Below are 57,185 nucleotides of genomic sequence, written 5' to 3' on the forward strand. Positions count from 1 at the left end.
CGTTCAATTACAATCATGTCTGCTTCGAGAACGGCTCCACGGACACCGCTACTAAGGATCCTGAGAATCCGGCAACGGCGGGGAATGGATTCTACTATCTTGTGGACGGTGAGAACTGCTTCGGTGAGGGGACATTAGGATACAGAACGGGAGGAACAGAGCGCCCAAATAGCAATCCATGCCCGTAATGCCGGCATCTGAAAGAAGCATTGGTTTTCCAAAAGCCTTTCTTCCGCTTCTTTTGCTGTCGATGGAACAGCAATAAAAATTTTATCACCTTTAACTTGTGATAAAATATGAAAGACTTTTGGCAGGTGCACTTGCTTTCTTTTTCCTGGGAACTAAAAACGTGGCACGATTCTTAAAGATTTTAGTTGTCGTCTCTATTGTTTTCCTTCTTTTAGCCTGTGAGACGGAAGAAAAGAAGGATCTTAAAGAATCCATGAAAGAAGCGGGCAGGGATATCAAGAGAACATTTTCTCAGGCAAAGGAAGAGTTCAAGAAGGCTACTGCGAAAGCTTCAGATGAATTTCAGCAGCTAAAATACGAGTTGAGAAAGGCAAAAGAAGGGGCTCGCAGAGCCGCGCAACGAGCAGGGCAGGAAAGCATGGAAATGCTGAAAAAGACCAGAGAAGAGGCGCAGAGAGCCCTCCGTAAAGCAAGAAAAGAGCTCCAGGAGTTATTCATAGATCAGGATATGAACAGAGAAGAGGTCACCGATCTGAAGAAGGAAATAAAGGAACTCGAAGAGAGCGTAAAGGATCTGGATGAGGAGATCGAGCAGAAGAAATGAAAAATCTCGTTTTCGTTGCTGATGCCCACATCAATGAGAATCCCAAAGAGGTTTCCATTTTCCGGAATTTCCTCCAGAAGACCTATCCTACCACCGGGACGCTCTGCATCCTTGGCGACCTGTTTGACCTATGGGTCGCCAAGAAGAGGCTGGAACAGGATTATCACAGCAATATCATCGATCAATTGCGGGCGCTGAAGATGGCAGGCGTCCGGCTGCTATATATTGAAGGTAACAGGGATTTCCACATCAGGCACTGCTATCTCGGCGACCCGTTCGATGCGGTTTCGAATGGCGAACTTGCGGAAGAATTCGATGGAAGAAGATTCTACCTTTCACATGGCGACATGGTCAATACGGACGATAAGGCTTATCTCTTCTGGAGAAGAATCTCCAAAAGCCGTTTTGTCTGGAGGAGCTTTAATGTACTCCCTCTGAGTGCCGAAGCCGTAATGGCGAAAAAAATAAAGAGGATGCTCAAGGAAACGAATATTAAATACAGATCGTATTTCCCCTATGATAAATGCCGCGCTTTTGGAGAACGCATGCTGAACAAAAGCTTTGACATCGTCGTCATAGGTCATCTCCATAAGCAGGAGATCTTCGAATTCAACATCAACGGCAGCAGGAGACTCCTCTATTCGATGCCCGCCTGGAAAGACGAGAAGAGATACCTCCTCTTTGAGCCCGGAAAAGAGGGGCGCTTCGTCGACTTTCAAAATGATACCGGCTCATTATTCCAATAATCTTTAGCCAGGTAAACCTTCAACCCTGAAAGATAAAAACGACGGCGAACGCAAGCCAATTTGATGGAAAGGGAAGGGGAAAATTGGTATTATGTGGCGTTGAGATGGGTTGAGCACATGCAAGGACGACTGTACAGAAGCTTTGGAGACGATCTTAAAGAGCGGTTTGGATGCCGCGTCTGGAAGGTCACCGTTGCCGCAGGCTTCACATGCCCGAACAGGGATGGAGGCAGGGGACGGGGGGGATGCATCTATTGCAACAATGAAGGATTCAATCCGAACCTTAGACAGCGCCTAGAAAGCATCCATGAACAGGTCGAAAAGGGGATGGATCTCCTCTCAAAAAAGAAAAGGGCCAGCAAGTTCATCATCTACTTCCAGCCTTACACGAATACATACGCCTCAGTCGAGGATCTGAAGAATATCTACGATAGCTCCCTGATATCCGATGATATCGTAGGCATCTCCATCGGAACGCGACCTGATTGCGTTCCGGAAGAGGTGCTCGATCTACTGGAAAGCTACACAGGGAAGTACATGATCTGGCTCGAGATCGGGCTTCAGTCCATGCATGATAGAACTCTCAATCTCATTAACAGGGGGCACGACCTCGCGACTTTTATCGATGCCATTATCAGGGCAAAAAGGAGGAGAACAATCCTGCTGGCAACGCACATCATCCATGGTCTTCCCGGGGAAAACCATGAAGAAATGATGGATACCGTCAGGCTGGTCTCCGCTCTCGGATTCGATGGCATCAAATTTCACAATCTCCACGTCATGAGGAATACCGTGCTGGAGAGGATGTATCGAGAAGGAAAGGTATCCCTGCTGACGATGGAGGAGTACGTTTCTCTTGTGGCAGATTCCCTGGAGATCCTTCCGCCCCAAACGGCCATCCTCAGACTTTCAGGAGATGCGCCTGACGACATTCTTGTTGCTCCATCCTGGTGCCGCAGGAAACTCGAGATTCGGGAAATGATAAATGCCGAATTGAAGAAAAGAAGAACATCCCAGGGAGCCAGATACGATGAAAAGGCTCTCTCCATGTTTCTCGAGAAAGCGATGGGTGCGCTCAGAAGCCGACCGCGGGAATCCCGAACCTGCATTGCAAAAGCGGCTCTTCCTTTATAATAACCCACGCGAGAAGATCCATGATACTGGGAACAGGAATAGACATCGTTCAGGTCGCAAGGATCGAGGAGGCGATCAGAAACCAGGGAGAGAGCTTCTTGAAGCGAGTCTTTACCGAGGAAGAGATGAGATACTGTAATTCTCTGTGCGACCATCTCCCATCCATTGCGGCAAGATTTGCGGCGAAGGAGGCTGCCATGAAGGCGCTTGCTACAGGCTGGAGTGGGGGAGTAAGCTGGAAGGATATCGGGGTCGTATCAGTGCCACCGGCAGCGCCGTATATCGTCCTCACTGGCGAAGCCGAGAAGATATTTCAGAAGTTGGGGGGAAGGAAGGTTCACTGTTCCCTTTCCCACCATAAAGATTATGCCGCGGCTATCGTCATCATCGAAGGATAGGTAGAATCAGGATCCACCTGGTGAACAGAAAAACGGAAAATCATCATGAAATAGGCCTTTCTAGAGGTGCCGAGAGGACGTCGCTTCTAACTGCTCTGATAATGACAACAGTCATCATGGTTCTGGAGTTCGTCGGCGGCTGGCTGTCCAACAGCATCGCCCTGATGTCCGATGCGGGACACATGCTGACAGATGCTCTGGCTCTTGCCCTGAGCTTCTTTGCCATCCTCTTTGCATCAAGGCCGGCGACGGCAAGGAAGACTTATGGCTACTACCGGCTTGAGATCCTCGCGGCACTTCTGAACGGAGTCCTGCTGACCATCATTGCCATGGGGATATTCTATGAATCATACGAACGCATGGTCTCTCCCAGATTGATAAATGTTCCGCTCCTGGTCGCAATAGCATCGATCGGGTTCGTTGCAAACGCCATAGCCCTGGCAATCCTCTCGAAAAGGAGAGAAAATCTGAACATTAGAGGAGCCTTTTTCCACGTCCTCGGAGACACTCTATCTTCCATCGGGGTCATAATCGGAGGAGGCATCATCGCTCTAACAGGGTGGCAGAAGATTGATCCGATCATCGGGATGATAATAGGGACGGTCATCGTATACGGTTCAATCAGGCTCATCAAGGAATCCGTGGACATCCTTCTGGAGGCGATTCCATCAGGGATCGAGCTCATGGATGTCAGCGACGCAATCGAGTCGATCGAAGGGATCAAAGAGGTACATGACCTTCATGTATGGTGCATCACGACCGGGATGGTTGCGCTGAGCGGGCACATCGTCGTCAGGAAAGAATCCTTCAACCGATGCGATCAGATCCTGAACACAGCCAGGAGAACCCTCAGGGATAAGTTCCAGATCGAGCATGTCACCATACAGATAGAATCGGAAGACTACGGACGATGCGAGGGAATCTGTTGATGAACTCACATAAGAGGGGAGTACTCCAGAGACTCCTCGTTGGAATCGGAAGGGTCTCCGTAAAACATCCGCGGACAGTTCTTCTCGCCGTGATTCTCGTCACAATCGTCGCCGGCTATTTTGCCACGCGACTGCAGTTCCAGAGCCGAATCGAGGATTTCCTGCCACAGGATTCACCTGTCGTGAGAGCCTTCCAGAAGGCTATGGACAGGTATGGAACCACCGATTATCTCATCATCGCCATCGAGGGGATGGGAGAAGAGGACGCTGACATCAGGGAGAATCTGGCGGATGCCATCTACCAGAAGCTTCAGGGTGAGGAAGAGATCAAGTTCATCGATTACAGGATCAGGGAGGAGCTTCAGGATTTCATCCAGAAGAATTTCTTCAAATATGCCCTCCTCTACCTTGATAGGGAAGGTCTGGAGAGACTCAAAGAGAAACTTAGCGATGAGGAGATTCAGAGACAGGTCGAGGAGAATCGCAGGATTCTTCTGTCTCCTGCCTCCATCATAGTGAAGGAAGCCATCAACTACGATTTCCTCAATCTGCGTTCGCTATATTTCGGCAAGATAGACCTCGGCAGGGGAAAGCTGAAAATCTCCTTCCACGATGGATACTATTTCTCCAGCGACATGACCATGCTCCTCATGCTAGTTAAGCCGGTCAAGCCGCCTCAGGATATTGCCTTCTGCCGCGTCATCGTCAATAAAGTGAAAAAGGCGATATCGGAGGCAGGCATTGAGCTCAAGGAAGAAGAGGAAGAGGATATCCCGGGAATTTCCGTGGGGCTGACGGGCGGGTATCTCATCTCGCTGGCCTACGACGGGCTCCTCAAAAAAGACATGATACTGACCATCCTGACGTCTTTCCTGGGCGTCATGGCGCTCTTCCTTTTCACTTTCCGGCGGATCCTTTCGCCCATCTACGCCGGTATCCCGCTCATCGTGGGACTCATCTGGACGATGGGCTTCACCTACTTCACGATTGGAAGCATCAATTTCTTCACCGGAGCCAGTGCCGCCGTCCTCATGGGACTCGGAATCGACTTCTGCATTCACCTGTACAACAGATACCTGGAAGAGATGCATCTCAAGAGGTCGCTCATCCCCGCGTTCGATAACACGATGTCCGAGACCGGCGTCGGAATCTTTTCGGCGATGATGACGACGGCCGTTGCATTCTACGCCGCCCTCTTTTCTGATTTCAAGGGACTCTTTCAGCTCGGGCTTATCTGCGGGAGCGGAATGATCATATGTTTCCTGGCTACGTTCCTCATTCTTCCCGCTCTGATATCCATCGGGATCCGGGTCAAATGGGTTAGAGACAGAAGGAGAGGGATGACAACGTTCGGTCTTGAACGAATCTCGAAGCGGATCATAAAGCATTACAGGGCGATCATCATTGCGTGCATCGGGATAACCATCATCTGTCTGGTCATGATGTTCAAATTGAGGATCGAAGAGGATTTCATGAGTCTTCGACCGAAAGGGATTGCTGCCATAGAGCTCCAGGAGAGGATCGTTGAGAAGATAGGTTCTGCGATGGTCTCGACCATGATCGTTGCCGAATCGGATTCCGAGGAGGGGATTTTGCAACTCAGCGCCAGGATAGCATCGCGTCTTGAGAAGCTTGTCAGGAACGGCGAGGTCATTTCCTTCCGGTCGATCAGCATGATCCTCCCCCCCATAGATGAGCAGAAGAGGAACATAAGCTGGCTGAAAGAGGAAAAAAAGAAAGACCCTGCCGCCTTCGACATATCCCGCATCAGAGAGACTCTCATCGACAGCATGATCAAGCAAGGATTCCGCGTCGACGAAGGGTATGGAAAAATCGTTGATAATATCCGGAGCGCCCTCAACATCGACAAGCCGATCACGCTTTCCGAACTTCGGGATTCTTCCTTGAGGAGCATAGTGGAGATTTTTGTGAGTTCCAATGGAAGTGGCTATAGCCAGGTGACCTACGTCTATCCTGAAATGGACCATCCAGGGGGGGATGTACTCACGAGCATCATGAAGGAGATGAAAGAGATCGACGATTCGGTCCAGGTCGTTGGCATGAAAGTCCTCGGAATGGAGTTGAGGAAGCTCATCAGAAAAAGCGTATTCGTCTCTTCCATCATCGCGTTTCTTGCCATTGTCTTAATCTTATTTCTACACTTTAAAAAACCCTACTACGTCCTGCTTAGTGTCACTCCTCTCATAGCAGGAGTGATCTGGGGAATCGGTGGAATGGCTCTCTTCGGACTAGAGTTCAACATTATCAGTATCTCCATCGTTCCGGTCATCCTCGGGATAGGGATAGACAACGGCATCCATATAGTCAACAGGTTCGTCTTAGAGAAGGAGAATCTTCGCCATATCTTCCACCACACCGGGCGAGCCCTGATCATGACTTCACTGACGACAATCGCTGGGTTTGGTTCTTTAGTCTTTGCGGATTATCCTGGACTGGTGGGGCTCGGGATCGTCGCAATCTTCGGGATTGGCGCGACACTCCTGAGCGCTATCATCTTCCTTCCCGCCCTGCTTACCGCCTTCTACCATCGGGAGAATATATAGATTTGGTGACTTTAGAGCAATAGTCTTTATCTTTCAGGGTTGAAGGTTTACCCATATACGCTTATGGGACGATGATAGCGCGGAGTCCTTCTCCTCTGCGCAGCGTATCGAACGCCTCATTAATTGCATCGAGTGAGAACCGTGCCGTCACGAGCGGTTCGACCTTGATTTTACCCATCCTCGCCATTTCGATGATCTTCGGATAGTCAACTGGGCGGCATCCGAGGGAGCCGGTTACCTCCATCTCGAAGAACATGATCTTCGATGCGGGGAGGGTAATGCTCTCCGCCGAATAGCCTATTACACAGAGCCTTCCTCCCTTTCGGAGAGAGGAGAAGGCGGCTTCGATGGTCCTGGGATTTCCGATCGCCTCCATAGCGATGTCGGCACCGCCGCCAGTCAGCTTCCTGATCTCCTTGGCGGCATCCACCTGTTTGGCATTTATGACGATGCTTGCGCCCAGGGTCTTAGCGAGTTCGAGCTTGGAATCTACGACATCGACTGCGATGACAGTTGCTCCAGTCGAGGCTGCCATCTGAACGGCGTTCATCCCGATCCCTCCGCATCCGAAGATGGCAACTGTATCGCCAGGTCTCACTTCGGCCCTGTTCTTAACGGCATGATAGGGAGTTGAGATAGCGTCGGCGATGATGCACGACTCATGGAGTGGCAGTTCGTCGGGGAGATGGAAGATATCTTTAGCGGGAGCGGCGACATATTCGGCATAGGCTCCATCGATATGGTTTCCGAACATGATCATCGACTGGCAGATATTCTCGCGGCCGGTCCGGCAGAAGTAGCAGGTTCCACAGGTCAGGACCGCTGGCAGCAGGACTCTGTCTCCCTTCTTGAACTCTTTGACTTCACTTCCCACCTCTTCGATAATTCCTGAAGGTTCGTGACCCAGTATCATGGGCGGCTGTTTGAATGTCTTTACGCCGTGATCGATGTAATGCAGGTCCGTGTGGCAGGCACCGCATGCGGCCACCCTCACGAGGACCTCTCCCGGCTTGATCTTCGGGTCTGGAACTTGTTCGATCTTAAGCTTCTGGTCTGGTCCATAGAATAATGCTGCTTTCATAATTCCTCCTCATCATCTGTTCTTCCATCGGGGGTCGCGTTTCTCGAGAAATGCCCTTAGTCCCTCCTCGGCATCTTCTGTTTTCATCAACTCCTGAAGATAGATCATTTCCACCTCGGAGAGAGCATCGCTGAATGATCTTCTCTGAGAGGCTTTGATGCTCTTCTTGGTCAGTCTCAGCACGGGAAGGCTTAGAGAAGAGAATCTTTTGACGAAATTCTGAAGCTCCTCCTCGAAAAGGTCGGCTTTCACAACTTTATTGATGAATCCTGCATGCCATGCTTCCTCGGCACTGAGCGGGTCACCGGAGAGGAGGAACTCATAGCCTCTTTTCAGGGAAATGATCCCGTGAATCATGATGGCGGCAATCGGCGGTAAGACGCCGACCTTGATTTCCGGCTGTCCGAACTTCGCTCTCTCGGAGGCGACTATCATATCGCAGGCGATGGCCAGCTCGCAGCCTCCTCCCAGGGCGATCCCGTTGACGGCAGCCAGGATGGGTGATCGGATCTCTTCCATCACGCGGAAGATCCTGTGAAAGGAGGCGATCATCTTCTTGGCGAGGTCTCCTCTATGCTCGGAGACATCCACACCAGCGCAGAAAGCTTTACCTGTCGCTGTCAGGACGATGAGTTTCGTTTCCTCAGAATCCGCCTGAAAAAGAACGCCGCTCAGTTCATCCATCATCTCAACGTTGAGGATGTTCAAAGGAGGTCTGTTGAGGGTGATGGTGAAGACGTGGTCTTTAAAGAGCGTTTCAATATGCTTTCCCATTCGATCCCTCTTTCACTGTATTTAATTTACAACAAGACATTTGAAAAGCTTTGCTCCACCCATTCTCCGAATGTTTACCTCTCTAAATATATTGGCCTCCGTCCACTTTGATGACTTCGCCGGTGATGTGGCGTGCCCTCTCCGAGCAAAGGAAGACGATGACCGAAGCAACCTCCTCTGGCTTACCGATCCTTCCCAGGACTATCTCGGAAAGAGCGGCATCACGCACGCTCTGCGGTGCGTTCTTGATCATGTCAGTTTCGATGAGTCCGGGAGCGACTGCATTGACGTTGACGTTAAATTTCCCGAGTTCCTTGGCCAGAGCTTTCGTGAAGCCGATTATCCCAGCTTTCGCTGCGGAGTAATTCGTCTGCCCGAACTTTCCCCTCAACCCATTGATGGAAGTAACGTTCACTATCTTGCCGAAATTGTGCTCTTTGAAGATGGGGGCGACGGCCCGCGCGTAGTTGAAGTACCCCTTGAGGTCTATATTTATGACTTCATCCCACTGCTCTTCGGTCATCTTCCAGATTACTGCATCCCTGTTTATTCCCGCGTTGTTGATCAGGATGTGGAGGCCGCCGAAACTCTTGATGACTTCTTCCACCATGTTCACGGCATCCTTGAAGTAAGCTACATCAGCCTTGATGGGGAGCCCCTTTCGTCCGAGCTTTTCAATCTCTGCGACGATCTTTCTGGCTTCCTCATCATGCTTCCTGTAATTGATGGCAACGTCGCAGCCCTCTCTAGCCAGCTCCAGGGCGATGGATGCCCCTATACCAAGGCTGCCTCCTGTGACGATTGCTTTTTTTCCTTCGAGTTGCATGTTTGTTCTCCTGAATGCTCACCCTTCCCTTTATCCAGTCCCGGGAGGGAGGGGATCAATTACCTTTCATTCGATTTCGATCAAAGTTTAGCACCACAGTTGCCGCAGAATTTGAACTCGGAAGGGATTCCCCCGGCTCCACAATTCTTGCATCTCTGCGTGTAGGGCCCCCACATGAACTCGCTCGATTTCCCATCGGCAGCAAGCTGTCTCAATCTCAGATAATTAGCGGGACGTTTCTCCACGAATGCGTTCATTCCTTCCATCGGCTCCCAGGAAGTGTAATGAAGGGAAAGCCAGTCCCTCGCATGGCCAATCGTCATGTGCCAGGAGAGGTCCTTCCAGAAGTTCGTCTGTTGCTTCGTGTATCTCTGGCATTCCGGGAACTTCTGGACGAGTTTCTTACACATCGTATCGACGGCTTCGTCAAGTGCGCTAAGGTCTATCCTGTTTTCTTTGTTCTTGAGTGCCGCCTTGGCCTCCCCAAAAGTCTTCAGGGAAAGCCATTTATCATCGGGACCCTTCACGGAAGGTACGACCTGGTTGACGAGTCCCCAATCTAAAGCCTTCCAGGAATGTATCTCCTCGTTGAGCCACAGGATCTCTCTTGCCCTTCTGTCTCCGACCATGATGGGTAGCCACTGCGTGGCACCACCGCAGGCTACACTTCCAACGCTTGTCCCGACCTGCCGGATGTAGGCATGCTCGGCGGCAATGGCAAGGTCACAGGCCATGTTGAACTCATTGCCCCCGCCAACGACCATCCCGTTTATCCTGGCGATGGTCGGCTTCCCGATGTTGCGGAAAGCATCGTGCACCGTGTTGAAGACGCCCATCCACTTCCAGTAGTCTCGAGGCTTCTTCGTGTATTCTTCCGCATACTCCTTGACATCTCCACCCGTGCAGAATGCTCTGTCTCCAGCTCCTGTGAGAACGACGACGGCAACGGAATCGTCCCAGGAGGCATCCGTGAAGGCCTGAATCATCTCCTGGAGCGCAAGGGTAGAGTAAGCGTTAAAAAAGCCCGGTCGATTGATGGTGACCTTCGCCACCCAGTCTTTCTTCTCATAGATGATGTCCTGGAACTTGAACTCTTCGGCAGGTTTTGATCTGAAGTATCCCATAGTTTCACCTCATCTTTAGATTTTGAGAATTGTCCGCTATAATTTTATCACGTCATACAGATTCGAGGAGCATGGCCATTCCCATTCCACCGCTGATGCAGAGCGTCGCAAGCCCGTATCTGGATTTCCTTCTCTTCATCTCGTGGAGAAGGGTGACGACGATCCTGGCTCCAGTGCAGCCAATAGGATGCCCGAGGGCAATGGCTCCTCCGTTTACGTTAGTTTTTTCCATGTCGAAGTGCAGCTCCCGGTCACAGGCAAGGACCTGAGCGGCAAAGGCTTCGTTTACCTCGATGAGATCGATATCCTTGAGCGTGAGCTTTGTGTTTGCGAGGAGTTTCTTTACCACGGGAACCGGGCCGATCCCCATGATGGTCGGATCGACGCCGGCGGTTGTATAGGCGACGATCCTGGCCATGGGGTTGACGCCTAGTTTCTTTGCTTTCTCTTCAGAGACGACGACGATGGCGGCGGCACCATCAGTGATCCCTGAAGAGTTGCCGGCATGGATGGTCCCTCCCTTCTTGAAGACAGGAGGAAGCTTTGCCATTGATTCCACCGTAACCCCATCTCTTGGATGCTCGTCGTTTTCGACGAACGTCGTCTCTCCTTTCTTGCCGGCTATGGGAACCGGGACGATCTCCTCCTTCCAGAGCCCCTTCTTTTTGGCGGCCTCGCATCTGTTCTGGGACTGTGTGGCGTATCGGTCCTGTTCTTCTCTAGAGATGCCGTAGATCTCTGCGAGCTTCTCTGCCGTCTCACCCATAACCATGTTACTCAGTGGACATAAAAAACCATCGCGATACATCCCGTCGAGGAGCGTCTGGTGCCCCATGCGAAATCCCCATCTCATGTCTTCGATCATGAAAGGGACCCTGCTCATGTTCTCTGTACCGCCAGCCAGGACAACATCGTCATCGCCGAAGACGATGGCCTGATAGGCATGGATTATAGATTTGAGCGCCGATCCACAGGCCTTGTTGACCGTGAAAGCAGGCGCGGTGAAGGGAATCCCGGCTTTGTGAGCAATCTGTCTTGCCGGGTTCGGCCCGCTGCCTGCCTGCCTCGCATTTCCGAAGATAAGCTCATCCACGACGTCGGCTTTTATCCCGGCGCAGATCATCGCCTCTTTAGCTGCAATCGTTCCCAGCTCGACGGCAGTTACTTTATCAAAAGCTCCGCCAAACTTCCCGATTGGCGTCCTTACCGCTCCTGCCAGAAAAACACTTTTCATCGCGTCTCCTTTTCTGTTTTCAAATTAAGAAAATTAACGGGGCAAGCCCTTTTATATAACACACAAAGACATACTCATACAAGAGATTTTTTGGCTTTGTGGGGGATTATTCGATTTCGATCTGGACTTCAGAGCCCCTCCTGAGGGTGAGAATCGAGGCGGCTGGGCTCTTGTTCATGGCGATTTCCAGAAAGTTGGAGCTGTTAAGAAGGAAGAACGGCTTTCCAGGCTCCCCTTCAGCATAAGTTTTCTTCAGTTCGGTGATGATCGTGTTTCCGGATTTTATCCTGATTGGCCTGTTGAGAATGTCCATGTCGATCTGGTGGAGAAAGTCAAGATTAACATTGAGGATGGCATTCCCGAAGCGGTCGATATGGATGACCTGACCGAGGATCCTTCCATCATTAAGGATCCGCGGGACTGGAAGCTCGATCTTTTTCAGATCCTGAATTTCATCGCCAAAGTTAGAGAGGTTCATGCCGCGACTGAGCCAGGCTGCCGCCGGGGCGAAGACGTCTCTGCCATGAAATGTTGGGCTGATGCTCGCTCTCCGGTAATGCCCGGCTGTGATCTCATGTGCCAGTATTACCGATTCCCCCGCGAGAACAAAGGTGAGAATTCCGTTGTCCGGGCAGACGAAGTAATGGTGTTCGGTTCTAACGACGATAGGCCGTCTGGCGGTCCCCACTTCAGGATCGATCACGACGAGGTGCACGGTCGATGGAGGAAAATAGCTGTATGTGTTCTTAAGGATGAATGCACCTTCCATGATGTCGTGCGGGCGCACGTTGTGTGTGATGTCGACTATATTGACGGAGGGATTGATCCAGAGGATGACTCCTTTCATGCTGCCGACGTAATGATCATCGGAGCCAAAGTCTGTGATCATAGTGATGATGGGCGGCCTTTCTTCCATGGTGCGTGTAAATATATTTCATAATTCATTTTAAAGTCAAGCTCAATAAATGCAAAATCCTCATCCATTTTGACAGGGAATGCTTTTGCTGTTAGTCTTTTTAGACCGAAGATTGAGGGATGTTGTGAGAGCTTTGGGCATGCTGGCAATCAGAAAAACTTTTAAGGATTACAAGATGGCACTTGAGACAAGAAAGATGAAACGCGCGGAAGGCAGGTTTATCTGTTCTTTTGTCCTCATGCATTCTTTTGCCCTGCTCGTGCTGCCTGCCTTCAGCGGTGAAGCCTCTGTGTATCCTGCAATGGGTGTCGGCTTTTATTTCCATTCGCTGGATGCGGCGATACTTACACCGCCGATTGTCGATGAATCGATCAGCAAGCAGAATCCGCTCTACCAGCGAGTCATTGCCGACATGACAAGAACAGAAAAGGGCGAAGGTCTATTCGCGTGGAGCGATCTGGATTCTACAATAGGTTCACTAACAGGATCAGGCTACTGTGTTATCCTTACGTTCGTCGATTCCTCTTTTCAGATGACCATCGCGGAAAGCGAGAGAGAGAAAGCATTAGAAACATATTTAGATCGGTGGCTTCCGTTCCTGCGGGAAGCGGTATTCAGGTTTAAGGATAAGGTCCGATATTTTGAGGTCTGGGATTCTCCGGATGGGGCTTTCGGGAAAGGCGCTTTGCTTGATTCGAAAGAGTATGCCTTCCTCCTTAAGAACAGCGCCATAAAGATCAGGTCGGAATTCTCCGGTGCGGTTGTCCTGGCTGGGGCGTTCAGCATAAAGAGCGGAACATGGCTGGAATCGATCTACCAGAATGAAGCGGCTACCTACATCGATGCCATCCTCTTGAAATATCCGAAAGGAGAGCTCCGCGATGAGGATTACAGGTCCATCCAGAATATGGTTCTCGAGTACGACCCATCTTCAGAGATATGGCTCATGGAAGAGTGGGACGATTCCGTCCCCGACCCTTCTACCGCCATACGATCCATCGTCGCAGCAAGGGAGAAGGAATCAGAGCTGCTCCTGTTTTCTCTGTCCGGCGAGAGCTTTCCTGGCGTAGATCTCAAGAAAACTCTTCTGAGACTACACCAGCTCTTCACTCCGTCCTATTCAAAAAGCTATGAAGAGGTCAAAAGCATCGAATTCATATCGCCGGAAGGGGAAGAGGTTGGTGTTCGATATACAAAATATTTCAGTCCTGAAGATTTCAAAATTATCATCGCCTATCATCCGGATGGAACGATGACAAGCTTCCCGGAAAAGGTTAAGGTAAGGATCGCCGAGAACGACCTGAAAGGTGCATATCTCTATGACCTCACCGAGGATCTCTGGATGAGTGTCTATAAATTCGATAAGGTGGCGCAGCCTGAGAAAGAGGAGGAGGTGCCGAACAGAAAGTATGAAGCGACTCTTCCTCTCAAGGGTTATCCACTATTCATCCAGTTCAAAAAGGGGATGGCAACCCCCGGCTTTGATGAAAAGAAAGAGATGATCGACGTTTCCGAAAGAAAGGTCATCACTGCCGAGGAGATTATCACAAGGCACCAGGAGTTCCGGTCGGCGCAGGACGAGAGGCTTGCAAACTACATGGCAAGCGGAAGAGTGGATTTTCATTTCAAAATGGGAGGCTCCAGCGGGACAGTGGATGTCTCCATGAAAAACAACTTCTACTGGAAGAGAAATGAAGGAACCGAATGGGAGCAGACGGAGTATTTCATCAACGGAAACAGACTCAGATGGAAGGAGATTCCCGAGCTTCCACTTGTTCAGCCGGAGAAAGTCGTCGTCCTTCCCCTCGATATCCATCTCGACAGGAGCTACAGCTATAAATATACTGGCGATGGCCGCATGAAGGAGTTCAACTGCTACGTTCTCGAATTTGCTCCCGTTCAGGATGGATCGAGCAGGTACAGGGGGAAAGCCTGGATCGATAAGAAGAGCTATGCCATCGTAAGACTATACACCGTTCAGACCGGACTCGATGCTCCAGTTATCTCCAGCGAAGAAAGCAGCTTCTACGAACCAATTAAGGGCAGCAGCGGCTTCGAGTACTGGCTGCTGAAGCGGCTCGAAGGGCAGCAGATCTTCTCTGCAGGCGGAAGGAATTTCGTCGTCCTGAGAGAGGTCGACTTTACAGATTTCAGGATCAATTCAGATGCGTTCCAGGAGAAGCAGATGGAGGCTCACCGCTCCGATCATCAGATCCTCAAGGATACGGAGAAGGGGTATCGATACTTCTCGAAGAATGATAGAGGAGAGAGGGTCATCAAGGAGGAGGTTGATACGAGCCAGGTCTTTGCCATCGGAGGATTGTACAAGGACAACTCATTTGAGAATCCCATTCCGCTTGCAGGTGTCAACTTCTTCGATTACAACTTCAGAAAGAGGAAGATTCAGACGGACCTCTTCTTCGGAGGGATCCTGGCGACGCTGAACGTGACAGACGCCGATTTCCTCAAGAGCAGGTTCGATTTTGGGCTTGATTTCGTCGGCGTAGGCATCAAACGCGAGGACCGCCTCTTCGAGATGGGGGTGGAGATCAAGGACCAGAACGTCAAGTACCTCAGTGAGTATCTCGGCATCAACCTTGGTTATCCGATCGCCAACTTCTTCAAAGTCCGGGGAACTTTAAGTCTGGATTATATGTCGTTCAGCCGCTCAGATGAGACACACGTTGACCTTGTCATTCCCTCAAAGACAATGGTCTACGGGTTTGGCATGATAGGAGAGTTAAACAAGTCGGGTTATGGCATCCAGGCGGGAGCGAGCTTCCACCATAGGAGTAAATGGGAAGCATGGGGTATCCCGGGGCCCTCTGGAGAGTTTCCCGATTACGACCCCGAACATAAGGATTTCTTCCGATATTTCGCCTCTGCCTCCAAGGAATTCTATCTCCCCAGATTTCAGAAGATGAGGTTTGAAGGAGAGTGGATGTCAGGAAGTGACCTTGACCGGTTCAGCAAGTACAACATAGGCTATTTCGTGACACGGGTTAGGGGCTTCGGCGGTTCAGGAATCAGGTTCGAGCGGGGGATGATCACCAGAGGCCAGTATAGCTTTAACTTCTTCAAGATCATCCGGTTCGATGCTCAGATAGATCATGCCAGGATCAAGGATAGGAAGATCTCGGACGGCTACAATGCCTTTACAGGGGCTGGGCTCACGACAAATTTCGTGGGTCCCTGGAAGACGATCATCGCCTTTGATTACGGCTATGCCTTACGTTCTGACATTGAAGAGCTGGATGGCTCTCACGAATTCCTCATTATCCTCTTCAAACTCTTCTGAATGTCTCCCCTACAATAATTGAGAACTGAAAATTGAGGAAACTCCTCTTCTCTAACTATTGTGATTATTGTCGCTATTTGTTGAGGGCGAGTGTGGAGAGGTAATGGAGAGCTTCGGTGCGGCTGTTGAGCTCGCCGGAGATGCGGAGCTCTTCGATCTTCTTCAATATATTCCCGATCCGGGGACCCTGGGATAATCCCAGGATCTTCATCACATCCTCTCCTGAGACGAGCTTCGAAGATATGTCCGGCTTTTGCGCCCGTCCTCGGTGCATCTCCAGAAGCCTTGCTAAAAGCTTTCTCAGTTCAGTTATCCTGGGGGAATCATCGGATTCGGCGGTGGCCATTCCATCGGCAAGGGCGACGATGGCGAGAAGCTCGGTCAGCTCTTTCGATTCGACGATGAGCCTCGCAAGCGCCTTGTCGGAGGGGGAGGTCTCCGCGAGAAGATGCGGGCGCAGATGAAGCTCAATAAGTTTCCTCACATCGTCGGCCAATTTACCGGGGAATCTTAAGCGTTTCATGATCCTTGATGCAACGGTAGAGGAGACCTGCTCGTGGTGGAAGAAGTGAATATCTCCTTTCTCGTCTTCTGAGAATGTCTGCGGCTTGGCAATATCGTGGAAAAGAAGGGCATACTTGAAGAGGAGTAGATCTTCCCGGAGCAGCGGATATATTATCCCGAGATCGGCGCAGAGTCTCTCGTGATGGTCGGCAAAATATAGAGCCCGCACCGTGTGGTGCCAGGGGTCTAGGGAGTGCCTTTTTCCCTTCGGGCACTTTTCGAGGGGAGCCAGCTCCGGGATGATGTTCTTGAGGAGCCCCGTTTCGTAAAGAAGGGCGATTCCTTTAGAGGAAAAGGAGGTTGCCATGATCCTGTCCAGTTCTTCTTTGATTCTCTCGCCTGATACTCTTCTGATGGCTTCAGGGCTGCTCTTGATCTGATGGAACGTGTTCCCTTCGATTGTGAATGCTTCTTTCTCGCATGTGAGCCTGATGGCTCTAATCATCCTCAACGGGTCATTCCGGAAAACGCTCCTGCTGTTTCTCTTTATGACTTTCTCCCTCAGGTCGGGGATCCCATTTTGAGGATCGACGATCTTTTTTCCTCTCAAGGAGTAGGCGATGCTGTTGATTGTGAAATCGCGCCGTGAGAGCTCCCTCTCGATCCCCTTCTTCGATGCATCCACGAAATCGAAGACCCTTCCATCCACGGTGACCCTCCTGTTGACGACCCCTTTCTTCCTGAATGTGATCACCCTATGCCCGAGTCTCTCTTCGATCTTCTTGTAAAAGGAGAGGTTTCCTCTGGTGATGACGAAGTCGATGTCCCTGTTGTCTGACTTTAGAAGTGCATCCCTGACGAAGCCGCCGACAATGTAAAGATAGATACCGTGCTGCTGGGCTGTCTGGGATATGAGCAAGAGGACCCTATCGCCTTCTATCTTCTTCTGGATTTTTCTCTCGATCGCTTTCATAGGGCATATCGCTGCAATTCACTATCTTATATTTTAACTCATTCGCAGAGTAGAGTTCATCAGGATTTCAGATTCTGGGCTATGGAGGAGCGAGCATCTTCCATCAGGATATTGATTGAACTGACGGTGTAACGCTCCGTAAAGATGGGCTTGCCGATGACGATGGATACGTCTCCAGGACAGATCCTGAAAGATTTCAGAGGCATTACCCGATGGCTTCCTGATATCGATATGGGGATGATCGGAACGCCAGCCTTCAGGGCAATGAGGAAAGCTCCCTTCTTGAACGGGTGGAGTTTTCCGTCCGGGCTCCTTGCTCCCTCCGCGAAGAAGAGGATCGGCCGTCCCTTCCTGATCTTTTCCGCAGCCTGTTCGAAAGACTTCATGGCTCCTTCCCGATCATCCCTTTTTACCGAGATATACCCTGCCAGGTAGATGGACCAGCCAAAGATGGGAACGAAGAAGAGAGACCTCTTTGCAATGATCCTCGTTCTTGCCGGAAGGATGTTGATGAGCGCGAAGACATCAAAGTTGCTCAGGTGGTTGGATATGTATACGCAGGGTATCTCACGGTCAATGTTCTCCATGCCGGAGATGAAGAGCCTTGCTCCTGCCGTCTTGATTATGAGATAGCTCCAGAGTTTCCCTGACAGCGGAACTATATCGCTGCCCGGAAGGAGGAAAGAAAGAAGGATTGCAGAAAGGCCGAGAACGATAGTATAGAAGGCTATGGCAACCCATTTGATCATGGATAGTATCATGACCGCATGATTCTATCGTAAATCATGAATTATTGTTAGCGAGAAACATCTCTTGAACATTTTCGTTGATTTGTCGCAACCTATTATATAAAATCAAATTCGATCGCAATGATCAAGATTCTTGTTGAGGTAAGGGCAGGCACGAAGCATTTAAATACTGGAGGATGAACACGATCCTTGATTACATCAGGAATTTCCTCAAAATCATCGGGGGACTCTTCCTTTTGCTGAAGGATACAATCAGCATAGGGATCAAGCCCCCTTACGAGTTCAAACTCATCCTGAACCAGCTTTACGAGACCGGCGTAAAGTCGATGTCCATCACCAACCTGACCATGCTTTTCACCGGGATGGTCCTGTCGCTCCAGACATCCTATTCGCTGAGACCGTACGGTGCCAGGATATATATAGGGGATCTGGTCGCCCTCTCAATAGTCCGCGAGCTCGGTCCTGTTCTCACGGCGCTTATGATAGGGGGCCGTGTAGGAGCCGGGATCACGGCAGAGCTCGGCTCGATGAACGTGACGGAACAGATCGATGCCCTTAGAGCCCTTGCTGCAAGTCCTATCAAGAAGCTCGTCGTCCCGAGAGTCCTGGCGCTTTTGATAATCATTCCGACGCTCACCATTCTGGGAGACTTCATCGGGATAATGGGCGGCTGCTTCATCGCCATATACGAGATTGGACAGACCGGTCAGTACTTCATGCAGCATGTCATAAAGGCGATGACCATCGCTGACATCCTGAACGGGATCGGGAAGACCTTCTTCTTTTCCATCATCATCTCTACTATCGCCTGTTACAACGGGCTGACGGCCTCGGGAGGAGCTGACGGAGTGGGGAAGGCGACGACCAATACCGTGGTCATGGCATCCATATCGATCTTCATCGCCGACTTCTTCCTGACCAAACTCTTCATCCTGTTTGAGTGAAGGAAGGACAGAGGTGGTTCTCATGGCTCATCTGGCCTGGTACAATCATACTTTGATGCAAAGTTCCCTGGACAGGATGGAGTTAATGAAATGAATGACGATTGCTTTATCAAATATGTAAATCTTCATAAGGCTTTCGGGAAGAATCATGTCCTGAAATCTCTCAATCTAGAAATCTTCAAGGGAGAGACCATCGTCATTCTTGGGGGAAGCGGTACCGGAAAGTCCGTCCTTCTGAAACATACCGTCGGGCTGTTGAAGCCCGATGAGGGGGATGTATACGTGGAAGGGGAAAGAATCACCGATTACGACGAAGTGCAGTTGATTCCGGTTCGCAGGAAGATTGGCGTCCTCTTTCAGGGGGGAGCTCTCTTCGATTCGATGAATGTTTTCGATAACGTTGCCTTCGCTCTGAGGGAACACACGAACATGAGCGAAGAGGAGATCGTGGCCAGAGTCAGAGAGAAACTGGATCTCGTCGAGCTCGAAAACGTGGAGCACCTCATGCCCTCGGACTTGAGCGGCGGGATGAAGAAAAGAGTGTCCCTCGCGCGTGCGATTGTCCTTGAACCGCAATGCATCCTCTACGATGAACCTACGACGGGGCTCGACCCCATCATCGCAGGAAACATTAACCGGCTGATTAAGAACCTCCAGCAGAGGCTAAGGGTTACCTCAATCGTCGTCACGCATGACATTACCTCGGCATTCACGGTTGCGGACCGCGTAGCTTTTCTATACGATGGAAGCATCAGGTTCCTGGGAACCGTGAACGGCGCTAAAGAGAGCAACGATCCTCTTTTAAGCAGTTTCATCAGAGGGGAGGAGAGATAAAATGACAAAAAGGTTGACCAAGGAATTGAGTGTAGGGATCATCATCACGCTGGCATTGCTCATCTTCGCCATCGGGATCATGGCCGTCGGAGAAGAATCGAAATTCTTCGCCAGAAAGGTCTATTACCTGGTTAACTTTCCTAATACAAACGGATTGAGCAAGGGGTCTCCCGTCAGCCTCTCCGGCGTTCAGGTCGGGACCGTGGACGAGATCAACCTTCCCATCGATCCGCAATTCAAGGGGATTGACATCAAGATAGCCGTGGACAAGGTTTACGAGAGCAGAATCAGAGAAGAGACGAGAGCCTCTCTGAAGTTCCTCCAGATTCTCTCCGGAGAGAAATACATCGAACTGACTCCCGGTGATCCAGTGAAACCGGCGCTTCCCCCTGGTTCCAAGATCCCGGTAGAAGAAGAGATGAGGTTCATCGAGACCGGTGAAAACATCGCAGAGAACCTGAATGAGATCACGAACACCCTGAGGAAGATGCTGGAACCGATTGATCGAGGCGAGGGGATCTTGGGAGAGGTCTTCACGAATCCCGAATTTGGCAAGGAGGGGCTTGCAAACTTGAAAAGCGCAATCGATTCGACGAATGCGATACTTGCAAAGGTGAAGAGCGGGGAAGGGCTGATCGGGAAGCTCATCTACGATGAGGAGACGGCGAAAGACATCGTTGAGATAAAAAATGCCATAAACAAAGTCAACTCTCTGCTCGAGAAGGTGGACAGAAGAGAGGGAGCCATCGGGGACCTCCTGACGGAAGGAGGGAAAGGGGAACAGACCCTTGAGGAATTGAAAGAGGCGGCGGCAAAGATCAACAGGATCGCCGAGAGACTGGACAGCAAGACCGGGCTTATCGGGAAGTTGCTCAACGATGAGGAGTATTCGGAAAACGTGGCGGCTGATTTCAGGAAGCTTGTGGCTCATCTGGCGTCCATCACGGAAAAGATCGACAAGGGGGAGGGGACAGTTGGCGCTCTCATCAATGACCCTACAGTTTATGAGGACCTGAGAAACGTCGTCCAGGGAGTCAAGTCGAGCAAGATTGCAGGCGGTCTCATCCGCCATTATAAGAAGAAGGGTGAAAAACAGATTTCCAGGAGCGAATGACTGTAAGAACGGGGGAAGAAGCATTCATGGAAAATATTCTAATCACGGGGGGAGCGGGATTCATTGGCTCCCATCTGGCGGAACGGTCCCTTGAAAAAGGATACGAAGTTACCGTTATTGATAACTTCGATCCCTTCTACGACCCGAATGTCAAGAGGCAGAACATCAGCAAAGCGTCCATGGATCCTCGTTACCAGCTTCTGGAAGGAGACATCCGGGATGAGGAGTTCATCCATTTCGTGTTCGGCCGGCATACGCCTGATATTGTAGTTCATCTTGCCGCAAGAGCAGGAGTCCGCCCTTCCATCGATCATCCAGTCATCTATAACGATGTCAACGTGAGGGGGACGGCGATAATTCTAGAAGCCTGCCATAAGCACGGCGTGAAAAGGTTCATCTTCGGGTCATCCTCCTCCGTCTATGGGAATGCAGAGAAAGTTCCCTTCTCCGAGGATGATAATGTAGATTATCCCGTCTCACCCTATGCGGCCACAAAAAAGGCGGGGGAACTACTCTGCTACACCTATCATCATCTCTACGGGATGGCAATCCATTGCCTGAGGTTCTTCACTGTTTTCGGCCCGAGACAGAGGCCGGAGATGGCCATCCATAAGTTTACGAGGATGATTGACCGGGACGAAGAACTAACACAGTACGGGAATGGGAAGAGCAGCAGAGACTACACTTACATCGAAGATATCATCGATGGGGTAATGGCCTCCATAGAGAATGTCTCCGGGTATGAGATCATCAATCTCGGTGAATCAAAGACAACTTCAATTACTGAATTGATCAAAAAACTGGAAGCCCTGCTCGGAAAAAAGGCCAGAGTGAGGGTCCTTCCTCATCAGCCAGGAGATGTACATACAACATGTGCGGATATTAGAAAAGCGGCCAGAATCCTGGGATACGCTCCCAAATTCCCCGTTGATGCCGGCTTGAAAGTGTTTGTCGAATGGTATAAGGATACTGGTCAGAGAACATTTCGTTGAGAGGTGACGAATGAATATCACAGTCGTGGGAACGGGATATGTGGGGTTGGTCACCGGAGCTTGCTTTTCGGAGTTCGGAGTCAATGTCACCTGTGTGGATAAAGTGGTGGAGAAGATCAGAGCGCTTGAGAACGGTGAGATCCCGATCTATGAACCAGGACTCGAGGAGTTAGTCAATAAGAATCGCAGGACAGGAAGACTGACCTTTACGACCGATCTAAGCAAGGCAATTCAGGATTCGCTGGTTATCTTCATTGCCGTAGGAACACCGCCGACGGAGGATGGGAGCGCAGATCTCACTTTTGTGGAGGAAGTTGCCGATGCAGTCGCGGAGAACCTTAACGGCTACAAAGTCGTCGTCACGAAGAGCACGGTTCCCATGGGAACGGGCGAGAGGATCAAACGGCTCATCAATGAGAACCGGAAAGGGCGTTTCTCTTTCAGCGTGGCGTCGAATCCGGAGTTTCTCAGGGAGGGTTCAGCGATAGAAGACTTCATGCACCCGAATAGAGTGGTCATAGGCGCGGAAGACGATCAGGCTATCGCAATCCTCAAAGACCTCTATCGCCCCCTCTACCTCATCGAGACTCCTTTCGTGATCACAAACGTAGTGACGGCAGAGATGATCAAGTATGCCTCGAATGCCTTTCTCGCTACAAAGATCTCATTCATCAATGAGATCGCTGACCTGTGTGAAAGAGTGGGAGCCGACGTCCATGACGTGGCGAGAGGGATGGGTCTTGATAACAGGATAGGAAGGAAATTCCTTCATCCTGGTCCCGGTTACGGGGGATCCTGCTTCCCCAAAGATACGAATGCGATTGCTAAGATCGCAAGAGAGCACGGCTGTGAGTTGAGAATCGTCAACACGGTGATTGAGGTCAATGAGAGAAGGCCTCGCATCATGGTCGAAAAGATCAAACAGGCCTGCGGAAATCTCGATGGGAAGACCATCGCTTTCCTTGGGCTGTCCTTTAAGCCGAATACGGACGATATCAGGGAATCGCCGGCCCTCAAGATCATTGAGGCACTTCAGACGCTGGGAGTGAAGATTAAAGTCTTCGACCCGGCGGCCATGCCGGTGGCCAGGGACGAATACAGGTATCTGATCTATTCTGCCGATGAGTATCAAGCCATTGCCGAGAGCGATGCCCTGGTGCTGGCGACCGAGTGGAATCAGTTCCGTCAACTTAACCTCGACCTGGTCAAGTCTCTCCTGAAAGAGCCCATCATCGTCGATCTCAGGAATATCTATGATCCGGAAGAGATGCGAAAGCGTGGCTTTAGATATTTCTGCGTCGGCCGCTAGAAGTAAAACATCGGAATAGGGGCAGGTATCCTGCCTGACGGTGATAAATAATGAATAGGTCAGGCATCTTGCCTGACAAAGGAGATAGGGTTTTATGGCGGATTATCTGGTCACCGGGGGGGCGGGCTTTATCGGGTCGAATATCGTGGAGCAGCTTCTCAAAGAGGGGAACTCCGTCCGCGTCATCGATAACTTCTCCACTGGCAGAAGGGAGAATCTCCAAGAAGCTGAGAAATGGGCTGCCGAGGGAAAAGGAAAGTCAGAACGGGTAGGAGGGAAGGGAAATTTTGAGCTGATCGAAGGGGATATCAGGAGCCTGGAGACAGCCAGAAGAGCGGTGAAGGACTGTCGGTTCGTTCTGCATCAAGCCGCTATCCCGTCCGTCGTCCGTTCCGTGAGAGACCCGGTCACGACGAGCGAGGTCAACATCCAGGGGACGCTCAACCTTCTTGTGGCGGCCAGGGATGAAAAGATCGAAAGGTTCGTCTATGCCTCCTCATCCTCCGTGTATGGTGAGAGCGAGGTTCTGCCAAAGGTCGAGACGATGCCGCCGTCCCCGCTCTCGCCCTATGCCACGCAGAAACTGACAGGAGAGTACTATTGCAGGATCTTCCATTCCCTCTTCGGTCTTCCCACTGTTTCGCTCCGATACTTCAACGTCTTCGGACCCAGGCAGGATCCGACCTCCGAATATGCGGCCGTCATCCCGAAGTTCATCACAGCTGCGCTCAGCGGAAAACGTCCCGTCATCTACGGCGACGGCAAGCAGACGCGGGACTTCTCCTTTATTCGGAATGTCGTGGAGGCTAATATCAAAGCCGCGAAAGCCCCTAAGGGATCGTTCGGAAAGGTCTTCAACATCGCCGGTGGAAGCAGGATCGACCTGCTCGAGCTCCTGGCCATCATCTCCGATCTTGCGGGGAAGAGGGTGGACCCGGAATTTGCGCCGCCCAGGCCCGGCGACATCCGGGACTCGCTGGCCGATATCTCCAGGGCAAGGACTGTCCTGGGGTACGAGGGGAAAGTTTCTGTCAGAGAGGGCCTCGAAAAAGCCCTTCACTGGTATAAAGAGAGATTCTGACTCATGAAGAAATACCGTTCTATTGCAGCAACATCAAAAGGGAAGATCATCAGCCTCATCCTGGCCGGTGGAAAAGGGGTCCGGTTGTGGCCGCTCAGCACTCCTGAGAACCCCAAGCCTTTCCTGAGATTGATCGGCGGGAGATCCTTTCTCAGGCTGGCCTACGAGAGAGCTCTCAAGATCTCGCTGAAAGAAAAGATCTTTATCTCAACGCTCCAGCATCTCGGAAAAAAGGTCTTGGAAGAGCTTCCAGAATTTCCGGCGAAGAACCTGATCCTCGAGCCCGAGGCCAGGAACACAGCTCCTGCCATCGCCCTTGGCGCAATGACCTTGCAACGATTCGGCAAAGAGGCGGTCATGGCGGTCTTTCCTGCGGATCATTATATTGAAGATTCCAACAAATTCAGGAAAGCCGTTTTGCGGGCCGCCGCCCACGCCAGGGAAGGGGATTTCCTGGTGACCTTCGGCGTCAAGCCTGAATCTCCATCAACCGAATACGGCTACATTGAAGTAGAAACCCAGCGCAACGGGAAAACAGCGAAGGCGTCAAGAGCATCTAAGGCCTTCAAAATCCCGGAAGTCTCCAAAGGGATTTTCAAAGTCAGGCGGTTCACAGAAAAACCGGGCTTGCGAAAAGCAAAATCCTTTTTAAGGAGAGGAAACTACTACTGGAATTCCGGGATGTTTGTCTGGAGATCAGACACCATTCTCAAGGCCCTTCAGAAGCATGCCCCCGATATCCTGGAATGCCTGTCCCCTGCAGGAGAAACTTCCCCGGCAAGAAGATCTTCAGCATCGCCGCATTCAAGAGTGGGGAATAAATCTCTTGATACAAGGACTAAACAAGTTCAGGCAGCCATAGAAAGGGCTTTCTCCAAAGTGCGCTCCGTCTCCATCGACTATGCCATCATGGAAAAAGCCGACAACTGCTACATGGTTCCGCTGGAAACGACCTGGAAGGATTTCGGCTCCTGGCTCTCCGTGTATGAATATCTCAAGAAGGATGGCCAGTAACAGTTCTCATCGCCATTTCAATTTAAAGCCGACATATTTAGTTGAAATATGTAAGTTATTTCTTGACAAAAATAGCAAAAGCCTTATAATTTCGTCGTAGCGAAGTTGATTTTGCAACGTTTTTGAGATCTATCGAATGATCTATCCAAGGAAGCTGTTTACAACATTTATTCGGGAGATTCAATCCCGCAGAATTACTGTCTTGACCGGAATGAGGCAGACCGGAAAAACAACGCTGATGCGTTATGTCTTCGACCGTATCGGCGAGAAGAATAAGATCTTTCTAGATCTGGAAAATCCCCTAAACCAAAAAGCTTTTGAAGAAAAGAATTTCGACAATATTCTGCACAATCTCAGGGCATTCGGATTTGATCCGAAAAGAAAAGGATTTGTTTTTCTGGATGAAATTCAAGCAATGCCTGTCATTTCGAGGGCGATCAAATATCTGCATGATCATTATCAGATCAAATTCTTTTTAACGGGGTCGAGCAGTTTTTATTTGAAAAATATTTTTCCGGAATCAATGGCGGGAAGAAAGATCATCTATGAGCTATTCCCCTTGGATTTTCAGGAATTCCTGGCATTCAAAGGGAATGAGAAGAAGTTTCTGGAAGATTTTTCCGGAAAGTCCAGGAATAAGAATCTGGTCTCCTGGGAGCTTCATAAAAAGCTTTATGATGAGTACCTGGAGTATGGAGGATTTCCGGGAGTCGTCATCGAAGAACAGAAGAAGAAAGAAGTCCTGGAGGATATCTTTAAATCTTTTTTTGAAAAGGATGTGAAAGCTCTTGCTGATTTTAAAGATATAAGCCGGCTGAGAGACCTCATCATTCTTTTGGCTAACAGAGCAGGTTCCAAGCTGGAAGTCAGCAAAGTAGCGAGTGAGATAGGAGTGTCCAGGGAAACCATCTATTCCTACCTGAGCTTTTTAGAAAAAACCTATTTCATTTTCTTAGTCGCCCCATTTTCAAGAAGCCTGAATGGAGAAGTGCGGGGCGCTAAAAAGGTCTATCTTTCCGATGTCGGGCTTCTGAACTATTTAGGGAAAATCTCAGAGGGAATGCTTCTTGAGAACGCCATCTTTCAAAATTTAAGAATCTATGGAAAAGTTAATTACTATGAAAAATATAGGGGGCCTGAAATTGATTTTATCCTGGACGGCCGAGTTGCTTTTGAAGTGAAACTGCATGGAGATACAAGAGATATTAAAAGGCTTCAAAAAACAGCAGAAAGCTTGAAGATAAAGGAATCTTATCTGATTACAAAAAGCTATCTGGAGCATCCGAAGGTGATATTGGCTTTAGATGTGTAATGGAAAAAGCTATATAATTTTCTACTTTTGGGATGATGCAGAATAGAAGGTCATGAGAAAAGGCGAGCGGATATTCAACAGAATAATAGAGTACGGAATCATTTTCCTCATCATCTTCACGCCCCTGGCTTTCGGGAGCGTCGAGGTCTGGGCGACCGAAGTGATGAAGATGACCATTTTCCTCATTGCCGCCGCCTGGCTTCTCAAGAAGATCTGGTTTGCTGAGAAAAAGGGATCACCACAGATGGCCGGGGAGGCTGGAACAAAGCAGTCCGATCAGGGAGAAGATTCGCAACGTCAAGAAGGAAGAGCAGTCTTATCGCAGGACAAAGGGGGAAATAGCTTCCATATGGGGAGAAGAAAGTGGACGCGGACAGGGCTGGAGATTCCCGCTTTAATATTCGTGGTTTTCATCCTGCTTCAACTCATCCCCTTGCCCCCCTCCTTGCTGAAAGTCGTCTCGCCCCACTCCTATCAACTCAACAAGATGACCCTCCCGGGATATGACACGCCGGAAGGAGTGGACTATAACAAGATGGATGAGTGGCTCCTCAAACAGGAGAAAGACCTGCCGGAGGAGTTGCGGGAGATCATTCTCAAGGAGGGCGCCGAGAGAAGGCATCCTGCCTTTAATATCAAAGGCTCGAACTTCAGGACTCTTTCGGTTTATTCCTATCTCACGAGAGAGCACTTGATCCTTCTGCTGGCTTATCTATCCATTTTCTTCATTATCATCGATCATTATAGAACCAGGGAGAAAGTCTATCGCCTTCTTCTCATCATCATCGTGTCAGGACTTCTCATTGCCTCTTTCGGGATTATCCAGAAGCTTACCTGGAATGGGAAGATCTACTGGCTCAGGAGCGCCGGAGAAGGAGTTTCGCCTTTCGGTCCTTTTGTAAACCGCGATCATTTTGCTGGATACATGGAGCTCATCGTTCCCTTGGCCTTCGGCCTCTTCTTTACCCTCATCTCAAGGAAGATCGAAACGGAAGAGGGAAAAGTGAAGTGGAAGATCGACATGGGGAGGGATGGCTGGAACATCACTGAAGTCGAAGAGTTTTCCATTCAAAAAGCTTTCACGCTGGGGTTTCTTCTTGCTATCACCATCGCTTCCATCTTCATGTCCCTGTCGCGGGGAGGTCTCGTTGCAACAAGCATCACTTTCATCCTGTTTGCTGCGCTCCTTTTCATCGGAAAGAGAAAGAGCATGATGGAGATAATTACAATGGCATCCGTGCTTGGGGTCTCCTTCATTGTACTCATCACGATCGGTCTGACTCCTGTGAAGGAGAGAATAGAAACTCTCACCGGTTTCTCCATCGAGTCGGCTTTCTTCAAAGGCAGGATGGCTGTATGGAAGCATACACTTGAGCTTATCAGAGATTTTCCCCTTTTTGGCAGCGGGCTGGGAACATTCCGTCAGGCCTTCCTGAGTTACTATCCAAGTGGCTCCGCCAGCGTCTGGAATCAGACTCATAATGATTACCTTCAACTTCTGTCCGAGGTGGGAATTGTTGGATTTTTGATTTTCCTTGTCGGACTGTTCCTCTTTTTCATAAAGTATTATCGGAAAGCCGTCTTTGAACGGAGCAATGCTGACCGGTACATCAACCTTGGCCTTGCCATGGCTATCTTCTCTATGGGTCTCCATTCCTTTGTGGACTTCAATCTTCAAATTCCCTCCAATGGATTTCTCTTCGTTGTCCTGATGGCGTTGCTTATTGCCAGCAAGCTCTGGACTCAAGAAAGAGCGGCGGATTCTATCATCACGAGCACTCTATGAAGCGAAGATTCATTGCAAGCATCATTGTCATAGCTATCTTAATGGTTTTTATCTATCACGGCGGAAGAAAGATTGCCTATGACCTGTTTCTGAACATCGGCATTAAACTTGAAGAGAAGGGAGAAATTTCAGGAGCAATCAACGCACTCGAACGAGCGGCGGCCTTCCTCCGTTCCCAGTCATCTATTTATGCAAGGATAGGAGATGTTGGCATCAGAGAGTACGATGCCATTTTGGTAAAGGGGAAAGATAGCCAACTCGGAAAGGAAGGTTCTCTGGATATCTCCGTCCGGAATTTCATGAAATCCTTGAGATATAATCCACAGAATCCCTGGGCCTGGTCGGGCCTCTCAGAATATTTTGAGAGGAAATCTTACCTGGTAGCTAAACCGGACGTCATCAATATAAGCAAGCTCCAATATGGTGATTTTGGAAAGCTCGATTATGAAGACTGGATGGCTATTTTCTCCGCAAAGAAGGCGTTGCAGTTGGAGCCAAACAATTACTTCTACCATGATCTGATCGGCTTTATTTACCAGGAGAACGAGTTAAGAGAAAGAGCAATGGGCGAGTATGAGAAATCTCTGGAGCTTCTGCCTGAAATTAGCAAGCACTTCTTTACTCCGGTAGGACTGATGCCAGACGATATGAGGGACGCCATCATCAGAGGCATGCGCAAAGCGTTAGAGACCAATGAAGCTATACCCTTGCAGATGATGCACGAGCACCTGGCTTATTTTTTGAAAAAGCATAAAAATTATGAAGAGGCGCGCCATCATTTTGAAAAAGCGCTTGAACTCTCGGATACAGAGATGCTCAGAGGGAATGACATGTTGGAGATTGGAACGATCGACTATTTTCTGAAGGATTATGACAAGGCTCTGGATGCCCTTCAGAAATCCGTTTTCTTCACCCCGCGGGAAGCACGTGCTTTCTTCTTCATGGGACAGATCCATAAAGAGAAGGGGAACGGAGAGAAAGCATTAGAAAACTTTAGAAAAGCGGTTCTCTTCAATCCCAAAGAGTATCAATTCGCTATCGTCTATGCAGAAGAATGTTTCCGGGCGGGCAATCCCGTTGAAGCAGAGCGCTATTTTCAGAAAGCCCTGAAACTGAATCCTGAGCGCTCGGAAGCCCACCTTGGCCTCATTGAGCTTTACAGAACATATGGATATCCTGAAAAAGCAGCTAAAGTTGCTGAAAAGCTTCAGGCCCTGGAAAAGGCTCATGAGTAATAATGTCTATTCGCGATGAGTGTGCTGCCAACAGAAAATCCCCTGACATTCTAAGAGATCACCAGTGATAGAAACAGGCCTTCAAAAACGACGCCTCATCATAAATGCCATTATGCAGATGACCCAGGTTATTGTTAATGGTTGCGTTCTTTTCATCCTCTATCGTTTTCTCATCCATGCGTTAGGTTTTGAGCAGCTAGGAATCTGGTCCATCGTTACCGCAACGACCTCCATCGCAAACGTTGCCAATCTGGGGCTCTTTGCAAGCAACGTCAAGTTTGTCGCAAAATATTTTGCGCGTGGAGAGGAGAAAATCATCCATCAAGTCATCCAGACATCCACAGTTTCCATCGGCGTATTCATCGGCCTCATTTTATTGATAGCATTTCCACTTGCCTATTGGCTCCTGGGCTTATTGGTTCCGACGGCGAACCTGGGGGATGCGCTTGCTATCCTTCCCTACACATTGCTCTCTCTCTGGATCGTTGCAGTTTCAAGTACATTTCAGGCTAGCCTCGATGGCTTTCAACGTTACGATCTGCGGAATGCCATCCTCATCATAAGCTCTCTCATCTATCTCTTCCTCTCGTTCATCATGGTTCCTATATACGGTCTGATGGGATTAGCTTATTCCCAGGTCATTCAGGCGTTCATTCTCATGGCCGGGAGCTGGTATTTGCTCAAAAGGAGACTTCCCCATCTTCCGATTATCTCTTACCACTGGGATCAGGGTATGTTCAAGGAGATGGTCGGGTACGGTATCAAGTTCCAGGCCTATCCCATCGGACACATGGTCTTCGAATTTACATCCAAAGCTCTGGTTACTAAGTTTGGCGGCCTCACCATGGTGGCTCTCTATGAAATGGCAGCCCGGATGCTCTGGCAACTCAGGACGCTTCTCGTTTCTGCCAATCAGGTCATCGTGCCATCCATCGCCAATTTGCAAGAGAAGAATCCGAACCTCATCCAGAAAGTTTATCGAGATACCTATCAGCTGATGCTTTTCATTGCGCTTCCGTTCTATTCCATGATCATGGCTCTTACACCACTGATCTCTTTGATATGGATCGGCCATTACGAAACTCTCTTCGTCCTATTCTCTCTCCTTCTGGCAATAGGCCTGTTCATCAACACCTTGAGTGTTCCAGCATACTTTTCTTATCTGGGCATCGGTGATCTCAAGTGGAATGTGCTGGGACATATTGCCATGGTGCTTCTGAACGCTATTCTGGGGATGAGCATCGGATACCTTTTTGGAGGAGCATGGGTGGTTGGTATGAGCGTTGTGGCTACAGTCGCGGGGAGTCTGATGATTGCCGTTTCATTCTTCTATCGGTATAAGCTCCCGTTTTCCGAGATCTTTCCCAGGGAGAATATCGGTCTGGCTGCAGCTTGTCTTCTCGCAATAGTCTCGTCTCTCTATATCCATCATCAATTTTATCCGCGCGTTGGGGCTATCGTCTTGCCGAGTATTGCTATTCTGGTATTTGCCGCGATCATCATCGTGCCTCTCTGGGGTCATCCGATGCGGAAGCGGATCATTGGGTGGATAAGCGGCGAACTCTGGAATAAAAAGGTTATCATCTCTGAGGAATAGAGAATATTCTCATGTTATTTCTGGACAGGGGAATCTTCTGCCAGTCCTCGCACTGGAAAAGGCGCTCCCTCACGCAGAGATTTTTCCACGGCAAAAGTTGTAAGGGTAGTTGAGATATACTCTTCCAGTGGGATGGGTTGAGTTTTTTTCTCTTTGATGGCTTCGATCAATACTTGGATTTCCTTGCGATGTCCCCGATCAACACTCAGCAAGTTCTTGAGGATTTTCTTTCTGCCGCCGGACATGTGTAAAGCCTTCTTGAAATTTTCGATAACACCAACGGAACCGCCACCAAAGATCTCGACTCTCTCTCTGGGGTATCTCTTGTCTCCGGATGCAACATAGAGAATAGAGGCTATAGAGCCATTGGCCATTTTTATAGAGATGGAGACGTTATCGCTTTCTTTATAACCCTGGCAGCGTAAGGTTTCAGCATATACAGTCGAAGCAACGGAATCAGTGAAATATTGAATGAGATCGATGAAATGGCAGACTTCACCTATGATCCTCCCCGCGCCATCCTCCGGATCATGGACCCAGTGATTGGCTGCGGCAAAACCGGCATTCACCGTGCAGTGAATGGACAGTGGTTCGTTTAGGTTCCGGAACTTCTCCTTGAGCCAGATGGAGAAGGGGGAGAATCTGCGATTGAAACCGACCATGACGATAGGCGCAGGCCCTCCGGAACTAATGGCGCGGTAAGCCGTGATGATTCCCTGGAGCTGTTCTTCATTGATGCAAAGCGGTTTTTCCGTAAAAACATTTTTACCCGCTTTCAGGGCTTCGGAAACGAAGTGGGCATGAGCACCATGTCGTGTCAGGACAAATATCAGATGGACCTCTTCATCCTTTAGAAGATCCTTGTAATCCGTTGTGAAATAGTCAAAATGGAATTTTTTAGCAGTGTGTTGCCCTTTGATGCCAGTAGCCTCAGCGATTCCTCTGAGATGAACATCTTTGAGAGATTTGAGATTCGGAAGGACCGTGCCTGTTGCAAAGAGACCGGCTCCTATCAATCCAACGTTGACAGAGGGTTTATATGGAGAAGAAGACGAAGCGATCTCTTTCCCGGCAGTTTTCTGAATAAAGGTGACCTTGAATCTATCCGGTAGAATTTCTTTTTGAGGATATTCAAGAACGACACCCATGAAAGGTTCTTTGCCTTTCAGAATAAGGTCGTAAGCCTCAAGAGCCCTGTCAATGGAAAAGCGATGGCTGAGGAGGGATCTAACAGAGACACCACCGCTGGCGATCTGGGCGATGAACTCCTCCATGTTCCGCTTTGCGGTCCAGCGGACATAAGAATAGGGATAATCCCTGTTCTTGTCGATGTATAAGGGATCGAAGACACCAGGCCCCCACGCCCGGGACACGACCAGCTCAAGCTCCTTTTCAAAAAAAACTTTCCTTGGAATGTCGAGCCCAACGAGCCCCGCTGCAATGATCCTGGCCCTCTCCCTGGCGATTTCGGAGGCAAGCTCCAGAGGTTCATTGCTTTCTGTGGCTGCCATGATGATGATGGAATCGAAACCCTGAGGAGCAAAATCCCGCGCAGCGCTGAAAATGTCTCCCTTGCCGGATACGAACCCTTTTTCAGCGCCGCTGGCGATGGATCTTTTCACTTTTTCTTCCGAAATGTCGATCGCGAAGACATGGCAGCCAGCCGATCGCAAGATCTGTACGGTGATCTGGCCGAGAAGACCAAGGCCTATGACGGCGACCCTATCTCCCAGAGAAGAATTGGCAAGGCGAACGGCCTGAAGCGCTATCCCGCCCAGGGCCACAAAGGATCCGCTTTCGAAATCGACATCATCCGGAAGCTTCACACAGAGGTTTTCGGGGATACAGACAATTTCCGCGTGAGAGGCGAATTCACTTCCGGCACAGGCTACCCGATCCCCCTTCGAAAAACCTTCCACCTCTGCTCCTGCTTCCAGAACAACTCCAGCGCTCGAGTAGCCTAGTGGAACCGGATTATCAAGCCTGGCCATCGCTGCCTTGTAAGTCTCCAGGATGCCTTCAATCTGAGCCATGGCGATCACCTTCTTGACGAGATCGGGTCTTGCCATCGCTTTCCCCAAGAGACTCTTCTTGGCCATTTCGAGAATGTTTTTCTCAGTTCCCACAGAGACTAGGGAAAAGAGATTCTGGATTAGCAAACATCCCTTCTTTAAAGCCGGTGGGGGAACATCCACCAGCTGGAGCTCTCCTGTTTTATAATTCTGGATAACCTGTTTCATTCGTTTTTCCAACCTCTTGCTTATTTCATAGCAGTTTGCACGGCACGGATGAAGGACTGCGCCCATTTTTCCGGTGTATGGTTTTCTATCATTAGCAAAGATTCACTTCCCATCCGTTCTCTTAATTTGGCATCTTCAGTCAGTTTTTTCAACGCATCGTATAACGCTTCTGAATTTCCTGCTGGAATGACGAAACCATTGACGCCATCCTGGACCAGGTCATAAGTGACACCAGCAGCATCCGTTGAGATGATGGGGATTCCAAAGGCCATCGCTTCATTGACGACCAATCCCCATGGTTCTGAAAGAGAAGGCAAAACGAATATATCCGCAGCAGTGTAATATTCAGGTAATTGTTCTTTCTGCACAAATCCTTCAAAGAAAACATTGTCTATCTTCTTGGCCTTGCAGTAAGCTTCGTATTTGTTTTTTTCGGGACCATCACCCAGCAGGACCAGTCCAATCTCTTTGTTTTGCTCCTGTAATCTTTTAAAAGCTTCCAGAAGAAAATCAATACCTTTCACAGGAACAAAACGGCCCGAGAAAAGAATCGTTATCTGGGGATATCCTTTATGCCTTTTGATTTCTTTCTTGCTTCCTCTTAGTCTGAGATATTGCTCATGAAAGTAATCATGCTCAGCAGGAAAAGGAGATATTACAATCTTATCTTGAGGAGCGCCCAGGTGCTGGAAATAGTTAGCGGCTGCACTCCCGGCCGGGGCAAAGGCATGGCAGTTTCTGAAAAAATATCTCTTCATTTTCTCCAAGAGAGGATTGTTGGTCCTTGCATCTCTTAGAGTGCTTTCTCCAAACAGTAGGATTTTGGATCTCCATAGATTTGCAAAGAATAGAGCGATCCAGTTAGCAGGTTGGTCCCATCCTCCAATAGCCAGCAAATCATATCTTTTTTTCAGCAGGTGGAACGGCAAGCCGGGGTTGATATGAATGGTTCTTTCATTTTTAAAATTGAAATGCAGTCCCTTTAAGATTTTATAGTTAAAAGCAATCTCTTCCCTGTACACAGTCCATTTTCTGTTCTTTTCTTTTTCTGCGAAGAAGAAGACGTCAAGCTCGATCAGATCGGATGCAGCAACGCTGTTAAAACAGGGGATCCTGTATGGAGAGATAATATTGGTCAGCAAGGCTACTTTCAGTTTCCTGCTAAGATCGCGGTTCTTTTCTCGATTGTTCATTCTCTTTCGCTCAACGCCCATTTATTAATCATCTCGATCAGTTTTTTCCGTGCCTTCCTTTCTTTCAGATTATCGATAATGATTTTTTGAATCTTTTCTTCCACTCCTTCGGGTGAAAGAGAAGTGTCAATAATAAAAGTATTGGGAAGGCGTCTGACGATTTCTTCGCAAATCTCCGATTGTCTTCTGATTTCTTCGATCGATTTCTCCTGCTTGCGGGAATGGATGACTTCCGGAGTATTTTTTAGATAGATGATAGCATCGGGTCTTGGAATTACTTTTGCTATAAAGAATAAAACCCATCGTGGACATTTGACGAAATCCTCGAATAACAGGTAATCATAGTAATACCGGTCGAAAATAACTATAGCAGCATTCGCTTTTTCTTTCCTTATCGTGTAATGCCCAAGGAAAAATTCCAACCCCAGATAAAGGACATAGATAGTGGCTTTCAATGCATTAAGGGGGATGATCTTTTCGTCTTTATCGATCCTGGCATCCAGTTGTATGAGATTCTCTCGTTTGATAAGGTAAGCCATTCTTTTTAGCCAGGAAACATAAAATCTCCTGTAAAAATATTCCTTTCTACGGAATAGCTTGTTGATAAAATCAGATTCAAGAAGAGCCTTTGCCGTTGTGGTTTTTCCAGAACCATCGGGACCGATAAAAACAGCAAACAATCCATGGCTTGGAAAGAGATAGGTTTTCAACCTTCCCGAATAATAGATGATCCATTGTTTCAGCTGGAAGAAGGGCCTATGCGTTATCGCTCTCCTGAAGAGCGCACGGTGGAGAATGTGAATATCTTTTTGGTATTCCTCCCATTTTTCTGCTTTCACCATGTCAAGGATCGTGTGAGCGGTTTTATTCCCAAAAGGCCTTTCCAGAGCTTTCAGGAATGTTTCTTGATCATTTTTCAGATGTGCGATGATATCAGGCTTCTGTTCTTCTTTAATCTTGCCCATCAAGGCCCCTCTGAATATCAGAGTAGCTGCGACTATGCCTGAAGGGGGGACATAAAATCCTTTTTCATGCCTGAAGAGCTTCTGTGAAAGATACTTTTCATCCAGATAGCTGATACCTCTCCTGTGAAGGAATGATGAAACATCAATGACACAAAGGCTTTTGCTTTGATCCCTTTGGATGAAATAATATTCTCCCATTTTATAATGCTTCATTCGCAACGCGCATGTCAGTAGTTCCCATCCCTGAAGTTCTGCAACCTGCAAGAGAATCCTGAAAAATCTTTTTATCTCATACTTCTCAATCCACAAATCCACATCACGAGGTAACTCCTCAGGCAGCTTTTCGAAATTCTTAAGAACGCAGTATGTGATTTTTTCATTCTCAAGATTCTGGAACAGTGAAGATAGAAAGGGGCAATGATCGTTCATGAATTACCGTAATAACTCGTCAAGAGCCGGTCCCATAGAAGAAAGAGCAAAATTCAGCTCTCCGTTCCTCTTAAATATTCGTTCTCTTTCCTTTAAGATTCTCTGGTACGTTATGTTTTTCAAGAGAATCCTCGCTTCTTCAAGAAAATGATCCCGGGAGATGATGAAGGGGCTTTTCCCGTAAATTCCCGGAACGCTCCCGGTAGGGGTTGTTACAACCGCGCACAAGGAGGCCATTGCTTCCAAAAGAAGCAAAGGGGTATCCAGTGTATTTACCAATCTTCGAAAGGGTTGAATGAAAATATCAGTTTCTCTGAGGAGGCTTATGACCTTCTTCTCTCCTTCAGGAGAGTATTTTTGAATATCTTCCTGTATATATTTCACTTCTTTCTGTCTCGAGAGCCACTGATGGATTTCAAAAGATCTTTTGTTCCTCGAATCATGGATGGCATGGATGATACAATCAAATCGTGGATCCCTTCGAAGATCTTTAAAAAGTTCGATGATCTCTTCAATATATTTATCAGGAGTGATCATCCCTAAAAAAGCCACTTTAATCTTTTCATTCTTTGACTTCTCCTCGGGTTTCAAGAAGTATTCATCAGGCACTGGTGGATAAAGGAAATAGGCTCTCTTTGACCATGTTTTTATCTTGCGATATTGTCTGGGTGATACACAGATGATCCGGCCATCATGAGATGACATCATGGCTTCCAATAGGATCAACTTCTGCTTGAAGATGGAATCCGACCAGTTCAGGATTATGGAGTGACATCTGGCTTTTGTGAGATAATGGATCCTCTTAGAAAAAAGGATATATCGAATGCGCTCCCGGCGATTCAGCCATATCTTGAAGATGTGATCGTATGATTGGAAGAGAGCGTCTGAACAATCTTCGAAGCTTTGAAAATATTTCAGCTTTAGATTTGGAAAGACCTCCATTTCCTTTGCTGATTCAGCGTTATAAATAAAATAATCAACGAAATGACCTCTGCTGGAAAGATAGAAGGCCAGTCTTCTCGTTAAAGATTCGAATCCACCTATCTTGAAGTAATCAGAAAAATTATTATGTCCCAGAAAAGCTATTTTCATTCTCTTTTAATATATCAAAGCCGAGCGTCTGTTTTTCAGTCAGCTTCTATAGAAACTCTCTTATTATAATATATGGCTCATCGGATATTTTAGGGCAGATAAAAATGCTCATTCAGAATCAGTTTACCACTTAACGAGCGGGGGCCTTATAAGTGTTAGGCAACTTATTTATGCACCTGCGCGAACGCAAAGATTGCTGGACGCATAAAGCCGGGAGCAAATCTCTGATGTATAGTGCCAAGCCAATAGGCCACTCTTGCAAACGAGAGATAAGACGGTTCTGCCTCGTAGCCGTACACTACATGCTCAAAACCGCACTTGCTTAGCATTGCCCTAATCTTTGGTATTGTGTTACATCTATAGAGCGTTGGAAACACATCAACTTCTTTTCGTTTATCTTGGACTTTCGACAAGACCAAGTCATGGTACTTATTCGGAATAAGCTTTCCAAGAAGCGAAATATAACTCCACGAGTTTGCAGTTCTAATGCATAAGTAGCCTTCATCTCTAAGTACTCTTCGGCATTGTGAGAAGAAGGAGTCTGGCCTCTCCAGGTGCTCCAACACACTGTCAGAAATGCACAAATCAGCGGAGTTATCCTCCAACGGCCATTCGCCACTCTGTAGAAGGTGAAATTCGTCAATCAAAGGGTTCTGTTCTGCAACAGGGTCAACATCAAGGCCGATGACTTTATGAACTTTGCCTTTGAGTATTGCAAGTTCCCGCCTTATAAGTATAGGGTCATCCCTACAAGCACCTCTACCGCACCCAAAATCAACCACTACAAACGAGGGTTTAAGCAAAGAATTTACTCGGATGTAAAAGGCTATCGTTCCGTCAATATCCGTAAAACCACCAAACCTGCTTTCTGGGTAATGGATATGCTTGAACATCATAGTATCTCCGTGTATATCAACTCGGTTGCTGCCTAACCTATCGCTAAGCTACAGGTAAGGCGGCGCTGCTATTGCCCTGCAAGAGTCGTGACGCCACGGCTGGCCGCTTTAGCGAATAGTTATCCAGCGCCTCTTTAGTATATAAATCATTAAACCTGATGTCTAAATCAACGCCGTGATCGGCAATAGGGGAAAAGAATCCAAAAGATAACAACCTTAAAATGTTATGACCATGTGGGCAATTTGCATTGATGGAAACATAAGGATGAGTTTCATATTCTAATCTTACTTCTTTCAAAGTGGATAAATTTTTCTCACTTAGGTATTGCGGAACCAATTCTTCTAACGAAGAAGGCCACTGTCCCTGAGAAAATTTATATTTGCATATTTTATTAGCTGTTTCTGAAATCTTATCAGAGCATTTATAGTATCCGATTTTGGATTGTAAGCATAACAATGAAATAACAAGCACATAAAAAGCAACAAGCAATATCAAGAATATTGATATTCTCTTAAGCATGAGAACACCCCTTTTGTTTATGTCTGGCTAACGGTGTGCTTCAGCCACGTTGCGGAGCGCAGCGGAGCTACGTCAGCTGCAACCCGTTGATACTTATTAAAGCCCCCTCCTCATAATATTTGAGGGATGATGAGTTTGTTGATGCAACCATAACCCTTAATTAAAAGGAGAAAGCCAAATGGAATTTTACACCGAACATCATCAATATTACTGCGGTATCGATCTCCATGCAAGAACTATGATGTGAAGTTTATAGACATTGGTGGAGACTGTGGACCGAAAAGGCTTGTCAAGTACTCAGCTTAGAACAATGCTACCCGGACAATCCTTATGTTGACACCTGTTTCTAATTGATATATTTTTACGCGTTAATGGGAAGTAGCGGAAAAGATTCCCCAGCACTGCGCGTTTGTGTTTTAGCCCGTTCAGGTCGCGCAGGCGGAGGGTTGACGATCGGTCACAATTTAACGGCTGCGCTTGCGCGTATAGCCCCTCAGCATAACTACCTGATGATCATTCCTTCAGGATACGGTTATGAAGAAATCTGTTCCATATTCCAGCATTATCAGATATTTTTTTGTCCTCAGAAAGGAAGTCTCCTGAAGCAATGGCTTTTTGAAACGTTTGAATTGAGCAGGGCTGTTCGAGAATTCCAGCCGGATGTCATCCTCTCTCTCAGCAGTAGGGGGCTCCTGCACCCTCCCTGTGCGCAGGCCATACATTGTGATGACACTCACCTTTTTTACCCTTCAAAGCATTTTGGAAGGCAAACTTTTAAAAATAGGATCAACAAACTTTATCAAAAATGGCATATGCGCTTTCAATTGAAGAAAACACAGCTTGTCCTCTGTCAAACACCTGTTGTTGAACAGCGTATCCGGCAGACCTTTCGTTACCGGGGAAGAACCTGTATTTCTGGTAGCACCTTTTCAGACTTTCTCAGAGAAGAGCGCCAACAGGATATGCCGGAGAATCTCATACCCTATAAAGACAAGTGGAAGATGTTTTGCCTTTCAAAATACTATGCGCATAAGAATCTGGAGATTCTTGTTGAGCTCTTTTCAAGATTTCGTGAAGAGCTCGAAGAGGTCGTGGCTATCATCACCATCGATTCCAATGACCATCCCAACGCGTCCCGATTGTTGCGATCCATTGAGAAACACCGTCTCTCAAAGAAGATCATTAATGTGGGATCAATACCCCATCATAATGTCGGAAGTTATTATCGTCATTGTCAGGCTTTCTTAATGCCTACCTTGATGGAGACATTCGGGATCCCTTACTTGGAGGCGATGAGTTTTAATCTTCCCGTCCTCACCAGCGATCTCGATTTCGCCCATAGTGTGTGTGGTGATGCCGCTCTTTACTTCGACCCCTGGAATAGCAAATCCATCCGTGATGCCATCCTGCTGCTAAAGAATAATCCTCTCCTCTCTAACGTACTCGTTAGGAAAGGGCAATCACGGCTGAAGATGTTCAAGTCGTGGGATCAAATCGCTGGAGAGATCTCGGAACTACTGTCTGAGATCGCTGTAAAAAGAGCTTGAGTCTTTAAGCAGGTCTCCTGATCGGCGCAGGTTTGAGAAAGCAGGCATGAGTCCGAGCATCAAGCCAACTACTAAGGTAAATCCGTGGTCTGAGAAGGCTTCCGCAGTTGGAAGAAGGCTGATGCAAATCCATATGAGAACACCTAATGAAATCGCCTTGACGTATAGATTATCTACGCTTACGCTTGTTTTGAAGGAAAATCTCAGAATGGAATAGAAGAACCATAAGAAGACAAGAGCTCCTACAAGGCCAAATTTCATTAGCATTTCTGTAATCCATATATGTTGTGAAAAGGATTCCTCAAACCATCTCTTTCCCCTCAGCTGAAGTTTTACATGGTGACCTAGCCCCAACCCGAATACCGGATACTTCTGAAACATCTTCAGCGCATACTGGGATTCCAGCAAACGCCCCTCGACGGAAGGGTCTCTCAACAGATTTTCAGGAACGATGAGCGAGGAATACAGTTTCCGGGTTGCGTCCCCTCCAGGCATGGGAAGATAGCCCAGGATTCCGGCGAAGGTCCAGAAAAAGAAAGTGATCCCGATAATCAGAGGTGCGATAACTTTTAATCTCTTAATCCCTGATTGAACGCCCCATGTACTCCATGCTGCTACAGCGGTCATGAACAAGAAGCTGGTAAGCTGATGCCGGTAACCTGAGCCCAGCGCATAAAGGGCCAAAAGGAAAAGGCTGATGAGTACTATAAATCGTATCCACCGTTTTGTCTTTAAAAGGAATAGGGGCCATAGAGCCCCGATCAAAGGTCCTAGATACTGGCTGCCGTGTTTGGCAGCATTCATCATCCCATACTGCAAGAAGAATTTGCGTGCCCACCAGACAAAAGCGCTCCAGATGAAACACGGAAGTCCTGTAAGGAAAAGGATTAATAGTATGCCCAGAGCTGCTTTTCGAGAACGGATCAGCCCAACAGCGGGGAAGAACACGATATATCCAGCATACTGGCTGAAATCGCGAAAGATATCCTTAAACCCGGCGCCATTAAGAAAACCGACAGTAGCGCTTGTCACGAGAATACCCATGAGAGCCAGGAATATCTTTGTCAAGGGATGCCAATCAAAATTCAAATCGCCGCTGCGGTCCAAAATAAATCGAGCTATCCATCCAGCAAACCAGGAACTGAACAGGAGAGCAAAAGCAACTTCCAGAATATCGATGCCACTACTGAACCCGACCATGAATGGGAATGTTATTACGATAGCAAACAATCCCAGCAAAGGATTTAGAAATGCCAGAGCAGACAGGATCAGCCATACGAGGGCATAAATGATATCAAAACCGACTCGGTTGATCATTATGGCGCCGATGATGCTGATGATGAGAGCAAAGAAGAGGACAATGGCTCTATAATCTAAGTTGAAGCTGCCACTCTCCAGTCTCATTTGTCTTTCATCCTAAATTGATTTCCATTTTAGCACAGCGATACGTATTCGGAAAAGAAGCGCCGGCTGGCATTTTGAGTTCTACTTCGATTTCTCAATGCAGTGATGCTATAATTTTGCCAATTTTTAAGACCGAGCATTTGAAAAGAGCTTTGAATGAAAAGATTTTTATCATATTTTTCCGTTGGGATTAAAGGCAAGCTTTAAGCAAAGTTTGAGATGAAGATCTTGATTCTTTCGCAATATTACCCTCCCGAACCCGGTTCTTCCGCCATGAGAATGTCAGAAATGGCGGAGACCCTGGCTTCAAGAAAACATAAAGTGACCGTTATCACGGGATTTCCTAACTATCCTGAGGGAAAGATCTACAAAGGATACCGGGGAAAGCTTTTCTCAAAGGAAGAGATTCAAGGAGTTACGATTTATCGGACCTTTGTTCTGACCCTCTTCAGAAATAAGAAGTTCGTCTCGCGGCTGGGGAATTATCTTTCCTTCATGATCACCTCCATCTTCGGCGGTCTAGCTGCGGGAAAACATGATCTAATCTACTTCTATTCTCCGCCGATCTTCTTGGGAGTTTCCGCGTTCCTTTTAAGCCGCCTCTATGGTATCCCCTATGTCTTTGAACTGAACGATCTCTGGCCTCGTGCGCCAATAGCGCTAGGCGTTCTAAGAAATAAGATTCTCATCAGGGTCTCTGAATCGCTGGAAGGATTTGTCTATAGAAAAGCCTCAAAAATATTTTTCTATTCCAACAAGATGCGGCAAGCTATTCTGGATATGGGAATTCCCCCTGCAAACACTGAGATCCATTATCTCTGGGTGGACACGCATTTCTTCAGCCCTCTGAAGGATTCTCAGATTCTGTTGCTGAGGGAACAATATGGATTAAAGGATAAATTTGTTATCCTGTATGCAGGCAATATTGGGATTGCCCAGGGGATCGGAACGGTTATAGAAAGTGCCCGTCTGTTGAAAGATCAGAAGGAGATTGTCTTCATGCTGGTTGGCGGAGGTTCTGAACGGGATGCACTGATGGAGCGAGCACGCAACTATCAGCTTGAAAATGTTCTCTTTGTTCCACAACAACCTGTGAGTGAGATGCCTGGCATGATGTCCGCCAGCGATGCTCTTATAGTCCATCTGGATCGGGCGCCGCATCGCCTGGGAACTATCCCGGCTAAAACGCTGGCGTACATGAGTTGCGGAAGACCTGTATTGATGGCTGCTGAAGGGGAATCTGCAGATCTCATTATTAAGAGCCGGAGCGGCATCATTGTCCCTCCCCAAAATCCGGAAAAGATGGCGGAGGCTGTCCGGCAGCTCTATGAGAACCGAGAAACAAGCAGACAGATGGGAAAAGCAGGTCGCGATTACGCCATTGACCATTTCCATCAGGCAAAAATTCTCGATGAAATCGAGGAAAGCTTTCAAAAGATCATCAGAGAGGCTTCTGAAGTTTGATGAAGACATTGATCAACGCATGGTGGTCTTTCCGACAGTTATCTTCCCACGGGTTTTTTCTTTCCCGGAAACTCTTACGGCAGATCCTGAGTTTCTTCTTCTTTGTGATGGGATGTCCGAAATTGGCAGTGAAGATAGACTCTTCCAATATCCAGGCTCATCTTCGAATAGCCGAGAGAAAGCTTCAATCCAATCAGCTTAGAGAAGCTATTTGCCACTATAAAAGGGTCATAGAGCTCTTTCAAGGCAAGCCTGGAGTCGAGGAGATCGATTTGCGGACCTTTGCCTTCAAGTTCCTTAGAGTTTTCAGAGTGGAGGGGATCAACCTTTCTTCCGAGATGGATGAGCTGATAAGCCGTCTGGCATGCTTCCAGATGATCCTGGCATACAAGAGACTCTTCGAAATCTATTCCCAGCAGGGTAAAACAGAAGAGGCAGCCAATGCTTTGCGCCAGGCTCTAGAATTGGATTCTGCGAATGCTGAATTGCTTTACTTATTATCAGAAGTGAATGTCCGAAAGGGAGATACAGGCAAAGCTCTTTCTCTCATTGAAGATGCCATTCGTCTTGAACCAGATATTGCGGTCTTTCACGCAAGAGCTTCCGAGCTATACGAAAGGATGGGTTCTGATGAGCGAGCACTCTTCCACGCCAAGAAAGCTTTAGCGCTTGATCCCCACCAATTCGCCTCACGATGGGTCCTTGCGAGGATCTGTGAGAGGAAGGGTCTTCTCTCTGATGCCCTGGTAGAACTGCAAGAGATCGTCAGGCTATCGCACGATACGGATGCACTCAACAGGATCGTGCAGATCCAGAGATCCATAGGTAATAGCAAAGCTATTCATTCTCATTTAAAGATTTTCTTAGATTCTTACCCGCATACAATAAGAAAGGGAGACAAGCTCATCGCCACCCTGCGTATCCGGGCTGAGGGAAGAACCATTGAAGATCTTCACATCTATTGTCTTGAGCCTTTTGGTCTTGGGCTTAGCGCAAATCCTCGGTTTCATCAGGTTTCTTTCCTGGAAGAGGGAAAAGATCTCAAACTCGACATAGAAATCTCTGCCATGCGTTCTTCGCTTGTGAACCTTGAAAAGCCATGGCGAATGGATATTATCGCCACGAATGGAGAATTCTGGGATGCCGCATTCCTTGAGATTGCGGTCCATGATCCGGAGCAAGGCATCATTTTATATGTCATCACAGAGGATCATGAACTTCTCGAGCGGCAGAAAATCCACAGCTGCCGGGACGCGAGGTTGACTCTCATTGAAAAATCATCTTTGGCAGAAAGCGTTGCCCGCCTCCAAGGGGCGAAATGGACGCACCTTGTAGATGTCGGCTCCACTTATAAAGTCATCCATTGGGCAGCGGAGAAATCGTCTGGGAACGAGTGGAAGATCCTTGCAAGAGACATAGATGATTACTTGAGCCAAGTCACACAACAAGGAAATGACCTTGCTGTCCACATTCATGCCTTTTCCTTCCCGGAGTCCCCAGATTTTCCGCTCACTTTCGATGAAAAGGAAGATGTGATTAAAGTGAAAGATTCCTTTCTTCTGACGGGAGTTCCCAATCGAAAATACTGGGCCAATGCTTATCCATCTGTTGGAAGTTTTGACGATCCCCTTAGCAGAACCGGAAGTCTGATGGCAGTCATCAAAATACTGGAGGGGTTTGGGCGCCTGGGTGAACCTTCCTATCGTGCTATTTTTCACCGCACTGGAGCTCTTGAATTTGGATGGGGGCCTTTGGAGCAAGAAAAGTCTCTTCTGGCCCTCAGGAAGCTGGGCATTCTCGCCAATAGCGATTTGCCTAAAGGAAGTATTTATTTTTCATCCAAAGAAGGGAGGAAGACTGCTTACTTCACGACGAAGAACGATATCTTCGCCGCGACAAAGAGCTTACAAGCCAGCGGAATTTTGGAGATTAAGCCAGAATATAATCTGGACACTGATTACTTGAGCACCCTGAAGATCATCGACAAGCTTGTGGAAAAGCGAGTCAATGATCTTCTGATGAAAGGAGAAGTGAAACCGGGCGTCCATGTCATTACATCGACCTGTCATGATAAATATTTCAACATGAGGTTTGGAGAATGGGACAACCTGGATCCTAAGTATGGGAGCTGGAAGATCATTGCAGACCATCTCCGGCATCTGAGAGAAAGTATGCCTCATCTTAAGTTCGCAACTGCTTCGGAAGCGGTCCTGGCCTACTATGACTATTTCACGCCTGAGCTGAAAGCTTTTCGATGTGTTGAAGAAGTTGTTCTTGATTTCGAAGACCATCCTAGGAGATACAGGTATGGAATTCGCTTGTTGGGAAAAGATATTCCTGTTGACCGGGATCACGTTCACGAAGTCTCCATCAAGCCACCGAGTTACCTGATTGGAACTATCCTCAAGATTGAAATTTATAAAAATGATACTATGATAAAGGTTTTTAACGATCCTAGAGGATATCCTGATCTCGATTTTACCGTGGACGACCGTGATGCCATTTACACAGCTCTGGCTATCACTACGGAGACAGATGGTCCCGCAATCATCAAAGAGGAGAGCCAATGTCAGGGTTCTGAGATTTTCCTGAAGGTCCAGGCGAAGCAGCATTTCAGGAAAGTTCATTTCCTGATTCCGAAAGCAACGCTCGCTTATTTTAAAAGCGATGTTGATTTTAAGAGCGTAAGGAATATATTTCTAGTCTCTGAGAAAGGAAAACAGAAGGCTTTGGATTTTTCCATAGAAGGAAAGTATCTGAAAGTGATAAATGCTGGATTGGAGCCTCTTGATAGGGAGCGAATCCAGTTTGCAGCTGGATTGGCCATCCAACTTCTTAGACAATAAGAAGCATTGATGAGTGCAGGAGAAGAACATGCAACACTACTCTGAATACTATTGTGGACGAACGATTCTTATCACCGGCGGGGCAGGTGCCATCGGGTCCAACCTGGCAGCTTCCATGGCAGATATAAAGGACAGCCAGATCATCATTGTAGATGATCTCTCTTCTGCGGCCAGATGGAATATTCCGCAGAAGAAGAATGTCCGCTTCATCTACGGAAGCGTGACGGATGATTCCCTCTTGAAGCATGTCTATTCCTTCAAACCAACCCTTGTCTATCACCTTGCCGCTCTTTTTGCCAATCAGAATTCCATTGATCATCCAGAGAATGATTTGATGGTCAACGGGATGGGCACATTGAAAGTCCTTCAGTACTCAAATCTCACAGGAGTCGAGAAGGTGATATATGCTTCTTCTGGTTGCTCCGTCTATGGGAAATCTCCTTTGCCCTTGATCGAAAACTTCACTTCGCTTGATCTCGATACTCCTTACCAGATCACAAAGATGCTTGGCGAAACTTACTGCAACTATTTTAAAAACTATTATGGACTTAAAACGGTCCGATGCAGGTTCTTCAATTCCTTCGGGCCGGGCGAGATCCCTGGCGCTTACAGGAATGTCATTCCTAATTTTGTCTACTGGTCGCTGAAAGGACAACCTCTCCCGATCATGGGGACCGGAGAAGAGACGAGAGATTGGACCTATGTAGGCGACATTGTAGATGGTCTATTGAGGGCGGGAGCCTTGGATTCTGCTGTCGGCGAAGCCATGAACCTTGCTTCCGGGACAGAGCATAAAGTCATCGACGTTGCGAACTGGATCAATGAATTGACCGGCAATCGATCCGGGATCGTTTATACTCCGCGGCGCAAGTGGGACACTAAGAGTCGGCTGCTTGCTTCCATCGATAAAGCAAAGCAGATCATCGGATATGAACCTAAGACTGATTTCCGGCAGGGATTGAAAAACACCGTCCAGTGGTTCAGAGAAAACTGGAACAGAATTGAGGCATCAGCTAGCTTCTGATAAAGCCGGAAAAGATCCCGATTAATGATGAAAAATGCTCCATGTTGAAAATCCTTTCCATTTTTGGCACGCGGCCGGAAGCTATCAAGATGGCTCCAGTCGTTAAAGAGCTTAAAAAGAATCCTGAGCGGATAGAATCGGTCGTCTGTGTCACAGCGCAACACCGGGAGATGCTTGACCAGGTGCTGGATCTCTTTATGATCAAGCCGGATATCGATCTTGATCTTATGGAGAACGATCAGACTCCCGCCAGCCTTACATCCCTGGGCATGATGGAATTAACAAGAGTCCTCCAGAATGTGAAACCCGATCTGGTTCTCGTCCAAGGAGACACGACAACTGCCATGGTAGCTGCGCTTGCCGCCTTCTACCAGAAGATTCCCGTCGGTCATGTAGAAGCTGGTCTTAGAACAAAAAACATCTACGCTCCTTTCCCGGAAGAAGTCAATAGGCACATCATAGGGGTTTTAGGGAAATATCATTTTGCTCCCACCAGGACGGCGGCAAGGGCACTTCTTGCTGAGAATGTTCCAGAAGAAAATATTTTCATCACAGGGAACACGGTCATCGATGCTCTCCTATGGACAGTTCAGCAGGAGGTGCCCAGAGGAATGCATCCATTGTTAGCTGGTCTGGAAAACGGCAATCGATTGATTCTCATTACAGCCCACCGGAGAGAAAATTTTGGGGAGCCATTCCTCCAAATATGTCGGGCGCTTTGCCGTATTGCCGAGAGAAATTCTGATGTGAGCCTCATTTATCCGGTGCACAGGAATCCCAATGTCCGCCAGCCCGTCTACCGAATGCTCAGCAGAAGAGAAAGGATACACCTTGTTGATCCCATGGGGTATGCCCCTTTTGCCCATCTCATGAAGAAAGCCTATCTTGTGCTGACCGATTCTGGAGGCATCCAGGAAGAGGCTCCGGCATTAGGAAAGCCTGTCCTCGTTATGAGAAAGGAGACGGAGAGACCCGAAGCCGTTGAAGCGGGAACCGTGAAGGTCGTTGGATTGGACGAGGAGAACATCGTGCGGGAAACAGAAAAACTCCTTTATGACCACGATGAATATAAAAAAATGGCGCAGGCTGTGAATCCTTACGGGGATGGACATGCAGCAGAGCGAATCGTAAAAATTTTGATGAGAACCGACCCTTCCTGACAACCTTCCTTTTACTTTGCTTGAGAAAAAAGGGCTTCCTGAAGAGTTTTGAATCGAAAATCCTGCAGCAAGGCTCGGAATTTCTCTTCCGTTCGGGAGAGGCCATAATAATGCTTGAATTTTTTAAGGAAAGAAACCGGGACCTTGGGTTGCCTTGGATCGAGTTCCCATGGATGAATGTAAAAGCAATAGGATCCTTTTTCTCGCAGGATATTTTTAATCCCTTTTTTAAAAATCGGGTAGGGAATTAACCGGAAATAACCGCCACCGGACCATGGCAAAGAAATCCCGAACCATCGATGAGATGATAAGAGGATTTCCAGCAATCCATTTTCCAGCACGACCCTGTTGCTGTTAGCTTGTGATATTGCAGCTATTGAGAAATTCTTTTTGGATCTGTGTGGTTGGTAGCTTGAATCATAGAGAAAACCCTCTTCTTGCAAGATATCCAACCCCCAGCCGGTCATGGAGAATGTAGGTGCCCTGAATCCCACTATGCTCTGTCCGGAACATTTTTCAAGGAGCTCTCTTGATAGTAACAGGTCCTTTCGGAATTGTTCTCTGGAAAGTTTGAAGACAGGCTCATGGTCGAATCCATGAGAAGCGATTTCATGCCCTTGCGAGGAGATTTCCCTGATAAGATCAGGGATCTTTTGCGCGATCCATCCCAGGATGAAGAAAGTGGCCTTTTGCTGAAGAGCGGCGAGTATCTCCAGTATCAGTAGAGTGTTCTTTTCAACTCTGGATTCTAGGCTGTTCCACTGAGTTTTGGAAATGGCCTTTCTCAGATTCTCTACCTGGAACCATTCTTCCACATCGATGCTCAGCATCAAGTTCATCGTTCATTTCCTATAAGAAGCTTTTTAATATAAGGGGAATCATGTTATCCAAGGTAAACAGGTCCAGTTTCGAGATGCAGGGGTTCGGGTCAGACAATATCGGTATCTCCCCATGTCATAAACCAATTTTGAGGATTTAGAAGGAAATTCTTTTTGATGGAAACATCATCGGACTGGCTGACAAGATAGAACTCTTTGCCGGCTAATCGGCGAGGAAGGATTCTGAATCCTGCTCGTTTTAAGATCTTACTCTCTCTTTTACTGCTCAACATCAGGCTGCCAGCGATACCAACTCTTTCTTCGCTCATTATATGCTCCATCTCTGCCAGAAGGGCCAATCCACCATTCTGATGATTGCGGTCTACGAAAAAATCGCACAAGAAGCATATTGTTATGTTCTGAAAAGTCCCCATCCGGAAAATGAGCAATCCAACAAGCTTTTGATCTTTGCAGGCTTGAAATATGCGGTAAGTATGACGTGGATGTTTAATATAACGCCACTCCAGGTATGATCGATCCCGGATGACCGCAAATGGAAATTCTGAAAGCGAATCTTCGAGAAGAGAGGAAACATCTTCCTCATTGATCTGACTGATTTCTTGAATCTCATACTGTTTGCTTTGAACCGTGAGTTGCCGGAACATGAGCTTCTGAATTGGCGCTAAGGCATGCAAAGCAAAACTCTTACTTTTTGGTCCTTTCCATTCTTGTACTATTCTTAGCATATTGGTGATCTTAATATGGAGCGGTAAAGAAAATATATGATGCCATTTCAGATGTCGGATAAACATGGGGAAGGACTGCTCATTGGGAAATGTGTAAATGAGCGGGACCCCTTTTTCAAGAGCTTTTTGCTTCGATTCCTCAACAAGCGCTGAAAAGACTCCCTTTCTTCGATGCTTGGGATGAGTCATGACATCAGCGAGCATGCAAGCAAGCCGTTCAGTATTGCCCATTTTCATCCTGTTGAAAAAGGCTGGCTGAATTCCCACAACCTTGCCTTGCTGAACGGCCATCAAGATCTGAGCAGGTTTTCTGCTTGGATAGAAGTATTTCCATTTCCATAAGCGCTCGTCCATATAATCTTCATGAACGATGCTAAAAAGCTCAAGGATACTAGGAAAATATCGCGATTCGTATTCAATAATTTGGTAATCTTTATTCTTATCCATTACCTATCAACGATAAAAATTAGAATATGTGATATTTATAAAAATAAAAGACACTTATTGAAAGATAATTTAGAGAACAGTATATTTTATAATTGAAAAATAATAAGTCAATTTTGCATAGATTATGATTACTTTTTTTAAAGTTCCAATCAGGAAATGCCAGCTTTGGGTCTTAATGGGGGATATAACAATTATCCTCCTGCTCATACCTGTTTCTTTTTTCATCAGAGGCCTTCTGATGGATGTTGATTTGAGGGAGTTTCTGCTCACTTATCATTTTCATCTTTATAAAATCTTGAAAAACTATACGGTTGCTTCCTGGACTCTTGTGGTGATCTACATTTCCATTTTCTATATTGGAGAATTGTACAATCTCGAAAAGGAATTCAAGAGATGGAAAGATTTTCTTAGGATCAGCATTCTCATCATCTTTTCGATGCTAGTCATTTCTATTTTTTACTATTTTGGCCCTCACTGGAGAATGGGTAGGGGTGTTCTTACAGTTCATGCCATATTGCTGTGGGTTTTTATCTCGCTATGGAGGTTTATATCTTATCTTGTAAATCCGAAAATTCTATCTCATAAAAATATCCTTGTAATAGGAGCAGGGCGAATAGGAAGAGCTTTTGCTGAGGAAATGCAAAAGAATTTTTCCTCATTCTATCGAATCATTGGTTTTATTGATGATGATCCAGAAAAACAGAGCAAAACAATTGAAAGCATTCCAGTTCTTGGAACGAGCAAAGATATATTAAAGGTTGTAAATGAAAAAAGGATAGACATTATTGTTTTTGCAATTCTTCATCGAAAGTTTGAAGTAAATGGAGTTATGATTAAGTCTATTCTTGATCTAAAGTCGCGGGGAATTAATGTTTTCGAAATGCCGACATTTTACAAGAAAGTGACAGGGAAAGTTCCAGTCAAGTGCATAGAAGATACATGGCTTATCTTCAGCCAGAAGTTCCTTGGCGGCAGCCGGCTGGAAGAAAAAAATATTAAGCGTGTCATTGATATATGGGTCTCAGCGCTTGCTTTAATCATTCTATCACCACTTTTACTCTTGCTTGCCATACCCATAAAGCTGACGTCCAAAGGCCCCATCTTCTACAAGCAGGAAAGAGTTGGACTCGATAAGAAATCATATCAGCTTATCAAGTTTCGGACAATGATCGCTAATGCCGAGGAAGATGGTCCTGTATGGGCGAGCAGGAATGATCCACGCGTCACATTCATTGGACGCATATTGAGAAGGACAAGACTCGATGAAATTCCTCAATTCATCAATGTTTTCAAGGGCGATATGAGTCTTGTGGGTCCGAGACCAGAGCGACCGAACTTCGTTGCCATGCTTGAGCAGTACATTCCTTATTATTCTTTAAGGTTTTCAGCGAAACCCGGTCTAACTGGATGGGCGCAGGTCAACTATCAATACGGAGCTTCTATTGAAGATGCCCACATCAAGCTCCAGTATGATCTTTACTATATTCAGGAAATGTCCATCTTCCTCGATATCATAATCATGCTCAAGACTATTCAAACGATCTTCTTTCATCGCGGTTCCTAAAATTTCTGATATTCAAAGATGTTTATTTTCCTCTGATTTTAAACTATCATACTTTTCAATTAATGGATTAGAAATGGAAAAAAGCTGCTTGTTACCATTTATCTCGGTCATCATTCCCATCTATAATGAGGAGAAGTTTATCCGGAGGAATATGGAATCGCTGATCGATCAGGACTATCCTGCTGATAGGTATGAGATCATTGCGGTGGATGGAGGCTCGACGGATGGTTCGATGGAGATCGTCCGGGAACTGGCAGGATCGGGTAGAGTAATGATCTTCGACAACCCGGGAAGGATTGCAGCTTCCGCAATCAATATCGGGACAAAGAATGCTAAGGGGGATATTATCACGAGGGTTGATGCACACAGTTACGTGGATAGGGATTATCTCTCTTCCATCGCAAAGGTCTTTGAAGAAACGGGTGAGAAGGTTGTTGGCGGTCCTGTACGCATGGTGATAGATACCTCTTTCAGAAAAGCCGCTTCTTACGTTCTGAACTCAAAACTCGGAGTCGGGTCTGTCCCTTACAGGACGTTGAGGAAGAGAGCTTATGTGGATTCCATCCAGACAGGAAGCTTCAAGAGGGAAGTCCTGGAGAAGGTTGGATACTTCGATGAAACATTGCCTCCAGGAGAGGATTTTGAACTGAATACCAGGATCAGAAAAGCGGGTTACAGGATTATCCTGGATCCAGAGATTAAATTTTACTATTTTCCCAGAAACAGCTTCGGGTCGCTGTCCAGACAGTATTTCCATTACGGAAGAGTGAAGCCGATCGTCCTGTCGAAGCATACGGAAGCGGTCAAAGTAAAGTATTTCGTACCTGCGCTATTCACTGTCTCGTTCCTGCTCTCGGTTCTTCTGCTTATCGAAAAAATCTGGTCGGGATATTCTCCAGGATGGCTATTTTTTAATTTGTGGCTTCTTAATGCTCTTTATCTTCTCATGATTGTTGTTTTCACGCTGTCATCGATTCCCCTGCTGGGGCTGAGACCGGCAGCCATCGTTTTTTTAATCACACCTCTCATCCATCTCAGCTATGGAATGGGGTTTATCTACGGGTCTTTCCAGGCTATAAGAAGGCTGCTGATTAGAATAAAATAGTCACAAGAAACGATCCAAAGGTGAGAATGTCATTGTCCCAGGAAACAGAGTACTGTGAAGAGAGGCTATTGCTGGATCTTCTTAGAGCGGACTGGGCTCATGCTGAATCGCTCCTGAAAGATGATCAGTTGCGGAGAGTGCCGCTGGACCAGGAAAGGTTTCAAAAGCTTCTGAAAAACTCGGGGACAGGGGCTTACATCGACTGGCTTATAGAATCTCAGGGATGCCAGCCTCTATTTCCGCCCGATATGACAAATCTCTTCAAAACGAGCAGAAAGAAAGCCAAGGTCGATAATGCCTATATCCTTGGGATCCTTGATAAGATCATCGAGAAAGCTTCCGGAAGGAAGATAGACATAATCCTTCTCAAAGGGGCCGATCTTGTCCACCGCATATATAAATCACAGGAGCTCCGTCATCTAGATGACATCGATCTTCTCATCCACCCGGCAGATCTCGATGAATTCCTGGAGATGCTAAAGGCTCTCGATCTCAAAGTTCCTTCAGGCCAGGAGTTGCGCTATTTCAAGAAGGCTTCCTACACGGTGGAATGCTGGACGAAGAGTCTCTTCCCATGCCTTTTCGAGGTCCACTGGGACCTTTCCCAGAAGTTCCGGTACCGGGTTGACATGGATGAGATATGGAAGAATGCGGAAACACTTTCACCATTTCCACCAAACGTCAAATTCCTGAAGCCGGAGCACCTCCTCATCCATCTATGCCTCCATCTTTTCCATCACACCTTCCATGTACAGCTCAAATGGCACGTCGATCTGAAGGAAATTCTGAAGAAAAATCCTGTTGACATGGACTATGTCTTTCAGAAAAGTACTGAATGGAGTTGTTTCTACTCGGTCTGTTTCGCCTTGCTTTACCTGAAGAAACTTTTTCCTGACCTATTGCATCCTTCAATCTTCTCGCGTGTCCGCATTCCTCTCTTCCGCGGCTTTATCATCTCGAGATATTATTCAGAGAATCCCCTGAAATTCCTTGAATCAGGAGGAAGTAAGCTTGTGGAAAGGATGGTGCGCACAATCGCCATCGATCGTCCAGAGTACATTTTTCTTTTCACCCTGAACAGGCTCTTCAGGAACCCTTGGGTGACATTCGAAGAAGATTAACCTCTAAAAATACAATGACTTATAGCTGCAAACCTTGACGCAACCTCTATTAGGATGTATTATTTCTATCAAATTTTTCGATGAAGGAGAAGGGTATAGATCATATTGGGAAAGACGGGCACAAGGGCAAAAACTCTTATGAAATGCATGAAATATTTTAAGAATTCATTGATTTTTCTTTTTTTATTAGCTGTCTCCATCTGGCCATCTCCTGCCCAGCAGTCAAGCGGCATAAGCCCCGAAAAGGGCTTAACACTTGGCAATGTCATCTTCTTTCCTTCAGTCCTCTTTGGATATGAATACAACGACAATGTCTTTTCCAGGAATGAGCAGTTTGCCGAACTCTTCGGCTTCGAGAAGGTTTCAGATAACATTTACACGATCAAGCCGACCTTCCGCTTCGAGCTTCCTTTCTCTCATTCTTATGCTAGACTCTCCTACACGCCGCAGTACAGGAGCTTTGCGGATTACGATCTGGCAGAGAATATCTCCCATATCCTTAACCTGGATACTCTTCTGATGTTCTCGAACGGAATGAGAGTTTCATTCAAGGAAGATTACACAAAGGGGATTCTTGAAGTTGAATCATTCGACCCCGGCGGCGAAACTGTCTTTGGAGCCGATCAATTCAGGTTGAGCACCTCGACACTCGGGTTCGGTTATGATTTTGCCGGCCAGCGAGGTTTTGAGATCAAAGCTAATTATGACGACCTGAAATTCGACAGACTGGCTGTCAGTTCTTTCTTCAATTATGATGCAAAAGGAGCAAGAGCTTCCTACTATCAGAATCTTACTCCTCAGCTAACCATCTTCAGTAATTATTCTTTCAGGACTTTCACCCAGGGGATCCCGGTTTACAACGCTCTTGGAGAGATGATCCGCACGAAAGAAGAGGAATTCGATGAGAACATTGTTGCGGTGGGGTTGAAGGGCAATCTTCTGAAAAAAACGACCGGTTTCGCAAGCATCTCCTATTCCAACCTTTCATTCAAGGGTGGTGTGGAAGCATCGGACTTCGCGGGAATCACGGCCGAGGCTTCCCTGAAAACTCAATTATCCTCGAAATTCTGGATCGATTTCGGCCTGAGAAGATATGCATACCAGTCCTATTTCTTGAATAACAAATATTATCTTTCCAACATGGGGTCTTTTGGCCTCATACAGTACATCGCGAAATTTACTTCTGTCTCTATCAGGGGATCTTACTCGCTGAATAGATATCCCGATCCTGTCGAGGCGAGCTTAACTTCCATCATGTCAGCCTATAACGGAATCACGCGCGAGGATAAAATGAGCAGGATCGATCTTGGTGTCAACCATCTCTTCACCCCGACCATGGGTCTGAGAGCAGGATATTCCTGGATCAAGCGAGATACGAATATCGACATATATGGTTTCGATGCCAACCGTTTCTTTATTCAGATGGGGTTCGGTTGGTTCTAAAATCTGGTGCATAAATGGAGGCAAAAGAGCTCGATAATTTTATAGAGCTGCTTTTGCCGTTTATATTTCATGAGGGGATGACATTGAAAAAGGTAATTAGCTATATGATCTTTTCGTGCCTCCTGGCTCTCTCCGTATGGACGATGCCGGCAGCCCAGAATATCTGCCGCCTGAGTTATGAGGTCCAATCTGACGGAAAGGAGATGACGGTGACTATCAGCCTTCCGGAAACGGGGACCGATTACAGGATCGATACGGATGCAGGCCTCGTCAGCCTGCAATTGGAGAATTTTCAGGGGATCATCGTTTCCGAAAAGGATCGAGTAGAAGGCTTTGTTGAAAAGGTTTATTTGAAAGAGGGAAATACTCAAGAGAAAAAAGGAAAAGAGACTATTCTTAAATTATCGGGCGCCTTCCTTTCTGGTATGGAGAAAAAGGGTAATGCCCTCAGGCTGAGATTTGTCAAGATTGCGTCAGACGCTGGAAATCGACAGCTCACTATTGAGGAAAGATATGTGATTGGTCCAGACGATAAGCTGTCCATCTCGATCTATAATAATCCAGATTTATCCAGAACGGTTCAGGTCGGAAAGGATGGTAAGACTAATTTCGCTTTGATCGGGGATGTCGATGTGGCTGGTCTGACTATCCTGCAGCTAACGGATAAGATCACGCAGCTTTATGCCAGAGATTACATCGTTGATCCACAGGTGAACATCGAAGTTGTCGAGTACAACAGCCAGTGGGCTTACATCACAGGTGAAGTACGCAATCAGAGAAGAGTGGCACTGAAAGGAAACACTAGCTTAAAAGATGCCATTGCAGAAGTGGGCGGGCTGACCGGTCTTGCCGGAACTGAGATCATCATTACGCGAAAGACTGGTTCTGGGATGGAGTCAGAACAGATCCGAATCGATAGAACGGATTTTGAAGAAGGAATAGCCAATATTATGCTCATGAATGGAGATGTGATCACTGTTCCGAAGATGAAATACGCCTATATCCAGGGAGAGGTGAAAAGGAACTGTGATTTCCCCCTGGAAAAGGGGATGACCCTGCTCAAGGCTATCTCGATCGCCCAGGGGTTGACCGATTGGTATGACGAGACGGTGGAGATCTTTAGAGAATCGGAAAACGGCCAGATCAAGGAAAAGTACAACCTGAAGAAGATCATGGATGGGAAGAGTCCCGATGTCCCACTGAAGGCCGGAGACATTATCATCGTGAAGCGGAGATTTCTGTAAAAGAAATTGCAGAGATGGGAATTTCAACTTTACTTGAATTGAGCCTAATGAAAAAGTATATTAAAAACAAGCAATTTCAAGAGGCAGGAATTTGATGGAAAATATAAGTCGGGTTACGAAAGAAGAAAGGGAAATCCATCTTCGCGATTACTGGAAGGTCATCTGGCGCGGGCGATGGACCGTCGCGTCTATATTTACTATTATTTTTGCAATTGTAGCCATTGGAACTTTTGTTCAAACCCCTATCTATAGATCGACCGTAACAGTTGAGATCCAGCCTGAAGCAAGGCGCATTCTTCAAGGTCAGGAGGCAGCGGGTCTCGGAGCACAGGGATATGGATGGTTTGCTGAAGAAAAGTATCACAATACTCAGCTCGAAATCATCAAAAGCCGAGATATTGCCCAACGAGTTATCGACAAGTTGGGGTTGATGGAACACCCCTCTTTCAAGGGAGCGAAAGATCCAGTGGGCCTTTTCGTGAGAAGGATAGATGTTGAGCCAAAAAAAGATACGGGCATTGTCAAAATCAGCATCGAAGGGACGAATCCTCAGGAGATTACGGAATGGGTCAATGCGGTAGCGGATGAATATGTGAAGAGGAACGTGGATAAAGCGGTGGAAGGGATTCAGAGGATTGTCGAGGAGATGCTCAAGA

The 57,185-nt window shown here is 47.4% G+C and carries 48 protein-coding genes; 30 read left to right on the top strand and 18 right to left on the bottom strand.

What is annotated here, in order from left to right; translation table 11 throughout:
• The 7 genes from AB1756_06520 to AB1756_06550 form a co-directional block, all read left to right on the top strand.
• A partial coding sequence (locus AB1756_06520) for a hypothetical protein (GenBank protein MEW5806981.1) occupies positions 1-188 on the top strand: 188 nt, incomplete at its 5' end.
• Between the two features lie 161 nt (positions 189-349).
• Complete coding sequence (locus AB1756_06525) at positions 350-793, top strand: hypothetical protein (GenBank protein MEW5806982.1); 444 nt, start codon at positions 350-352, stop codon at positions 791-793.
• A complete protein-coding gene (locus tag AB1756_06530) occupies positions 790-1,539 on the top strand; it encodes a metallophosphoesterase (protein MEW5806983.1) in 750 nt (249 codons plus the stop codon). The genes AB1756_06525 and AB1756_06530 overlap by 4 nt, the downstream gene beginning before the upstream one ends.
• Before the next feature lie 117 nt (positions 1,540-1,656).
• Entirely contained in the window at positions 1,657-2,673 is a 1,017-nt protein-coding gene (locus AB1756_06535; protein ID MEW5806984.1) for a TIGR01212 family radical SAM protein, read from the top strand.
• Between the two features lie 20 nt (positions 2,674-2,693).
• Positions 2,694-3,071, top strand: a complete 378-nt coding sequence (gene acpS, locus AB1756_06540) for a holo-ACP synthase (protein ID MEW5806985.1) — start codon at positions 2,694-2,696, stop codon at positions 3,069-3,071.
• Between the two features lie 20 nt (positions 3,072-3,091).
• Positions 3,092-4,000, top strand: coding sequence for a cation diffusion facilitator family transporter (locus tag AB1756_06545; protein ID MEW5806986.1), 909 nt, complete (start codon positions 3,092-3,094; stop codon positions 3,998-4,000).
• Positions 4,000-6,564 (top strand): MMPL family transporter, encoded by a 2,565-nt coding sequence (locus tag AB1756_06550; protein MEW5806987.1) that lies wholly within the window; start codon positions 4,000-4,002, stop codon positions 6,562-6,564. The genes AB1756_06545 and AB1756_06550 overlap by 1 nt, the downstream gene beginning before the upstream one ends.
• A gap of 61 nt (positions 6,565-6,625) precedes the next feature.
• On the opposite strand, the gene AB1756_06555 is transcribed toward AB1756_06550, so the two are convergent.
• The 6 genes from AB1756_06555 to AB1756_06580 all read right to left on the bottom strand — a co-directional run bounded on the left by AB1756_06555 (position 6,626) and on the right by AB1756_06580 (position 12,519).
• Positions 6,626-7,645 (bottom strand): zinc-binding dehydrogenase, encoded by a 1,020-nt coding sequence (locus AB1756_06555; protein ID MEW5806988.1) that lies wholly within the window; start codon positions 7,643-7,645, stop codon positions 6,626-6,628.
• A gap of 12 nt (positions 7,646-7,657) precedes the next feature.
• Complete coding sequence (locus AB1756_06560) at positions 7,658-8,419, bottom strand: enoyl-CoA hydratase-related protein (GenBank protein MEW5806989.1); 762 nt, start codon at positions 8,417-8,419, stop codon at positions 7,658-7,660.
• Positions 8,420-8,501: 82 nt separating this feature from the next.
• Positions 8,502-9,245: an SDR family NAD(P)-dependent oxidoreductase gene (locus tag AB1756_06565; GenBank protein MEW5806990.1), complete on the bottom strand. Its 744-nt coding sequence runs from the start codon at positions 9,243-9,245 to the stop codon at positions 8,502-8,504.
• A gap of 80 nt (positions 9,246-9,325) precedes the next feature.
• Positions 9,326-10,369, bottom strand: a complete 1,044-nt coding sequence (locus AB1756_06570; GenBank protein MEW5806991.1) for an enoyl-CoA hydratase-related protein — start codon at positions 10,367-10,369, stop codon at positions 9,326-9,328.
• Positions 10,370-10,421: 52 nt separating this feature from the next.
• Positions 10,422-11,603, bottom strand: coding sequence for an acetyl-CoA C-acetyltransferase (locus AB1756_06575; GenBank protein MEW5806992.1), 1,182 nt, complete (start codon positions 11,601-11,603; stop codon positions 10,422-10,424).
• Positions 11,604-11,709: 106 nt separating this feature from the next.
• The gene (locus AB1756_06580; protein ID MEW5806993.1) at positions 11,710-12,519 is read right to left on the bottom strand and encodes an SAM-dependent chlorinase/fluorinase; all 810 of its coding nucleotides are present in this window, start codon (positions 12,517-12,519) and stop codon (positions 11,710-11,712) included.
• A 175-nt stretch (positions 12,520-12,694) separates the two neighbouring features.
• On the opposite strand from AB1756_06580, the gene AB1756_06585 reads away from it, so the two are divergent.
• Positions 12,695-15,817, top strand: a complete 3,123-nt coding sequence (locus AB1756_06585; protein ID MEW5806994.1) for a hypothetical protein — start codon at positions 12,695-12,697, stop codon at positions 15,815-15,817.
• A gap of 73 nt (positions 15,818-15,890) precedes the next feature.
• On the opposite strand, the gene AB1756_06590 is transcribed toward AB1756_06585, so the two are convergent.
• Together AB1756_06590 and AB1756_06595 are read right to left on the bottom strand one after the other, a co-directional pair.
• Entirely contained in the window at positions 15,891-17,294 is a 1,404-nt protein-coding gene (locus AB1756_06590; GenBank protein ID MEW5806995.1) for an HD domain-containing protein, read from the bottom strand.
• Between the two features lie 59 nt (positions 17,295-17,353).
• Positions 17,354-18,055 (bottom strand): lysophospholipid acyltransferase family protein, encoded by a 702-nt coding sequence (locus AB1756_06595; GenBank protein ID MEW5806996.1) that lies wholly within the window; start codon positions 18,053-18,055, stop codon positions 17,354-17,356.
• Between the two features lie 164 nt (positions 18,056-18,219).
• On the opposite strand from AB1756_06595, the gene AB1756_06600 reads away from it, so the two are divergent.
• The 11 genes from AB1756_06600 to AB1756_06650 all read left to right on the top strand — a co-directional run bounded on the left by AB1756_06600 (position 18,220) and on the right by AB1756_06650 (position 31,261).
• Positions 18,220-18,987: an ABC transporter permease gene (locus tag AB1756_06600; GenBank protein MEW5806997.1), complete on the top strand. Its 768-nt coding sequence runs from the start codon at positions 18,220-18,222 to the stop codon at positions 18,985-18,987.
• A gap of 90 nt (positions 18,988-19,077) precedes the next feature.
• The gene (locus tag AB1756_06605; GenBank protein ID MEW5806998.1) at positions 19,078-19,821 is read left to right on the top strand and encodes an ABC transporter ATP-binding protein; all 744 of its coding nucleotides are present in this window, start codon (positions 19,078-19,080) and stop codon (positions 19,819-19,821) included.
• 1 nt (position 19,822) lies between these two features.
• The gene (locus AB1756_06610) at positions 19,823-20,935 is read left to right on the top strand and encodes an MlaD family protein (protein MEW5806999.1); all 1,113 of its coding nucleotides are present in this window, start codon (positions 19,823-19,825) and stop codon (positions 20,933-20,935) included.
• Positions 20,932-21,927: a GDP-mannose 4,6-dehydratase gene (locus AB1756_06615; protein ID MEW5807000.1), complete on the top strand. Its 996-nt coding sequence runs from the start codon at positions 20,932-20,934 to the stop codon at positions 21,925-21,927. The genes AB1756_06610 and AB1756_06615 overlap by 4 nt, the downstream gene beginning before the upstream one ends.
• A gap of 10 nt (positions 21,928-21,937) precedes the next feature.
• On the top strand, positions 21,938-23,236 hold the full coding sequence (locus tag AB1756_06620) for a UDP-glucose/GDP-mannose dehydrogenase family protein (GenBank protein ID MEW5807001.1): 1,299 nt from the start codon (positions 21,938-21,940) through the stop codon (positions 23,234-23,236).
• Positions 23,237-23,330: 94 nt separating this feature from the next.
• On the top strand, positions 23,331-24,317 hold the full coding sequence (locus AB1756_06625; GenBank protein ID MEW5807002.1) for an SDR family oxidoreductase: 987 nt from the start codon (positions 23,331-23,333) through the stop codon (positions 24,315-24,317).
• A gap of 3 nt (positions 24,318-24,320) precedes the next feature.
• Complete coding sequence (locus tag AB1756_06630; protein ID MEW5807003.1) at positions 24,321-25,331, top strand: mannose-1-phosphate guanylyltransferase; 1,011 nt, start codon at positions 24,321-24,323, stop codon at positions 25,329-25,331.
• Between the two features lie 136 nt (positions 25,332-25,467).
• Positions 25,468-26,643 carry an ATP-binding protein gene (locus AB1756_06635; protein MEW5807004.1) on the top strand — a complete coding sequence of 392 codons (1,176 nt, stop codon included), beginning with the start codon at positions 25,468-25,470 and terminating at the stop codon, positions 26,641-26,643.
• A gap of 52 nt (positions 26,644-26,695) precedes the next feature.
• Positions 26,696-28,429, top strand: coding sequence for an O-antigen ligase family protein (locus AB1756_06640; protein ID MEW5807005.1), 1,734 nt, complete (start codon positions 26,696-26,698; stop codon positions 28,427-28,429).
• Positions 28,426-29,664: a tetratricopeptide repeat protein gene (locus tag AB1756_06645; protein ID MEW5807006.1), complete on the top strand. Its 1,239-nt coding sequence runs from the start codon at positions 28,426-28,428 to the stop codon at positions 29,662-29,664. The genes AB1756_06640 and AB1756_06645 overlap by 4 nt, the downstream gene beginning before the upstream one ends.
• A gap of 64 nt (positions 29,665-29,728) precedes the next feature.
• Positions 29,729-31,261, top strand: coding sequence for an oligosaccharide flippase family protein (locus tag AB1756_06650; GenBank protein ID MEW5807007.1), 1,533 nt, complete (start codon positions 29,729-29,731; stop codon positions 31,259-31,261).
• A 14-nt stretch (positions 31,262-31,275) separates the two neighbouring features.
• Here AB1756_06650 and AB1756_06655 read toward each other — a convergent pair whose 3' ends face one another.
• The 6 genes from AB1756_06655 to AB1756_06680 form a co-directional block, all read right to left on the bottom strand.
• Positions 31,276-33,501 carry a bi-domain-containing oxidoreductase gene (locus AB1756_06655; protein MEW5807008.1) on the bottom strand — a complete coding sequence of 742 codons (2,226 nt, stop codon included), beginning with the start codon at positions 33,499-33,501 and terminating at the stop codon, positions 31,276-31,278.
• A 20-nt stretch (positions 33,502-33,521) separates the two neighbouring features.
• Entirely contained in the window at positions 33,522-34,523 is a 1,002-nt protein-coding gene (locus AB1756_06660) for a glycosyltransferase family 4 protein (protein MEW5807009.1), read from the bottom strand.
• A 167-nt stretch (positions 34,524-34,690) separates the two neighbouring features.
• Positions 34,691-35,659 (bottom strand): AAA family ATPase, encoded by a 969-nt coding sequence (locus tag AB1756_06665; GenBank protein ID MEW5807010.1) that lies wholly within the window; start codon positions 35,657-35,659, stop codon positions 34,691-34,693.
• A gap of 432 nt (positions 35,660-36,091) precedes the next feature.
• Positions 36,092-37,180 carry a glycosyltransferase gene (locus tag AB1756_06670; protein ID MEW5807011.1) on the bottom strand — a complete coding sequence of 363 codons (1,089 nt, stop codon included), beginning with the start codon at positions 37,178-37,180 and terminating at the stop codon, positions 36,092-36,094.
• A gap of 164 nt (positions 37,181-37,344) precedes the next feature.
• On the bottom strand, positions 37,345-38,076 hold the full coding sequence (locus AB1756_06675; GenBank protein MEW5807012.1) for a methyltransferase domain-containing protein: 732 nt from the start codon (positions 38,074-38,076) through the stop codon (positions 37,345-37,347).
• A gap of 43 nt (positions 38,077-38,119) precedes the next feature.
• Positions 38,120-38,596, bottom strand: a complete 477-nt coding sequence (locus AB1756_06680; protein ID MEW5807013.1) for a hypothetical protein — start codon at positions 38,594-38,596, stop codon at positions 38,120-38,122.
• A gap of 962 nt (positions 38,597-39,558) precedes the next feature.
• On the opposite strand from AB1756_06680, the gene AB1756_06685 reads away from it, so the two are divergent.
• Complete coding sequence (locus AB1756_06685; protein ID MEW5807014.1) at positions 39,559-40,143, top strand: glycosyltransferase; 585 nt, start codon at positions 39,559-39,561, stop codon at positions 40,141-40,143.
• Here AB1756_06685 and AB1756_06690 read toward each other — a convergent pair.
• Positions 40,111-41,547 carry a hypothetical protein gene (locus tag AB1756_06690; GenBank protein MEW5807015.1) on the bottom strand — a complete coding sequence of 479 codons (1,437 nt, stop codon included), beginning with the start codon at positions 41,545-41,547 and terminating at the stop codon, positions 40,111-40,113. The two genes, AB1756_06685 and AB1756_06690, sit on opposite strands and share 33 nt — an antisense overlap.
• Positions 41,548-41,766: 219 nt before the next feature.
• Between AB1756_06690 and AB1756_06695 the strand changes: the two genes are divergently transcribed.
• The 4 genes from AB1756_06695 to wecB all read left to right on the top strand — a co-directional run bounded on the left by AB1756_06695 (position 41,767) and on the right by wecB (position 48,041).
• A complete protein-coding gene (locus tag AB1756_06695; protein ID MEW5807016.1) occupies positions 41,767-43,011 on the top strand; it encodes a glycosyltransferase family 4 protein in 1,245 nt (414 codons plus the stop codon).
• Positions 43,012-43,139: 128 nt separating this feature from the next.
• Positions 43,140-45,857: a tetratricopeptide repeat protein gene (locus AB1756_06700; GenBank protein MEW5807017.1), complete on the top strand. Its 2,718-nt coding sequence runs from the start codon at positions 43,140-43,142 to the stop codon at positions 45,855-45,857.
• Positions 45,858-45,885: 28 nt separating this feature from the next.
• Complete coding sequence (locus AB1756_06705) at positions 45,886-46,881, top strand: NAD-dependent epimerase/dehydratase family protein (GenBank protein MEW5807018.1); 996 nt, start codon at positions 45,886-45,888, stop codon at positions 46,879-46,881.
• Between the two features lie 41 nt (positions 46,882-46,922).
• Positions 46,923-48,041: a UDP-N-acetylglucosamine 2-epimerase (non-hydrolyzing) gene (wecB, locus tag AB1756_06710; protein ID MEW5807019.1), complete on the top strand. Its 1,119-nt coding sequence runs from the start codon at positions 46,923-46,925 to the stop codon at positions 48,039-48,041.
• Positions 48,042-48,052: 11 nt separating this feature from the next.
• On the opposite strand, the gene AB1756_06715 is transcribed toward wecB, so the two are convergent.
• The 3 genes from AB1756_06715 to AB1756_06725 all read right to left on the bottom strand — a co-directional run bounded on the left by AB1756_06715 (position 48,053) and on the right by AB1756_06725 (position 50,277).
• The gene (locus AB1756_06715; protein ID MEW5807020.1) at positions 48,053-48,880 is read right to left on the bottom strand and encodes an XrtA system polysaccharide deacetylase; all 828 of its coding nucleotides are present in this window, start codon (positions 48,878-48,880) and stop codon (positions 48,053-48,055) included.
• 89 nt (positions 48,881-48,969) lie between these two features.
• A complete protein-coding gene (locus tag AB1756_06720) occupies positions 48,970-50,052 on the bottom strand; it encodes a GNAT family N-acetyltransferase (GenBank protein ID MEW5807021.1) in 1,083 nt (360 codons plus the stop codon).
• 69 nt (positions 50,053-50,121) lie between these two features.
• Positions 50,122-50,277, bottom strand: coding sequence for a hypothetical protein (locus AB1756_06725; protein MEW5807022.1), 156 nt, complete (start codon positions 50,275-50,277; stop codon positions 50,122-50,124).
• Positions 50,278-50,290: 13 nt separating this feature from the next.
• Here AB1756_06725 and AB1756_06730 point away from each other — a divergent pair, with 13 nt between their 5' ends.
• From AB1756_06730 to AB1756_06755, 6 genes are all read left to right on the top strand, one after another.
• Entirely contained in the window at positions 50,291-51,616 is a 1,326-nt protein-coding gene (locus AB1756_06730; protein ID MEW5807023.1) for a sugar transferase, read from the top strand.
• Positions 51,617-51,704: 88 nt separating this feature from the next.
• Positions 51,705-52,721 (top strand): glycosyltransferase family 2 protein, encoded by a 1,017-nt coding sequence (locus tag AB1756_06735; GenBank protein ID MEW5807024.1) that lies wholly within the window; start codon positions 51,705-51,707, stop codon positions 52,719-52,721.
• 32 nt (positions 52,722-52,753) lie between these two features.
• Positions 52,754-53,842: a nucleotidyltransferase family protein gene (locus tag AB1756_06740; protein ID MEW5807025.1), complete on the top strand. Its 1,089-nt coding sequence runs from the start codon at positions 52,754-52,756 to the stop codon at positions 53,840-53,842.
• 168 nt (positions 53,843-54,010) lie between these two features.
• Entirely contained in the window at positions 54,011-55,285 is a 1,275-nt protein-coding gene (locus AB1756_06745) for a hypothetical protein (protein MEW5807026.1), read from the top strand.
• A gap of 83 nt (positions 55,286-55,368) precedes the next feature.
• On the top strand, positions 55,369-56,529 hold the full coding sequence (locus tag AB1756_06750; protein ID MEW5807027.1) for a polysaccharide biosynthesis/export family protein: 1,161 nt from the start codon (positions 55,369-55,371) through the stop codon (positions 56,527-56,529).
• A gap of 94 nt (positions 56,530-56,623) precedes the next feature.
• The coding region (locus AB1756_06755) for a Wzz/FepE/Etk N-terminal domain-containing protein (protein ID MEW5807028.1) at positions 56,624-57,185 on the top strand (562 nt) is incomplete at its 3' end.

The organism is Acidobacteriota bacterium, assembly GCA_040752675.1.
Classification (GTDB): Bacteria; Acidobacteriota; Polarisedimenticolia; order JBFMGF01; family JBFMGF01; genus JBFMGF01.

Excerpts from the sequence above, each read along its gene's own strand:
- AB1756_06530 (MEW5806983.1), top strand. The coding sequence starts at position 790 with ATGAAAAATCTCGTTTTCGTTGCTGATGCCCACATCAATGAGAATCCC.
- AB1756_06535 (MEW5806984.1), top strand. The coding sequence starts at position 1,657 with ATGCAAGGACGACTGTACAGAAGCTTTGGAGACGATCTTAAAGAGCGG.
- acpS (MEW5806985.1), top strand. The coding sequence starts at position 2,694 with ATGATACTGGGAACAGGAATAGACATCGTTCAGGTCGCAAGGATCGAG.
- AB1756_06550 (MEW5806987.1), top strand. The coding sequence starts at position 4,000 with ATGAACTCACATAAGAGGGGAGTACTCCAGAGACTCCTCGTTGGAATC.
- AB1756_06555 (MEW5806988.1), bottom strand. The coding sequence starts at position 7,645 with ATGAAAGCAGCATTATTCTATGGACCAGACCAGAAGCTTAAGATCGAA.
- AB1756_06560 (MEW5806989.1), bottom strand. The coding sequence starts at position 8,419 with ATGGGAAAGCATATTGAAACGCTCTTTAAAGACCACGTCTTCACCATC.
- AB1756_06565 (MEW5806990.1), bottom strand. The coding sequence starts at position 9,245 with ATGCAACTCGAAGGAAAAAAAGCAATCGTCACAGGAGGCAGCCTTGGT.
- AB1756_06570 (MEW5806991.1), bottom strand. The coding sequence starts at position 10,369 with ATGGGATACTTCAGATCAAAACCTGCCGAAGAGTTCAAGTTCCAGGAC.
- AB1756_06575 (MEW5806992.1), bottom strand. The coding sequence starts at position 11,603 with ATGAAAAGTGTTTTTCTGGCAGGAGCGGTAAGGACGCCAATCGGGAAG.
- AB1756_06580 (MEW5806993.1), bottom strand. The coding sequence starts at position 12,519 with ATGGAAGAAAGGCCGCCCATCATCACTATGATCACAGACTTTGGCTCC.
- AB1756_06585 (MEW5806994.1), top strand. The coding sequence starts at position 12,695 with ATGGCACTTGAGACAAGAAAGATGAAACGCGCGGAAGGCAGGTTTATC.
- AB1756_06590 (MEW5806995.1), bottom strand. The coding sequence starts at position 17,294 with ATGAAAGCGATCGAGAGAAAAATCCAGAAGAAGATAGAAGGCGATAGG.
- AB1756_06595 (MEW5806996.1), bottom strand. The coding sequence starts at position 18,055 with ATGATACTATCCATGATCAAATGGGTTGCCATAGCCTTCTATACTATC.
- AB1756_06600 (MEW5806997.1), top strand. The coding sequence starts at position 18,220 with ATGAACACGATCCTTGATTACATCAGGAATTTCCTCAAAATCATCGGG.
- AB1756_06605 (MEW5806998.1), top strand. The coding sequence starts at position 19,078 with ATGAATGACGATTGCTTTATCAAATATGTAAATCTTCATAAGGCTTTC.
- AB1756_06610 (MEW5806999.1), top strand. The coding sequence starts at position 19,823 with ATGACAAAAAGGTTGACCAAGGAATTGAGTGTAGGGATCATCATCACG.
- AB1756_06615 (MEW5807000.1), top strand. The coding sequence starts at position 20,932 with ATGACTGTAAGAACGGGGGAAGAAGCATTCATGGAAAATATTCTAATC.
- AB1756_06620 (MEW5807001.1), top strand. The coding sequence starts at position 21,938 with ATGAATATCACAGTCGTGGGAACGGGATATGTGGGGTTGGTCACCGGA.
- AB1756_06625 (MEW5807002.1), top strand. The coding sequence starts at position 23,331 with ATGGCGGATTATCTGGTCACCGGGGGGGCGGGCTTTATCGGGTCGAAT.
- AB1756_06630 (MEW5807003.1), top strand. The coding sequence starts at position 24,321 with ATGAAGAAATACCGTTCTATTGCAGCAACATCAAAAGGGAAGATCATC.
- AB1756_06635 (MEW5807004.1), top strand. The coding sequence starts at position 25,468 with ATGATCTATCCAAGGAAGCTGTTTACAACATTTATTCGGGAGATTCAA.
- AB1756_06640 (MEW5807005.1), top strand. The coding sequence starts at position 26,696 with ATGAGAAAAGGCGAGCGGATATTCAACAGAATAATAGAGTACGGAATC.
- AB1756_06645 (MEW5807006.1), top strand. The coding sequence starts at position 28,426 with ATGAAGCGAAGATTCATTGCAAGCATCATTGTCATAGCTATCTTAATG.
- AB1756_06655 (MEW5807008.1), bottom strand. The coding sequence starts at position 33,501 with ATGAAACAGGTTATCCAGAATTATAAAACAGGAGAGCTCCAGCTGGTG.
- AB1756_06665 (MEW5807010.1), bottom strand. The coding sequence starts at position 35,659 with ATGGGCAAGATTAAAGAAGAACAGAAGCCTGATATCATCGCACATCTG.
- AB1756_06670 (MEW5807011.1), bottom strand. The coding sequence starts at position 37,180 with ATGAAAATAGCTTTTCTGGGACATAATAATTTTTCTGATTACTTCAAG.
- AB1756_06675 (MEW5807012.1), bottom strand. The coding sequence starts at position 38,076 with ATGATGTTCAAGCATATCCATTACCCAGAAAGCAGGTTTGGTGGTTTT.
- AB1756_06680 (MEW5807013.1), bottom strand. The coding sequence starts at position 38,596 with ATGCTTAAGAGAATATCAATATTCTTGATATTGCTTGTTGCTTTTTAT.
- AB1756_06685 (MEW5807014.1), top strand. The coding sequence starts at position 39,559 with ATGCCGGAGAATCTCATACCCTATAAAGACAAGTGGAAGATGTTTTGC.
- AB1756_06690 (MEW5807015.1), bottom strand. The coding sequence starts at position 41,547 with ATGAGACTGGAGAGTGGCAGCTTCAACTTAGATTATAGAGCCATTGTC.
- AB1756_06695 (MEW5807016.1), top strand. The coding sequence starts at position 41,767 with ATGAAGATCTTGATTCTTTCGCAATATTACCCTCCCGAACCCGGTTCT.
- AB1756_06705 (MEW5807018.1), top strand. The coding sequence starts at position 45,886 with ATGCAACACTACTCTGAATACTATTGTGGACGAACGATTCTTATCACC.
- wecB (MEW5807019.1), top strand. The coding sequence starts at position 46,923 with ATGTTGAAAATCCTTTCCATTTTTGGCACGCGGCCGGAAGCTATCAAG.
- AB1756_06715 (MEW5807020.1), bottom strand. The coding sequence starts at position 48,880 with ATGAACTTGATGCTGAGCATCGATGTGGAAGAATGGTTCCAGGTAGAG.
- AB1756_06720 (MEW5807021.1), bottom strand. The coding sequence starts at position 50,052 with ATGGATAAGAATAAAGATTACCAAATTATTGAATACGAATCGCGATAT.
- AB1756_06725 (MEW5807022.1), bottom strand. The coding sequence starts at position 50,277 with ATGAAAAAAGAAACAGGTATGAGCAGGAGGATAATTGTTATATCCCCC.
- AB1756_06730 (MEW5807023.1), top strand. The coding sequence starts at position 50,291 with ATGGATGTTGATTTGAGGGAGTTTCTGCTCACTTATCATTTTCATCTT.